The following is a 56,833-nucleotide window of genomic DNA, read 5'->3' as shown; positions in this document are numbered from 1 at the left end:
GGCAAGAACCTGGTCGGCGCCTTCCACCCGCCCGCCGGTGTGCTGTGCGACCTGGCCGCGCTGGACTCCCTGCCGGTCAACGACTACGTCTCCGGGCTCGCCGAGGTCATCAAGGCCGGTTTCATCGCCGACCCGGTGATCCTGGAGCTGATCGAGGCGGACCCGCAGGCCGCCCGCACTCCCGCCGGCGCGCACACCGCGGAGCTGATCGAGCGGTCCATCAGGGTCAAGGCGGAGGTCGTCTCCTCCGACCTGAAGGAGTCGGGCCTGAGGGAGATCCTCAACTACGGGCACACGCTCGGCCACGCGATCGAGAAGAACGAGCGGTACAAGTGGCGCCACGGCGCCGCCGTCGCCGTCGGCATGCTCTTCGCGGCCGAACTCGGGCGTCTGGCGGGCCGGTTGGACGACGCGACCGCCGACCGGCACCGCACGATCCTTGAGGCGGTGGGGCTGCCGCTGCACTACCGCTACGACCAGTGGCCCAAGTTGCTGGAGACGATGAAGGTCGACAAGAAGTCCCGCGGCGACCTGTTGCGCTTCATCGTCCTGGACGGCCTGGCCAAGCCCACCGTGCTGGAAGGCCCCGACCCCGCGGTTCTGCTCGCCGCGTACGGCGAAGTCGGGCAGTAGCCGCGTACCGGCAAGTCGGGCAGTGGCTCCATCCGGTCCCGGGCGGCGGGCGACTCGTTCCCCTCGGGACCGGTTGCCCCGATTCGCCTGCGGGGATGGGCACTTCGGGCCGCTCCCGGCCGTTCACACAACGGCGGCCGGGGACGGTACCGTTCGGTAGGGAGCGGGGGATCACCCCCCGCTGCCAGTGTCGAACGCCCGTGAGCCCCAACACGAGACGGAGTGGCCACCGGATGCAGCACGCAGTGGGAGCTCCGCTGCCGCCGCCCCACCAGCCGGGGCACGGCCCGGCGACCACCTGGTCACCGGCCGCACACCACCCGGGACAGCCGGGCGCCCACCCGGGCCCCGCACCGCGGACCACGCCCACGCCGGGCTTCACGGCGCCACCGGCACCCCCCGGAGCACCTCCCGCCCACCGGCCGCCGCAGCACACGCCCGTCCCGCCCCCGCCGGACCCCACCGGGCAGATGCGGCTCCCGCCGGGCGCCCCGGTCGGTGTGCCGAGCGCACCCCCCGCCGCCGGCGCGCCCGACCCCGCGTCCGCCACGCTCGCCGTGCTGCTCATCGGCCCCGCGGGCGCCGGCAAGACCAGCGTCGCCAAGTACTGGGCCGACCACCGCCGGGTCCCCACGGCCCACATCAGCCTGGACGACGTCCGCGAATGGGTCCGCTCGGGCTTCGCCGACCCGCAGTCGGGGTGGAACGACAATTCGGAGGCGCAGTACCGTCTCGCCCGCCGCACCTGCGGCTTCGCGGCCCGCAACTTCCTGGCCAACGGCATCTCGTGCATCCTCGACGACGCCGTCTTCCCGGACCGCCCGGTGGTCGGCCTCGGTGGCTGGAAACGGCATGTGGGCCCCGGACTGCTGCCGGTCGTCCTGCTGCCCGGACTGGAGATCGTCCTGGAGCGCAACGCGGAGCGCACGGGCAACCGCCGGCTCACCGACGAGGAGGTGGCCCGCATCCACGGCCGCATGGCCGGCTGGTACGGCTCCGGCCTGCCGATCATCGACAACTCCCAGCTCGATGTGGAGGGCACGGCCCGCGTGCTGGACGAGGTCCTGGCCCGCGCCATCGCGAGCCCGCCGAAGTGGTGACGCGGTAGCGCGGCAGACGTCCCCGTCCACGGAGCGTCGTACCCGCCGCCCGTCCGGCCCTCTGGACCGGCGATATTCGGCCACCGCTCGTAGGCTCGGGTCATGTCAGAGGTGTACGCGGCCCGCCGGGAGCGGCTCAGGGAACGCTGCAGCGCGGGTGGCGGTGGGACGGCATTGGTCTCCCGCCCCGCCAACGTCCGGTATCTCGCGGGCGCCGCGCCCAAGGGCGCCGTGCTGCTGCTGGGCATCGGCGAGGACGTGCTGGTGTGCGCCGGACCGCCGGACGATCACCCCGCCGACGGGCGGCCCGACGAGGCGCTGCGGGTGCGCGTTCTGCCGGTGACCGGCGGCGACCCCGCCGTCGCCGCCGCCGACCTGGCCGCGGCACAGGGCGCCGAGTCCCTGGCGGTGGAGGAGCACCACCTCACCGTGGCCCGGCACCGCTCCCTGCGCTCGGTCGCACCGAGGCTGCGGCTCACGGACCTCGGCGGCGCGGTCGAGCAGTTGCGGGTCGTCAAGGACGAGGAGGAGATCGCCCTTCTCAGGATCGGCGCGGAGATCGTCGACCAGGCCCTGAGCGAGTTGCTGGAGTCGATCCTCGTCGGCCGCACCGAGCGCCATCTCGCCCTCGAACTGGAGCGCCGCCTCGTCGACCACGGCGCCGACGGACCCGCCTTCACCACCTCCGTCGCCACCGGTCCGAACGCCGGCCGCCGCGGCCACCGCCCCACCGACCGGCGTGTGGAAGAGGGCGACTTCCTCTCCGTCTGTCTCGGCGCCGCCTACCGCGGCTACCGCTGCGAGATCGGTCGTACCTTCGTCATCGGCACCTCGCCCGCCGACTGGCAGATCGAGCTGTACGACCTGGTCTTCGCCGCCCAGCGCGCCGGACGCCAGGCCCTCGCCCCCGGCGCCGCGTACCGGGACGTGGACCGGGCCGCACGTCAGGTGCTGGACTCCGCGGGGTACGGCGGGGCGCTGCCGCCGCTGACCGGGCACGGTGTGGGACTCGAAATCGACGAGGACCCTCAGTTGGCCCCCGCGGCCATGGGTAAACTGGACGCTTGCGTGCCGGTCACCGTCGAACCGGGGGTCCACCTCCCGGGCCGGGGCGGTGTCCGGATCGATGACACGCTCGTCGTACGCCCCGAGGCGGACGGCGGACCCGAGCTACTCACCATCACGACCAAGGAGCTGCTGGCACTGTAGGTGCCTGCCCCGGGGTCGTACGTCAGTCCAGGAGATTCCGCAACCGTGGCTTCCACGAACGACCTCAAGAACGGCATGGTGCTCAAGCTCGAAGGCGGCCAGCTCTGGTCCGTCGTCGAGTTCCAGCACGTCAAGCCCGGCAAGGGCCCCGCTTTCGTGCGCACCAAGCTCAAGAACGTGCTCTCCGGCAAAGTCGTCGACAAGACCTTCAACGCCGGTGTCAAGGTCGAGACGGCCACTGTCGACAAGCGCGACATGCAGTTCTCGTACATGGACGGCGACTACTTCGTCTTCATGGACATGGAGACGTACGACCAGCTGCACGTCGACCGCAAGGCCGTCGGTGACGCCGCCAACTTCCTCATCGAGGGGTTCACGGCCACCGTCGCCCAGCACGAGGGCGAGGTCCTCTTCGTCGACCTGCCGGCCGCCGTGGAGCTGACCGTCGCCGAGACCGAGCCGGGCGTCCAGGGCGACCGCTCCACCGGTGGCACCAAGCCCGCCACCCTGGAGACCGGCCACCAGATCCAGGTCCCGCTCTTCATCACCACCGGTGAGAAGATCAAGGTCGACACCCGCACGAGCGACTACCTCGGCCGGGTGAACAGCTAACCGTGGCTGCCCGTAACACGGCCCGTAAGCGCGCCTTCCAGATCCTCTTCGAAGGCGACCAGCGCGGGGCCGACGTCGTGACGGTCCTCGCGGACTGGATCCGGCTCTCGCGGACCGACACCCGGCAGCCGCCGGTGAGCGAGTACACCATGCAGCTGGTCGAGGGCTACGCGCAGCACACGAAGCGCATCGACGAGCTGATCGCGCAGTACGCGGTCGGCTGGACGCTGGACCGGATGCCGGTGGTCGACCGCAACATCCTGCGCCTCGGTGCCTACGAACTGATCTGGGTCGACGAGACGCCGGACGCCGTGGTGCTCGACGAGATGGTGCAGCTCGCCAAGGAGTTCTCCACGGACGAGTCCCCGGCGTTCGTCAACGGCCTCCTCGGCCGCCTGAAGGACCTGAAGCCGTCGTTGCGCCGTGACGAGGGCTGACGAGAAGTACCCGAAAACGCCGGAGGGCCCGCAGCGCGTGTGCTGGGGGCCCTCCGGCGTTCTCGGCCCTCCGGCGTTCTCAGCGTGGTGGCCGTGCCTGGCCGAAAACGCTGCCGGGGTGGCCGGAACCATGCGGTTCCGGCCACCCCGGCGGCACGTTTCTGCTGGGACCTGGGCGGTCAGCTCTCCTCGTGGGAGGCCACCGCGCGGCGCGCGTCCGCGTCCAGGACTCCCCAGCTGATCAGCTGCTCGGTCAGGACGGAGGGCGACTGGTCGTAGATGACTGCGAGCGTGCGCAGGTCGTCCTGGCGGATCGACAGCACCTTGCCGTTGTAGTCACCGCGCTGCGACTGGATCGTCGCCGCGTACCGCTGGAGCGGGCCCGCCTTCTCCGCCGGCACGTTGGCCAGGCGCTCCAGGTCCAGAACCAGCTTCGGCGGCGGCTCGGCGGCTCCACCGGGGGTGGTGCCGGGCAGCAGCTCCTGCACCGGGACCCCGTAGAAATCCGCCAGCTCGGCCAGGCGCTGCACGGTGACGGCGCGGTCGCCGCGCTCGTACGAACCGACCACGACCGCCTTCCAGCGTCCCTGGGACTTCTCTTCCACACCGTGGAGGGAAAGGCCCTGCTGGGTGCGGATCGCCCGGAGCTTGGCCCCGAGCTGTTTGGCGTATTCGCTGGACATATAGCTCCCCGGACACGGTGTCGACGTGCGGCTCGGCCGCGCGGCTGGTGACTCACTGTGAGGTTACGCAGCGTGACTCTTCTCCGTCAAGCCGAATGGTCCGGACCGACCCTTCCGTGGTAGACGGCGTGCGGCACCGCCGGACGGGTGACGCGGTGCGCCAGGGGGGTGACCGGGCTCCGCCCCCGGGCTGGTACTGTGTATGGCGCAATTCCGACGTCCTTTAAAGTCCGTCCCGTGAGGCGGAGAAGGAGGTCCTTTTCGTATGGACACGCGGCATTCCGATGCTCGACCCGTCCTCGAAGGTCCTGACATCGCGCGGGTGCTGACCCGCATCGCCCACGAGATCGTCGAGCGCGCAAGGGGCGCCGACGACGTGGTGCTCCTCGGCATTCCGACCCGAGGCGTCTTCCTCGCCCGGCGGCTCGCCGACAAGCTCGAGCAGATCACCGGCCGCAAGGTCCCGGTCGGCTCCCTCGACATCACCATGTACCGCGACGACCTGCGCATGCAGCCGCCGCGGGCGCTGGCCCGCACCGAGATCCCCGGTGACGGCATCGACGGCCGCCTCGTCGTCCTCGTCGACGACGTGCTCTTCTCCGGCCGCACCATCCGTGCCGCCCTCGACGCCCTGAACGACATCGGGCGTCCCCGCGCGGTCCAGCTCGCGGTCCTCGTCGACCGCGGCCACCGCGAACTGCCGATCCGCGCCGACTACGTCGGCAAGAACCTCCCCACGTCGCTGCGGGAGACGGTCAAGGTCCAGCTCGCCGAGGAGGACGGTCGCGACACCGTGCTGCTCGGTGTGAAGCAGACCGTCCACGGCGCGCAGCACTAGCACTCCGGCGCGTACGACGAGCCGCCGTACGCCTCGCGAGTGCGCCCCGACGCGCGCCTGTCTGTACCAAATCTCCCGAATGAACCGTCTTACGGAGCCTGAAAGATGCAGCGTCATCTCATCTCGGCCGCCGACCTCACCCGCGACGACGCCGTTCTGATCCTCGACACCGCCGAGGAGATGGCACGGGTCGCGGACCGGCCGATCAAGAAGCTGCCGACCCTGCGCGGCCGCACCGTCGTCAACCTCTTCTTCGAGGACTCCACCCGCACCCGGATCTCCTTCGAGGCCGCCGAGAAGCGTCTGTCCGCGGACGTCATCAACTTCTCCGCCAAGGGGTCCAGCGTGTCCAAGGGGGAGTCCCTGAAGGACACCGCCCAGACCCTGGAGGCCATGGGTGTCGACGCCGTCGTCATCCGGCACGGCGCCTCCGGAGCCCCCTACCGCCTGGCCAACTCCGGCTGGATCGACGCCGCCGTCATCAACGCCGGCGACGGCACCCACCAGCACCCCACCCAGGCCCTGCTCGACGCCTTCACCATGCGTCGCCGCCTGGTCGGCCGGGACGCCGGTATAGGGCGTGACCTCGCCGGCAAGCGCATCACGATCGTCGGCGACGTGCTGCACAGCCGGGTCGCCCGTTCCAACGTCGACCTGCTGCACACCCTCGGCGCCGACGTCACGCTCGTCGCCCCGCCCACCCTGCTGCCGGTCGGCGTCGGCTCCTGGCCGTGCGAGGTCTCGTTCGATCTCGACAGCACCCTCCCCAAGTCCGACGCGGTGATGATGCTCCGCGTCCAGCGGGAGCGCATGAACGCCGCCTTCTTCCCGACCGAGCGCGAGTACTCCCGGCGCTACGGCCTCGACGCCGACCGCATGGCGAAGATGCCGGAGCACGCCATCGTGATGCACCCCGGCCCGATGGTCCGCGGCATGGAGATCACCGCCGAGGTCGCCGACTCCGACCGCTGCACCGCCGTCGAGCAGGTGGCGAACGGCGTCTCCATCCGCATGGCGGTCCTGTACCTGCTGCTGGGTGGCGCCGTGTTCGACCCCAAGACCGCGCCCGCCGTCACCGACGCCCGCCCGCCCGTCTCCCACCACCACCCTTCCGACGAGCGCTCCGCGCACCCCCTTTCTGCCGCCGAGGAGAACCAGAACCGATGAGCAAGACCCTGATCCGTGGTGCGAAGGTGCTCGGCGGCGAGCCGCAGGACGTGCTGATCGACGGTGAGGTCGTCGAGGCGGTCGGCACCGGTCTGTCCGCCGAGGGAGCGGAGGTCGTCGAGGCCGGCGGCAAGGTGCTGCTCCCCGGCCTCGTCGATCTGCACACCCACCTGCGCGAGCCCGGCCGCGAGGACTCCGAGACCGTCCTGACCGGTACGCGGGCCGCCGCCAAGGGCGGCTACACCGCCGTGTTCGCGATGGCCAACACCTTCCCGGTCGCCGACACCGCCGGTGTCGTCGAGCAGGTCTGGCGGCTGGGCCGCGAGCACGGCTACTGCGACGTGCAGCCCATCGGCGCCGTCACGGTCGGCCTGGAGGGCAAGAAGCTCGCGGAGCTGGGCGCCATGCACGAGTCGGCGGCGGGCGTCACGGTCTTCTCCGACGACGGCAAGTGCGTCGACGACGCGGTGATCATGCGCCGGGCGCTGGAGTACGTGAAGGCCTTCGGCGGCGTGGTCGCCCAGCACGCGCAGGAGCCGCGGCTGACCGAGGGCGCCCAGATGAACGAGGGCGTCGTCTCCGCCGAGCTGGGCCTCGGCGGCTGGCCGGCCGTCGCCGAGGAGTCGATCATCGCGCGCGACGTCCTCCTGGCCGACCACGTCGGCTCCCGCGTCCACATCTGCCACCTGTCGACCGCCGGCTCCGTCGAGATCGTGCGCTGGGCCAAGTCCCGCGGCATCGACGTCACCGCCGAGGTCACCCCGCACCACCTCCTCCTCACCGACGAGCTGGTGCGCACCTACAACCCGATCTACAAGGTCAACCCGCCGCTGCGCACCGAGCGCGACGTGCTGGCGCTGCGCGAGGCGCTCGCCGACGGCACGATCGACATCGTCGCCACCGACCACGCCCCGCACCCGCACGAGGACAAGGACTGCGAGTGGGCCGCCGCCGCCATGGGCATGGTCGGCCTGGAGACCGCGCTGTCCGTGGTCCAGGAGACGATGGTCGACACCGGGCTGCTCGACTGGGCGGGCGTCGCGGAGCGCATGTCCTCCAAGCCCGCGAAGATCGGCCGGGCCACCGGCCACGGCCGCCCCGTCTCGGCAGGTGAGCCCGCCAACCTCACGCTCGTCGACACGGCATACCGTGGGCAGGTGGACCCCGCGGGCTTCGCCTCGCGCAGCCGCAACACCCCTTACGAGGGCCGTGAGCTGCCGGGCCGTGTCACGCACACCTGGCTGCGGGGCAAGGCCACGCTCGTCGACGGGAAGCTCACGTGACACCTGTACTCCTGTTCGCGGCCGAGAAGAGATCGGCCCAGGTCACCGACTGGACCGACCGCATCGGCTGGCTCGTCGGACTGGCCCTGTTCGTCGCGCTCGTCTACTGGCTGATGCGCGAGGGCTGGAAGTGGCGCGCCACCCTGCAGAGCGACCTGCCGGAGCTGCCGACCGCTCCCGAGGAGCCCGGCGAGGCGAAACTCACGATGAGCGGCCGCTACCACGGCTCCACCACCGCCGGGCAGTGGCTCGACCGCATCGTGGCCCACGGCCTGGGCACCCGCAGCCGCGTCGAGCTCACGCTGACGGACGCGGGCCTGGACGTCGTACGCCCCGGAGCGACGGACTTCTTCGTCCCGGCCGAGCGGCTGCGCGAAGTCCGGCTCGACAAGGGCATCGCCGGAAAGGTCCTCACCGAGGGCGGACTGCTGGTGGTGACCTGGGCGCACGGCGACAAGCTGATCGACTCGGGCTTCCGCTCGGACCGCGCGGCCGAGCACAACGACTGGGTCGACACCCTGAACCAGATGATCCACAAGACGGAAGGCGCACGATGACGACCTCCACCAGGGGAGCCGAGAAGTCTCCCGCCGTACTCGTCCTGGAGGACGGCCGGATCTTCCGCGGCCGCGCCTACGGGGCCGTGGGGGTGACCTTCGGCGAAGCCGTGTTCTCCACCGGCATGACCGGCTACCAGGAGACCCTCACCGACCCGTCCTACCACCGCCAGGTCGTGGTCATGACCGCCCCCCACGTCGGCAACACCGGCGTCAACGACGAGGACCCCGAGTCCAAGCGGATCTGGGTCGCCGGCTACGTCGTACGCGACCCCGCGCGCAAGCCCTCCAACTGGCGGGCCAAGCGCTCGCTCGACGACGAACTGCGCGCGCAGGGCGTCGTCGGCATCAGCGGCATCGACACCCGGGCCCTGACCCGCCACCTGCGCGAGCGCGGCGCCATGCGCGTGGGCATCTTCTCCGGCGACACGCTGCCCGACGAGGGCACGATGCTCGCCGAGGTGCGCCAGGCGCCGGAGATGAAGGGCGCGAACCTCTCCGCCGAGGTCGCCACCACCGAGCCGTACGTCGTCCCCGCGATCGGTGAGAAGAAGTTCACGGTCGCCGCGGTCGACCTGGGCATCAAGGGCATGACCCCGCACCGCATGGCCGAGCGTGGCATCGAGGTCCATGTGCTGCCCGCGACGGCGACCGCCGAGGACGTCCACGCCGTCAACCCCGACGGCGTGTTCTTCTCCAACGGCCCCGGCGACCCGGCCACCGCCGACCACGCCGTCTCGGTCATGCAGGCCGTCCTGGAGCGCGGCACGCCGCTGTTCGGCATCTGCTTCGGCAACCAGATCCTCGGTCGCGCCCTGGGCTTCGGCACCTACAAGCTGAAGTACGGCCACCGCGGCATCAACCAGCCGGTGCAGGACCGTACGACCGGCAAGGTCGAGGTCACCGCGCACAACCACGGCTTCGCCGTCGACGCCCCGCTCCACAAGGTCTCCGACACCCCCTACGGCCGCGCCGAGGTCTCCCACGTCTGCCTCAACGACAACGTGGTGGAGGGCCTCCAGCTCCTCGACAAGCCGGCCTTCAGCGTCCAGTACCACCCCGAGGCGGCCGCCGGTCCCCACGACGCCGCGTACCTGTTCGACCGCTTCGTGAAGCTCATGGAGGGCCAGCGTGCCTAAGCGCACCGATATCCAGTCCGTCCTGGTCATCGGCTCCGGCCCGATCGTCATCGGCCAGGCCGCCGAGTTCGACTACTCCGGCACCCAGGCCTGCCGCGTCCTGAAGGCCGAGGGCCTCAGGGTCATCCTCGTCAACTCCAACCCGGCGACGATCATGACCGACCCGGAGATCGCCGACGCCACCTACGTGGAGCCGATCACCCCGGACTTCGTCGAGAAGATCATCGCCAAGGAGCGCCCCGACGCGCTGCTGCCCACCCTGGGCGGCCAGACGGCGCTCAACACGGCGATCTCGTTGCACGAGAACGGCGTCCTGGAGAAGTACGGCGTCGAGCTGATCGGCGCCAAGGTGGAGGCCATCCACAAGGGCGAGGACCGCGACCAGTTCAAGGAGGTCGTGGAGGAGGTCCGCAAGAAGATCGGGCACGGCGAGTCCGCCCGCTCGGTGATCTGCCACTCCATGGACGAGGTCCTCGCCGGCGTCGAGGAGCTGGGCGGCTACCCGGTCGTCGTCCGCCCCTCCTTCACCATGGGCGGCGCCGGCTCCGGCTTCGCGCACGACGAGGAGGAGCTACGCCGCATCGCGGGCACCGGCCTCGCGCTCTCGCCGACCACCGAGGTGCTCCTGGAGGAGTCCATCCTCGGCTGGAAGGAGTACGAGCTGGAGCTGATGCGCGACAAGCACGACAACGTCGTGGTCGTCTGCTCCATCGAGAACTTCGACCCGATGGGCGTGCACACCGGCGACTCCATCACCGTCGCCCCGGCGATGACCCTGACCGACCGCGAGTACCAGATCCTGCGGGACATCGGCATCGCCGTGATCCGCGAGGTCGGCGTCGACACCGGCGGCTGCAACATCCAGTTCGCGGTGAACCCCGAGGACGGTCGCGTGATCGTCATCGAGATGAACCCGCGCGTGTCGCGTTCGTCCGCCCTCGCCTCCAAGGCGACCGGCTTCCCGATCGCCAAGATCGCGGCCAAGCTCGCCGTCGGCTACACCCTCGACGAGATCCCGAACGACATCACCCAGGAGACCCCGGCCTCCTTCGAACCGACCCTCGACTATGTGGTCGTCAAGGCGCCGCGGTTCGCGTTCGAGAAGTTCCCGAGCGCCGACAACACGCTGACCACCACCATGAAGTCGGTCGGCGAGGCCATGGCCATCGGCCGCAACTTCACCGAGGCGTTCCAGAAGGCGCTGCGCTCGCTGGAGCAGAAGGGCAGCCAGTTCACGTTCGTGGGTGAGCCCGGGGACAAGGATGAACTGCTGCGTGAGGCCGCCCGCCCCACCGACGGCCGGATCAACACCGTCATGCAGGCCATCCGCGCGGGCGCCACGCCCGAGGAGGTCTTCGAGTCCAGCAAGATCGACCCGTGGTTCGTCGACCAGCTCTTCCTGATCAAGGAGATCGCGGACGAACTGGCCGCTGCCGACCGCCTGGACGCCGACCTGCTCGCCGAGGCCAAGCGGCACGGCTTCTCCGACCAGCAGATCGCCGAGATCCGGGGTTCGCGCGAGGACGTGGTGCGCGAGGTGCGGCACGCCCTCGGCGTTCGCCCGGTGTACAAGACGGTCGACACCTGCGCCGCCGAGTTCGCCGCGAAGACGCCGTACTTCTACTCCTCCTACGACGAGGAGAGCGAGGTCGCGCCCCGCGAGAAGCCCGCGGTGATCATCCTGGGCTCCGGCCCCAACCGCATCGGCCAGGGCATCGAGTTCGACTACTCGTGCGTCCACGCCTCCTTCGCGCTCAGCGATGCCGGCTACGAGACCGTGATGGTCAACTGCAACCCGGAGACGGTCTCCACGGACTACGACACCTCCGACCGCCTGTACTTCGAGCCGCTGACGCTCGAGGACGTGCTGGAGATCGTCCACGCCGAGCAGCAGGCCGGGCCGGTCGCGGGCGTCGTGGTCCAGCTGGGCGGCCAGACCCCGCTCGGCCTCGCGCAGGCGCTGAAGGACAACGGCGTGCCGATCGTGGGCACCTCGCCCGAGGCGATCCACGCCGCCGAGGACCGCGGCGCCTTCGGCCGCGTGCTGGCGGAGGCCGGTCTCCCGGCCCCCAAGCACGGCACCGCCACCACCTTCGAGGAGGCCAAGGCCATCGCGGACGAGATCGGCTACCCGGTCCTCGTCCGGCCGTCCTACGTCCTCGGCGGGCGCGGCATGGAGATCGTCTACGACGAGTCCCGCCTCGCCGCGTACATCGCCGAGTCGACCGAGATCAGCCCCTCCCGGCCGGTGCTGGTCGACCGCTTCCTCGACGACGCGATCGAGATCGACGTCGACGCCCTGTACGACGGCGAGGAGCTGTACCTCGGCGGCGTGATGGAGCACATCGAGGAGGCCGGCATCCACTCCGGCGACTCGGCGTGCGCGCTGCCCCCGATCACGCTGGGCGGCTTCGACATCAAGCGCCTGCGGGCCTCCACGGAGGCCATCGCGCGGGGCGTCGGCGTCCGAGGCCTGATCAACATCCAGTTCGCGATGGCGGGCGACATCCTCTACGTCCTCGAGGCCAACCCGCGCGCCTCCCGTACGGTCCCCTTCACCTCGAAGGCGACGGCGGTGCCGCTTGCGAAGGCCGCCGCGCGCATCTCGCTGGGCGCGACCATCGCCGAGCTGCGCGAGGAGGGCCTGCTGCCGAAGAACGGCGACGGCGGCGAGCTGCCGCTGGACGCGCCGATCTCCGTCAAGGAGGCCGTGATGCCCTGGTCGCGGTTCCGCGACATCCACGGCCGCGGTGTCGACACCGTCCTCGGCCCGGAGATGCGCTCCACCGGCGAGGTCATGGGCATCGACTCCGTCTTCGGCACGGCGTACGCCAAGTCGCAGGCGGGCGCCTACGGTCCGCTGCCGACCAAGGGCCGTGCGTTCATCTCGGTCGCCAACCGCGACAAGCGTTCGATGATCTTCCCGGCGCGTGAGCTGGTCGCGCACGGCTTCGAGCTGCTCGCCACCTCCGGCACGGCCGAGGTCCTCAAGCGCAACGGCATCAATGCGACGGTCGTGCGCAAGCAGTCCGACGGCACCGGCCCGAACGGCGAGAAGACCATCGTCCAGATGATCCACGACGGCGACGTCGACCTCATCGTCAACACCCCCTACGGCACCGGCGGCCGTCTCGACGGCTACGACATCCGTACGGCGGCGGTGGCCCGCTCCGTGCCGTGTCTGACGACGGTCCAGGCGCTGGCCGCGGCGGTCCAGGGCATCGACGCGCTCAACCACGGCGACGTGGGCGTCCGCTCACTCCAGGAACACGCCGAATTCCTGACCGCGGCCCGCGACTAGCAGCCGACGAGGGGGACACCGAAAACGGTGTCCCCCTCTTCATGAGCATCATGAGGACTCCTGAGGACTCCCGAGACATGTACAAGCTTTTCTTCCGCCTGGTCTTCCAGCGGATGGACCCGGAGCAGGCCCACTACCTGGCCTTCCGCTGGATCCGCCTCGCCGCCCGCATCCCCGTGCTGCGCACCTTCCTGGCGGCCGCCCTCGCGCCCCGCTACAAGGAGCTGCGCACGGAGGCCTTCGGGCTGCGCATGCACGGCCCGTTCGGACTGGCGGCCGGCTTCGACAAGAACGCCGTCGCGATCGACGGGATGTCGATGCTGGGCTTCGACCACGTCGAGATCGGCACGGTGACGGGGGAGCCGCAGCCCGGCAACCCCAAGAAGCGGCTGTTCCGCCTCGTCGCGGACCGTGCGCTGATCAACCGCATGGGCTTCAACAACGAGGGGTCGCTCGCCGTCGCCGCGCGCCTGGCGACCCGTACGCCTGTGTTCAAGACGGTGGTGGGCGTCAACATCGGCAAGACCAAGGTCGTCCCGGAGGCCGAGGCCGCCCAGGACTACGTGGAGTCGACCGAGCGGCTCGCGCCGTACGCCGACTACCTGGTCGTCAACGTCTCCTCCCCGAACACGCCGGGCCTGCGCAATCTGCAGGCCACCGAGGCGCTGCGCCCGCTGCTGACCGCCGTCCGCGAGGCCGCGGACCGTACGGTCCGCGCGCGGCGCGTACCGCTCCTCGTGAAGATCGCCCCGGATCTCGCCGACGAGGACATCGACGCCGTCGCCGACCTGGCGGTGGAGCTGGGCCTGGACGGGATCATCGCCACGAACACCACCATCGCGCGCGAGGGCCTCGGCCTGAAATCGGAGCCCTCACTTGTGAAGCAGACCGGCGGACTGTCGGGCGCACCGCTGAAAACGCGCTCTCTGGAGGTCCTGCGGCGCCTCTACGCGCGCGTGGGCGACCGCATCACCCTGGTGGGCGTCGGCGGCATCGAGACCGCCGAGGACGCCTGGCAGCGCATCCTGGCCGGTGCCACGCTGGTGCAGGGCTACAGCGCCTTCATCTACGAGGGGCCCTTCTGGAGCCGCGCCATCCACAAGGGACTTCTCGCCCGCCTCCGTACGAGCCCGTACACCACCCTCGCCGACGCGGTCGGCGCCGACGTGAGGAAGGCCGCATGAGTCCTCTGGAGCCCTTCGGCGCGCGTCTGCGCCGCGCCATGGACGAGCGCGGCCCGCTCTGCGTCGGGATCGACCCGCACGCCTCGCTGCTCACGGAGTGGGGCCTGAACGACGATGTCGCCGGGCTGGAGCGGTTCAGCCGCACCGTCGTGGAGGCCACGGCCGACCGGGTCGCCGTGCTCAAGCCGCAGAGCGCGTTCTTCGAGCGGTTCGGGTCGCGCGGCGTCGCCGTCCTGGAGAAGGCGGTCGCCGAGGCACGGGCGGCCGGGGCGCTGGTCGTCATGGACGCCAAGCGCGGCGACATCGGCTCGACCATGGCCGCGTACGCCGAGTCCTTCCTGCATAAGGACGCCCCGCTGTTCTCCGACGCGCTCACCGTCTCGCCGTACCTCGGCTACGGCTCCCTGAAGCCGGCCGTGGAGCTGGCGCGGGAGAGCGGAGCCGGGCTGTTCGTGCTCGCCCTGACATCCAACCCGGAGGGCGGCGAGGTGCAGCACGCCCTGCGGTCCGACGGACGGAACGTCGGAGCGACGATGCTCGCCCACCTCGCGGCCGAGAACGCGGGGGAGGGGCCTCTCGGCTCCTTCGGTGCGGTCGTCGGCGCCACGCTCGGCGACCTGTCGTCGTACGACCTGGACATCAACGGGCCGCTCCTCGCCCCCGGCATCGGTGCCCAGGGGGCCACTCCGGCCGATCTTCCGGCCGTGTTCGGCGCGGCGGTGCGCAATGTCGTCCCGAACGTCAGCCGGGGTGTTCTTCGTCACGGTCCCGACGTCGTCGCGCTGCGTGACGCCGCGCAACGCTTCGCCGACGAGATCCGGGACGCCCTGGACGCGGAGTAGTGCCTCGCGGGGGCGCGCAGGCGCGCGGAAGAGTCCATCCAGAACGGCTCGAGGTCTGGATACATCCTCAAATCCGGGGCAGTATGTCCGAAAGGTCCGTCTCAACAGAGGCTGACCAGGACTTTTCCGCTGTTCTCGCTGACTCTGGCGGACTTGCCCGCTAGTCTCCGACGAGTGAGGGCACCTCCCGCGCCCTCAAGGTAGTGGGGGAGAACGGGCAAGCGTGTTGCTCGTAGCTCCCCAGGTGTGGGGCGACTAGGTTCCTCACCGGTCCGTATCCGACAGTTCGACATCCGAGGTGACGTAGGCGTGGCTCTTCCGCCCCTTACCCCCGAACAGCGCGCAGCCGCGCTCGAAAAGGCCGCCGCGGCTCGCCGGGAGCGGGCCGAGGTCAAGAATCGACTCAAGCACTCCGGCGCCTCCCTTCACGAGGTCATCAAGCAGGGCCAGGAGAACGACGTCATCGGCAAGATGAAGGTCTCCGCCCTCCTCGAGTCCCTGCCGGGCGTGGGCAAGGTCCGCGCCAAGCAGATCATGGAGCGACTCGGTATCTCCGAGAGCCGCCGCGTGCGGGGCCTCGGTTCCAACCAGATCGCCTCTCTCGAGCGCGAGTTCGGCGGCGCCGCCAGCTGAGTCCGGGGCACTCCGGGATTGCTGGGATAATCGCTGCATGAGTGAACGTCCGCGGCTGACCGTGCTCTCCGGCCCCTCGGGGGTCGGCAAGAGCACGGTCGTCGCCCATATGCGCAAGGAACACCCCGAGGTCTGGCTCTCGGTGTCGGCGACGACCCGCGCGCCCCGCCCCGGTGAACGGCACGGAGTCCACTACTTCTTCGTCACCGACGACGAGATGGACAAGCTGATCGCCAACGGCGAGCTGCTGGAGTGGGCCGAGTTCGCCGGCAACCGCTACGGGACGCCGCGGGCCGCCGTGATCGAGCACCTCGAGGCCGGGGTGCCGGTCCTGCTGGAGATCGACCTCCAGGGTGCCCGGCAGGTCCGCGAGTCCATGCCCGAGGCACAGCTCGTGTTCCTGGCTCCTCCCTCCTGGGAGGAGCTGGTGCGCAGACTCACCGGGCGGGGCACCGAGCCGCCCGAGGTCATCGAGCGCCGCTTGGAGGCGGCCAAGACGGAGCTGGCGGCCGAGCCCGAGTTCGACGAGACCCTGGTCAACACCTCGGTCGAGGACGTGGCGCGCGAGCTGCTAGCCTTGATGAACGTTGTGTGATCAGGGTTGTGTGATCAGGTCTGATCTTTCCCATCTTTCGGAAGGTAGAGCGTGTCCTCTTCCATCACCGCGCCCGAGGGCATCATCAACCCGCCGATCGACGAGCTCCTCGAGGCCACCGACTCGAAGTACAGCCTCGTGATCTACGCGGCCAAGCGGGCCCGCCAGATCAACGCGTACTACTCGCAGCTCGGTGAGGGCCTCCTCGAGTACGTCGGTCCGCTCGTGGACACCCACGTCCACGAGAAGCCGCTCTCGATCGCTCTGCGCGAGATCAACGCGGGTCTGCTGACCTCCGAGTCCGTCGAGGGCCCGGCCCAGTGACCATGCGGTGACGATAAGTAGTATCTACTGATCGCAGTAGGTTTTTCCACAGGCCCGGCAGCGCGACTGTCGGGCCTGTGGTGTCTCATAGACGCGTACGCCGATGAGCCGCGGCGTACAGGTGTCGAGTGCGGGGAGGTCCGGTGGGCAAGCCGAAGGTCGTTCTGGGGGTCAGTGGCGGCATCGCCGCGTACAAGGCGTGTGAGCTGCTGCGCAGACTGACCGAGTCCGGGCATGACGTCCGCGTCGTGCCGACCGCCTCCGCGCTGCATTTCGTTGGCGCCGCCACCTGGTCCGCCCTCTCCGGCAACCCGGTCTCCACGGAGGTCTGGGACGACGTCCACGAGGTCGCGCACGTCCGCATCGGCCAGAGCGCCGACCTGGTGGTGGTCGCCCCGGCCACCGCCGACACGCTCGCCAAGGCCGCCCACGGCCTCGCCGACGACCTCCTCACCAACACGCTCCTGACCGCCCGCTGCCCGGTCGTCTTCGCCCCGGCCATGCACACGGAGATGTGGGAGCACCCGGCCACACAGGAGAACGTGGCGACGCTGCGCCGCCGCGGCGCCGTCGTCATCGAACCGGCGGTCGGCCGGCTGACCGGCGTCGACACCGGCAAGGGCCGACTGCCCGAACCGGCCGAGATCTTCGAGATCTGCCGCCGGGTGCTCGCCCGAGGCGTCAGCGAGCCCGACCTCGCGGGGCGGCACGTCGTCGTCAGCGCCGGCGGCACCCGTGAGCCCCTCGACCCCGTCCGCTTCCTCGGCAACCGCTCCTCCGGCAAGCAGGGCTACGCCCTCGCGCGCACGGCTGCGGCCCGGGGCGCCCGCGTCACCCTGATCGCCGCGAACACGGGTCTGCCCGACCCGGCCGGAGTCGACGTCATACCGGTGGAGACCGCGGTGCAGCTGCGCGAGGCGGTCCTCAAGGCGGCCGCGGACGCCGACGCCGTCGTGATGGCGGCGGCGGTGGCGGACTTCCGCCCGGCGACCTACGCACCGGGGAAGATCAAGAAGAAGGACGGGCAGGACCCGAAGCCCATCACCCTGGTCAGGAATCCCGACATCCTGGCGGAGATCTCGGCCGACCGCGCCCGCCCGGAGCAGATCGTCGTCGGTTTCGCCGCGGAGACCGACGACGTGCTGGCGAACGGCCGGGCGAAGCTGGCGCGCAAGGGCTGCGACCTGCTCGTGGTGAACGAGGTGGGGGAGCGCAAGACCTTCGGCTCCGAGGAGAACGAGGCGGTCGTGCTGGGCGCCGACGGCAGCGAGACCCCGGTGCCGTACGGGCCCAAGGAGGCCCTCGCCGAGACGGTGTGGGACCTCGTCTCCCACCGCCTCACCTGAAGATGTCCTGCACTTCACGGCTCGTTCAAGCCCCGGACATTGGCGCGTGGCGACCCTGGAAACCGCGCTGGGCATTCGGCAGAATGCCCGTGCCGCAGGTCACAGGGCTCCCGAGAGGCGAGACACCTGGGCCGGTGGCAGAGCGCGACCGATAAACTGTTTCTCGGACGACGCCGGGCGCAGCCCCCGTCCCGTCCGCCCATGATCAGCCAGCAGCCGCTGCAACCCCAGGGAGCGTTGTGTCCCGTCGCCTGTTCACCTCGGAGTCCGTGACCGAGGGCCACCCCGACAAGATCGCTGACCAGATCAGCGACACCATTCTTGACGCGCTTCTGCGTGAGGACCCGACGTCCCGGGTCGCCGTGGAGACGCTGATCACGACCGGCCTGGTGCACGTGGCCGGTGAGGTCACGACCAAGGCGTACGCGGACATCGCGACGCTGGTCCGCAACAAGATCCTCGAGATCGGCTACGACTCGTCGAAGAAAGGCTTCGACGGCGCGTCCTGTGGTGTGTCGGTGTCGATCGGCGCGCAGTCCCCGGACATCGCGCAGGGTGTGGACACGGCGTACGAGACCCGTGTCGAGGGCGACGACGACGAGCTGGACCGGCAGGGCGCCGGTGACCAGGGCCTGATGTTCGGCTACGCGTCGGACGAGACGCCGACGCTGATGCCGCTGCCGATCTTCCTGGCGCACCGCCTGTCCAAGCGCCTGTCCGACGTCCGCAAGAACGGGACGATCCCCTACCTGCGCCCGGACGGCAAGACGCAGGTCACCATCGAGTACGACGGTGACAAGGCGGTCCGTCTGGACACGGTGGTCGTCTCCTCGCAGCACGCGAGCGACATCGACCTGGACTCGCTGCTGGCCCCCGACATCCGCGAATTCGTGGTCGAGCCGGAGCTGAAGGCGCTGCTGGACGACGGCATCAAGCTCGAGACCGACGGCTACCGTCTGCTGGTCAACCCCACCGGCCGCTTCGAGATCGGCGGCCCGATGGGTGACGCGGGCCTGACCGGGCGGAAGATCATCATCGACACGTACGGCGGCATGGCTCGCCACGGCGGCGGCGCGTTCTCCGGCAAGGACCCGTCCAAGGTGGACCGCTCGGCCGCGTACGCGATGCGCTGGGTCGCCAAGAACGTGGTCGCCGCGGGCCTGGCCTCCCGCTGCGAGGTGCAGGTGGCGTACGCGATCGGCAAGGCCGAGCCGGTGGGCCTGTTCGTGGAGACCTTCGGCACGGCCAAGGTCGACGCCGAGAAGATCGAGCAGGCGATCACCGAGGTCTTCGACCTCCGCCCGGCCGCGATCATCCGCGACCTCGACCTGCTCCGTCCCATCTACTCCCAGACCGCGGCGTACGGGCACTTCGGCCGCGAGCTGCCCGACTTCACCTGGGAGCGCACGGACCGGGTGGAGGCCCTGCGCAAGACGGCGGGTCTGTAAGCCCTCCAGCACGGTTGTCACGAGGCCCGGCCACCCTTCGGTGTGGCCGGGCCTCGGCGCGTGCAAACGGCCCGGCAGAGCGGGCTCAGGGGCCTAGGGGCCTGTCTTTGCAGCCGGCCTGATGCAAAAGACAGGCCCTGCGCGGGCGGAGTCGTCTCGGCGGACGTCGGTGTCAGTGGCGTTTGGTAAGAATGCAAGCGTGAGCAGCGAGAACGGGCAGCAGCGGGCGGGCGGGTCGGACGCCGCACCGCCCGAGCAGCTTGCCCTGCTGCGGGACGCGGTGCGCAAGGCCAAGGTGCCCCGGGCCAAGCCGCGGACCTGGCGGGGGGCCTCGCTGGCCAAGGACCTGCCCGTCGCGCGGGTGGTGGTCGACAAGGGCGTGCTGCATCTGGACCGCTACTTCGACTACGCCGTGCCGGAGGAGCTGGACGCCGTCGCCCGGCCCGGGATCAGGGTCCGGGTGCGGTTCGGGGCCGGCGGGCGCACGGTGCGGGATGGGCGGCGCGAGGGCGGCGGGCTCATCGACGGGTTTCTGGTCGAGCGGGTGGCCGAGTCCGACTACGCGGGGCCCCTCGCGGCGCTGGCGCAGGTCGTGTCACCCGAGCCCGTCCTCTCGCCCGAGCTGCTGGACCTCGCCCGCGCCGTTGCCGACCGTTATGCCGGCAGCCTCGCGGACGTACTCCAGCTCGCGGTCCCGCCACGGCACGCGCGCGCGGAGGCCGCTGAGCCGGGCACGCCGCCGGCGCCCCCGTCCGCACCGGATCCGGGATCGTGGCGGCGGTACGGCCGGGGCGCGGACTTCCTGCGCTCGCTGGCCGCCGGCGGCGTGCCCCGGGCCGTGTGGACCGCCCTGCCGGGGCCCCAGTGGGCGCAGGAGATCGCCCGGGCCGTGCAGGCCACGCTCGCCTCCGGGCGGGGCGCCCTGGTCGTCGTGCCCGCGGGGCGGGCCGTGGCACGGGTCGACACCGCGCTGCGGGAGCTGATCGGTGAGGGGCAGCATGCGGTGCTGACCGCCGACGCCGGACAGGAGCGACGGTACCGGGAGTGGCTCGCCGTGCGCCGGGGGGCCGTACGGGCCGTCGTCGGGACACGGGCCGCCATGTTCGCGCCCGTGCGGAACCTGGGGCTCGTCGTCGTGTGGGACGACGGGGACGCCAGTCACAGCGACGACCACGCCCCCTTCCCCCATGTCCGCGAGGTGCTGGAGCTGCGCGCCACCCGCGAGAAGTGCGGCTTCCTGCTGGGGAGCTGGACCTGCACCGTGGAGGCCGCCCAGCTCGTGGAGAGCGGATGGGCCGCACCGCTGGTCGCCGACCGCGAGCAGGTGCGCGCCACCGCACCGCTCGTACGGACGGTGGGCGACGGGGACCTCGCACGCGACGAGGCGGCGCGGGCCGCTCGACTGCCCACGCTCGCCTGGGAGGTCGCACGGGAGGGACTGCGGCACGGACCGGTTCTGGTGCAGGTGCCCCGGCGCGGCTATGTGCCCCGGATGGCCTGCGCGCAGTGCCGGGCCCCCGCGCGCTGCCGGCACTGCGCCGGGCCGCTGGCGGGCCAGGAGGCCGGGGAGCTGAGGTGCGGCTGGTGCGGACGGGAGGAGAGCGCCTGGCACTGTCCGGAGTGCGGGGGATTCCGGCTGCGGGCCCAGATCGTGGGGGCGCGGCGGACCGCCGAGGAGCTGGGGCGGGCCTTCCCGGCCGTTCCGGTACGGACTTCGGGGCGCGAGCAGGTGCTGGACACGGTGCCGGGGACACCGGCCCTGGTCGTCAGCACCCCGGGGGCCGAGCCCGTCGCCGAGGGCGGGTACGCGGCGGCGCTGCTCCTGGACGGATGGGCCATGCTGGGGCGGCCCGATCTGCGGGCGGGCGAGGACGCTCTGCGGCGGTGGATCGGCGCGAGCGCGCTGGTGAGGCCGCAGTCCGTGGGCGGCACGGTCGTGATCGTCGCCGAGCCGACGCAAAGGCCCGTGCAGGCGCTCGTCCGGTGGGATCCCGTCGGGCACGCGGTGCGCGAACTGGCCGAGCGGGCGGAGCTGGGATTCCCACCGGTGTCGCGGATGGCGGCGGTGTCGGGACCGGCCGAGGCCGTCGCGGACTTCCTCGCGGGCGCCCGCCTCCCGCCCGCCGCCGAGGTGTTGGGACCCGTCCCGCTGCCGGTCACCGAAGCCGGGCGGCCCCGCAAGGTCGGGGGGCCGCCGCCGGGGGAGAGCTGGGAGCAGGCACTGGTCCGCGTACCGCCTGGGAGCGGGGCCGCACTGGCGACCGCCCTGAAGACCGCGCTGGCCACTCGGACGGCACGGGCCGGCGGCGACGCGGTGCGGATCCGGATCGATCCGCCGGACATCGGGTGACGGCCGCCATCGGGCAGGGGCACCGGGGACGGAGCCGACCGGTCGGGCGGCGCGGGGCGGGACGGCCTCCCGGTGCGGCCGGGAGGCAGAGCAGAAGGGGCGGCCTCAGCCGTTGCGCGGTCCGGGGAAGGCGGTCGGCCTCGCCTCGTCGCGGAGAGTGGGGCTGCCCGCCGTCGGCTGGGTCGGCATCGAGCGGGCCGCGGGCACCGTGGGGATACCCGAGCCCACGTTGATCGTGCGGGTACCGGAGGGATCCGCCGCGCGGTCGGACTCGGCGGCCGCCTGCGCGGCGGCACGGCGGGCGCCGTAACGGCGGTGGACCGCCTGCTTGGTGACTCCGAGCGCGGAACCCACGGCGTCCCACGAGAAGCCGAGCGAGCGGTCGAAGTCCACGGCCGCGGTGACCAGGGTCTCGACACTGTCCCGCAGCTCCTGGGCGAGACGGACGGTCGGGGCGGGAGCGCGTCCGTAGACGACGAAGCCCGTGGACGGGCCGGAGCGCCGCGGGCGGTAGACATTGCCCAACTGGGCGGTGAGGGTGCGCAGTGCGTCCACCTGCCGGCGGACCCGCTCGATGTCCCGCACCAGCAAGTGCAGGCTGGCCCGGGCCTGGGCGTCGTGGGTTGCGTGGTCGGCCATGAACAAGCCTCTCGAACCGGCGTTGAAAAGGATCGGGCCGCTACAGCGGCCCGCTTGTGGTCAACTCTTTCTTGACCAACGCGCATTCGGGCCTGTGGTCACGCTGCGGGGGCGTAAGAGCATATGCGTACGCCCCCGGCGGATGGCGTGCGCTGCGAGCCCCCGCCTGCGGCCGGGCGCGCCCCGCCACGTCCTAGACTGGTGGGCCGCCCGCAGGCCCGGTCCGGCCGGGACCTGTGGGTCCGTCAGAACTCCCGCCCGAGAGGCCGTCACCCACCCATGAAGCTCGTCTTCGCAGGTACCCCCGAGGTCGCCGTTCCCGCGCTGGACGCTCTGATCGCGTCGGGCCGGCACGAGGTGGCCGCCGTCGTCACCCGGCCCGACGCACCGGCCGGGCGCGGGCGCAGGCTCGTCGCCAGTCCCGTCGCCGAGCGGGCGGAGGAGGCCGGCATCGAGGTCCTCAAGCCGAACAGGCCCCGGGACGAGGACTTCCTCGCACGCCTCCGGGAGATCGCGCCCGACTGCTGCCCCGTCGTCGCCTATGGCGCGCTCCTGCCCCGTGTCGCCCTCGACGTCCCCGCCCACGGCTGGGTCAACCTGCACTTCTCCCTGCTGCCCGCCTGGCGCGGCGCCGCCCCCGTGCAGCACTCCATCATGGCGGGCGACGAGATCACCGGTGCCTCCACCTTCCTCATCGAGGAGGGCCTGGACTCCGGTCCCGTCTACGGCACCGTCACCGAGCGGATCCGGCCCACCGACACCAGCGGCGACCTGCTCACCCGGCTCGCCTTCGCCGGCGCCGGACTCCTCGAGGCCACCATGGACGGCATCGAGGACGGCACCCTCAAGGCCGTGCCACAGCCCGCCGAGGGCGTCACGCTCGCCCCGAAGATCACCGTCGAGGACGCGCAGGTCGACTGGTCCGCGCCCGCGCTGCGCGTCGACCGCGTGGTGCGCGCCTGCACACCCGCGCCCGGCGCCTGGACCACCTTCCGCGGCGAACGGCTCAAGCTCATCCAGGTCACGCCCCGGCCCGAGGTGACGGACCTCGCACCCGGGCGGCTGTCGGTCGGCAAGGACAACGTGTACGTCGGCACCGGTTCGCACGCGGTCGAACTGGTGTGGGTGCAGGCCCAGGGCAAGAAGCCGATGAAGGCCGCGGACTGGGCGCGCGGGGTGCGGATCGGCGCCGCGGAGACCCTGGGGGGTGTCTGACGAAGCCCGCCGGGGACGCGACGCGAATGGTCGGACACCCCCTGGCGGCAGACCCCGCCGACCTCTGCGTCGGCCCGATATTCCGCGGACGTACGCTGTAAGCGCACGCCGTCCCACAACCGGAGCACCTTTTTCGTGACCGAGCAGTCCCGCCGTCCCCGCAAGCCCGGCAAGCCCTATCGCCGGCCCAAGAAGGACCCCGTCCGCATCCTCGCCTTCGACGCCCTGCGGGCGGTGGACGAACGGGACGCGTACGCCAACCTCGTCCTGCCGCCGCTGCTGCGCAAAGCGCGGGAGAAGGGCGACATCGACGGGCGGGACGCGGCGCTCGCCACCGAGCTGGTGTACGGGACACTGCGTCGGCAGGGCACGTACGACGCCATACTCTCCGCCTGCGTCGACCGGCCGCTGCGCGACGTCGACCCGCCCGTGCTGGACGTGCTGAGCCTCGGCGTCCACCAGCTGCTCGGTACGCGGATCCCCACCCACGCCGCGGTGTCCGCGACCGTCGAGCTGGCGCGCGTGGTGCTCGGCGACGGGCGGGCCAAGTTCGTCAACGCCGTTCTGCGCAAGGTCGCCCAGGACGACCTGGACGCCTGGCTTGAGCGGGTGGCACCCCCGTACGACGACGACCCCGAGGACCACCTCGCCGTCGTGCACTCGCACCCGCGCTGGGTCGTCTCCGCCCTGTGGGACTCCCTCGGCGGCGGACGCGCCGGCATCGAGGAACTCCTCGCGGCGGACAACGAACGTCCCGAGGTCACCCTCGTCGCCCGGCCCGGCCGCTCCACCACCGAGGAACTCCTCAGCGAGCCCGCCGCGCTGCCGGGCCGCTGGTCGCCGTACGCCGTCCGGCTCACCGAGGGCGGCGAGCCCGGCTCGGTGGAGGCCGTACGCGAGGGCCGTGCGGGTGTCCAGGACGAGGGCAGCCAGCTCGTCGCGCTCGCCCTCGCGGGCGCGCCCCTCGACGGGCCCGACCGGGCCTGGCTGGACGGGTGCGCCGGGCCCGGCGGCAAGGCCGCCTTGCTCGCCGCCCTCGCCGCCGAGCGCGGAGCCGTGCTGCTGGCCTCCGAGAAGCAGCCGCACCGGGCCGGTCTGGTGGCGAAGGCGCTGGCCGGGAATTCCGGCCCGTACCAGGTCGTCGCGGCCGACGGCACACGGCCGCCGTGGCGGCCCGGCACTTTCGACCGGGTCCTGATGGACGTGCCCTGCACGGGCCTCGGCGCCCTACGCCGCCGCCCCGAGGCGCGCTGGCGCCGTCGGCCCGAGGACCTCGACGGGTTCGCCCCGCTGCAGCGCTCCCTGCTGCGCACGGCCCTGGAGTCCGTACGGGTCGGAGGCGTCGTCGGCTACGCCACCTGCTCGCCGCACCTGGCCGAGACCCGCGCGGTGGTCGACGACGTCCTCAAGCAGTACCGCGACGCCGAACTCATCGATGCCCGGCCGCTGCTGCCCGGCGTGCCGGACCTGGGCGACGGCCCCGACATCCAGCTCTGGCCGCATCTGCACGGCACGGACGCGATGTACCTGGCCCTCATCCGCCGCACCGGCTGAACGCGCGACGGCCCGTGCCGCTCGCCGGGCCCGAACTCGACGATTCGGATGCGGGTGGACGGTGAGGAGCGGCTGGGCCTGCCCGACCGGCCCGGTGATGTGGTGCGGGACCGTGCTGGTGGGTCCCTGGCGGTGCGGCCGAACATGACGGTGGCCGCGCCGTCCGGGCACGCGGCGCGGAGCGATGCGTTCTGGCCGGGTACCGGCGCGAGCAACCGGGGCAGGGCATGGCAGGCTTGGGGCATGGCCGTGCAGATCAACCCCAGCATCCTGTCCGCCGACTTCGCCCGCCTCGCCGAGGAGGCGAAGGCCGTGGAGGGCGCCGACTGGCTCCACGTCGACGTGATGGACAGCCATTTCGTCCCCAACCTCACGCTCGGCGTGCCGGTCGTGGAGTCCCTGGCCCGGTCGACGGACACCCCGCTGGACTGCCATCTGATGATCGAGGACGCCGATCGGTGGGCACCCCAGTACGTAGAAGCGGGCGCTTCCTCCGTCACCTTCCACGTCGAAGCGGCCGCGGCCCCGGTGCGGCTCGCCCGCGAGATCCGCGCCAAGGGCGCCCGGGCCTCCATGGCCCTCAAGCCCGCGACGCCCATCGAGCCGTACGAGGACCTGCTGCCCGAGCTGGACATGCTGCTGATCATGACGGTCGAGCCCGGATTCGGCGGCCAGGCCTTCCTGGACATCATGCTGCCCAAGATCCGCCGCACCCGTGAGCTGATCAGCAAGCACGGTCTGGAGCTGTGGCTGCAGGTCGACGGCGGTGTCTCGGCCTCCACCATCGAACAGTGCGCGGAGGCGGGAGCGGACGTCTTCGTGGCCGGCTCGGCGGTGTACGGGGCGGCCGACCCGTCCGCCGCGGTACGTGCATTGCGCACCCAGGCGGAGCGGGCCACGGCCCGGGCGTCATGGGCGTGCGACGAGTGAGACAACGGAACCTGAACGCCGACCGTCCAGGCTGATCGTCTACGCCGGATCTGCAAGGATGAACGGCGAATGCAGAGTGTGAACAGCAGTGAGGAGATGGCCGTGTCGGGTATGTCGGCGGGCCGGTCAGCCATGCGGATGGGACCCGCTGAGCTGGTGCAGGCGGCGGCCATGGCCCGCCGCTTCTACCTCGAGGGCAAGTCCAAGATCCAGATCGCCGAGGAGTTCGGCGTCAGCCGCTTCAAGGTGGCCAGGGTCCTGGAGACCGCCCTCGAACGGGATCTCGTGCGCATCGAGATCCGTGTGCCGGCCGAGCTGGACGCCGAGCGCTCCGACGCGCTGCGCGCCCGCTACGGCCTCAGGCACGCCGTCGTGGTCGAGTCCCCGGCCGAGGCCGAGGAGTCGCCCGACCCCGAGAACCTCGGCGAGGTGGCCGCCGACCTGCTCGGCGAGCTGGTCACCGAGGGGGACGTGCTGGGCCTGGCCTGGGGCCGCTCCACCATCCACATGGCGGCGGCCCTCGACCGGCTGCCACCGTGCACGGTGGTGCAGCTGACGGGCGTGTACGACGCCGGGACCTCCGAGCGCGGCTCGGTGGAGGCCGTGCGCCGTGCCGCGCAGGTCTCGGGCGGCGACGCCCACCCCATCTACGCGCCGATGCTGCTCCCGGACGCGGCGACCGCGGCGGCCCTGCGCAACCAGACGGGGATCGCCCGCGCCTTCGAGTACTTCGACAAGGTGACGGTCGCCTGTGTCTCCATCGGCTCCTGGGAGCCCGGTATCTCCACGGTGCACGACATGCTCACCGAGGAGGAGCGCGCCCACTACGCCTCCCTCGGTGTCGCCGCCGAGATGGCCGCGCACCTCTTCGACGCCGAGGGCCGCAGAGTCGGACGGGACCTGGGGGAGCGGTGCATCACCGTCAAGGCGGACCAGCTCCGCCATATCCCCGAGGTCGTCGCGATCGCGGGCGGGCAGCGCAAGGCGGCCGCGATCGACGCGGTGCTGCGCTCCGGGCTCGTCACCAGCCTCGTGACGGACACGGCGGCGGCGGACTACCTGATGACGGCGGGCCCGACGCCGACGCCCGCGCTGAATCGGGCGGACCCGGACGGGCCCTGACAGGACCTCCCGGCGGGGCGGCTGTGGCAGCATCGGCATCATGCTGCCGCGGTCGGTCCCCCGCCTGCTCGCAGGGTTCCTCGTCTGTCTGACCGTCCTGCTCACCGGGTGCTCGGCCACGGACACCGGCACCCGCGCGCCCGCCCCGTCATGGGCCGGGCACATGGCCACGGCCAAGGAGAACCGGCTCCCCGCCGAGGCCCGGCACACCCTCGCCCTCATCGACAAAGGCGGCCCCTATCCCTACGCGCAGGACGGCACCGTCTTCGGCAACTTCGAGCACCGGCTGCCCGCGCACCCGCGCGGCTACTACCAGGAGTACACGGTGCCGACCCCCGGCGCGCTCGACCGCGGAGCCCGGCGCATCGTCACCGGGCAGGGCGGGGAGACCTACTACACCGACGATCATTACGACACGTTCCGGGCGGTGCTGAGATGACCGACGACCTGGCGGAACGGTTCCTGGTCACGCTGGATCTGGACGGTGTCGCCGACAAGGCGGCGTTCATGGAGCGGGTCGTGCGCGCCCTGGACCTGCCGTACTGGTTCGGCCGCAACTGGGACGCGCTCGCCGACTCGCTCACCGACGACACCGTCTGGCCCGAGCCGGCCGTCGAGCGGGGCCTGCTGCTCGTCGTACGCGGCTGGGAGGAGTACGCGAGGGCGTGCCCCGAGGAGTGGGAGACAGCCCGGGAGGTGTTCACCGAGGCGGCGGACCAGATGCCGGGCCTGTCCGTGGCGCTGACGCTTGGATGAACCCACAAGGCCCCTCTGACCTGCCTGGATGATTCACCCGGGGTTCGTGGGGCGCCCGTCATGGGAGAATGAAGTACGTGCTCTTCCCCCTGGCTGACCTGTCCGGGGGCCACCTCTGATCGACTGGGATGTGCAGCACGTGCGTTTCCTCAATGACATCCAGCCTGCCTATGACCTGACCTACGACGACGTCTTCATGGTGCCGAGCCGCTCCTCCGTCGGCTCCCGCCAGGACGTGGACCTCGCCTCCCCGGACGGCACGGGCACGACCATCCCGATCGTCATCGCCAACATGACCGCCATCGCCGGCCGCCGCATGGCGGAGACGGTGGCCCGGCGCGGCGGCCTGGTCGTCATACCGCAGGACATCCCGATCGACGTGGTCACCGAGGTCATCTCCTGGGTCAAGGGCCGCCATCTGGTGCTGGACACCCCGATCGTGCTGGCCCCGCACCAGACCGTCGCCGACGCCCTTTCGCTGCTGCCGAAGCGTGCGCACAACGCGGGTGTGGTCGTCGACGAGGAGCACCGGCCGGTCGGCGTGGTCACGGACGCCGACCTCTCCGGCGTGGACCGCTTCACCCAGCTCGAAGTGGTCATGTCCAAGGACCTGCTGCTGCTCGACGCCGGGATCGACCCGCGAGAGGCCTTCAACGTCCTCGACACCGCCAACCGCCGCTACGCGCCCGCCGTGGACGAGGACGGAAAGCTCGCCGGCATCCTCACCCGCAAGGGCGCCCTGCGGGCCACGCTCTACACGCCGGCCACCGACGCGCACGGCAGGCTGCGCATCGCCGCCGCCGTCGGCATCAACGGCGACGCGGTCGGCAAGGCCAAGCAGCTGCTCGACGCGGGCGTCGACACACTGGTCATCGACACCGCGCACGGCCATCAGGAGTCGATGATCAACACCCTGAGGGCGGTACGGGCGCTGGACCCGCAGGTTCCGCTCGTGGCGGGCAACATCGTCGCCGCCGAGGGCGTGCGTGACCTGATCGAGGCCGGAGCGGACATCGTCAAGGTCGGTGTGGGCCCCGGTGCCATGTGCACCACGCGCATGATGACCGGCGTCGGCCGCCCGCAGTTCTCGGCCGTCCTGGAGTGCGCCGCCGAGGCGAAGAAGTACGGCAAGCACGTGTGGGCCGACGGCGGTGTCCGCCACCCGCGGGATGTCGCGATGGCGCTGGCAGCGGGCGCGTCCAACGTGATGATCGGCTCCTGGTTCGCGGGCACGTACGAGTCGCCCGGCGACCTCCAGCAGGACGCGAACGGCCGGCTGTACAAGGAGTCGTTCGGCATGGCCTCGGCGCGCGCGGTCCGCAACCGCACGTCGGAGGAGTCCCCGTACGACCGCGCCCGCAAGGGGTTGTTCGAGGAGGGCATCTCGACGTCCCGGATGTTCCTCGACCCGGCCCGCCCGGGCGTCGAGGACCTGATCGACTCGGTCATCGCGGGCGTTCGCTCCTCCTGCACCTACGCCGGTGCAGGCTCCCTGGAGGAGTTCGCGGAGCGGGCCGTCGTCGGCATCCAGAGCGCGGCGGGCTATGCGGAGGGCAAGCCGCTGCACGCCAGCTGGAGCTGACACAACTCCCTTGCGCGCGGCCCCTGGTGTCCCCTCGGTGGGAGAGCGGGGGCCTCGGCGTGTCCCGGCCGGGACCCGGAGTCGTGAGCGGTGGCGTCCAGCAGGCGGGCGCAACCATCGAAACGGCCAGCGCAACAAATACGCGCGAACGTGCGATGAACGCAACGATCTTGCGGAGATGCGCAAGGTTGCTGCATTACGCCCGTGAAGGGGCGACTCATAGGGTCTGCGCTGTACGTGGCGTGGCGAGGACCCCGCTCGGCGGTCCCCGCCCCCTTGGGGTGCCGCCGGTCCCGCCCGCCCCCTTGACCGGCAGCGATAAGGAGCCCACGCGTGCTCGACCAAGGCGCACCCCCGCAGTCCCGCAGTCATCCAGCCCCCGCCGTCCCCGGCCTCGGCGCGCGTCTGATGCGCCGCAAGCCGGTGGAACACCTGGTCGCCGAGGGTGGCCAGGGCGAGGGAGGGACCCTGCGGCGGTCCCTCGGGCTGTGGCAGCTCACCATGATCAGCATCGGTGCCACGCTCGGCACCGGCATCTTCGTGGTCCTCGGCGAGGCCGTGCCGAAGGCCGGACCCGCCGTCACCCTCTCCTTCGTGATCGCCGGTCTCACCGCCCTCTTCTCCGCCCTGTCGTACGCCGAGCTGGCGGGCACGATCCCCGTCTCCGGGTCCTCCTACTCGTACGCATACGCAACGATGGGCGAGCTGATCGCCTGGATCTGCGGCTGGTGCCTGGTCCTCGAGTACGGCGTGTCGGTGGCCGCCGTCGCCGTCGGCTGGGGCCAGTACCTCAACGAGCTGCTGGACGGCACCATCGGGGTCACCATCCCCACAGCGCTGTCGGCCCCGCCCGGGGACGGCGGCGTGTTCAACCTGCCGGCGCTGATCGTCGTGCTGCTCGCCATGGCGTTCCTGCTCGGCGGAGCCAGGGAGTCCGCCCGGGCCAACACGATCATGGTCGTGGTGAAGATCGCCGCGCTGCTGCTGTTCTGTCTGATCGGCATCCAGGGCTTCCGCTCGGGCAACTACGCGAACTTCATGCCGCTCGGCATGGCCGGCGTCAGCGCCGCGGGGGCCACGCTCTTCTTCTCCTACATCGGCTTCGACGCCGCCTCCACGGCCGGCGAGGAGGCGAAGAACGCGCAGCGCGACCTGCCGCGCGCCATCATGCTGTCGCTGGTCATCGTCACGGCGCTGTACGTCGTCGTCGCGGCCGTCGCCGTGGGCGCGAAGCCCTGGCGCCGGTTCAACGACTCCGAGGCCGCGCTCGCCCAGATCATGAAGGACGTCACCGGGCAGACCTTCTGGGGCACCCTCCTCGCGGCCTGCGCGGTCATCGCCATCGCGAGCGTGGTCCTGACCGTGCTCTACGGCCAGACCCGCATCCTCTTCGCGATGTCCCGCGACGGCCTGGTCCCCAAGGTGTTCTCACGGGTCCACCCGAAGACCGGCACGCCCCGCGCCAACACGCTCATCGTGTCCGTCTTCTGCGGTGTGCTCGCCGCCGCGATCCCGCTCGGCCAGCTCGCCGACGCCACCAGCATCGGCACGCTGTTCGCCTTCGCGCTGGTCAATGTCGCGGTCGTGGTGCTGCGCCGGACCCGTCCGCACATGACCCGCACCTTCCGGGTGCCGCTGTCGCCGGTGCTGCCCGCGCTCGGCTTCGCCTTGTGCGTGTGGATGATGGGCAGCCTCTCGGCGGTCACCTGGGTGGTCTTCGGGGTCTGGATGGCCGTCGGGCTCGTGTTCTACTTCCTGTATGGCCACCGGCGGTCCCGGCTGGCCGCCGCGGACCCCGCGGGTACCGAAGTCGTCACGGAGAAGTGAACCACCCGCCTTGCTGAACGATCTCGACGAACGCATTGTGCACGCCCTCGCCGAGGACGCCCGCCGCTCCTACGCGGACATCGGGCAGTTGGTCGGCCTGTCCGCGCCCGCCGTGAAACGGCGCGTGGACCGGCTTCGCGCGACCGGCGCCATCACCGGGTTCACCGTCCGGGTGGACCCGGGGGCGCTCGGCTGGGAGACCGAGGGGTTCGTCGAGATCTACTGCCGGCGCAACACCTCGCCGGAGACCATCCAGCGGGGCCTGGAGCGCTACCAGGAGGTCGTGGCCGCCTCCACCGTCACGGGTGAGGCGGACGCGATCGCCCAGGTCTTCGCCTCCGACATGCGCCACTTCGAGCGCGTGCTGGAGCGCATCGCGGGCGAGCCGTTCGTCGAACGGACGAAGTCGGTCCTGGTCCTGTCCCCGCTGCTGCGCCGCTTCTCGTCGGGCGCACCCGGCTGATCCACGTCACATGGACCGGCGCCGGATCGCGGACAGCAGGCGCCGCATGCCGGCCGCATGCCCGCCCGTGCCGATGACGAGTCGCCGGTAGAGGCCGCCGGACAGTCCGGGGAAGAGCGCTCGGGTCTCGGCGCGCAGACGCGAGCGGCCGGGACCGGCCGGTTCGAGGCGGAAGATCAGGGCGTACGACGAGAAACGGTGGCGTCCGGAGAGCACCAGCTCCCGCCCCGGCACGGCGCAGACCACCCGGAACCCGGGCAGCGTGGACCCCTGGGCCGGCGGTCGCGGGCCGGAGGCCGCGGGGTCGGCGCATCCCACCAGGCGGGCGTAGCGGGCCGCCCCCGAAAGAACGATCCAGTACGTTGCCGATGCTCGACCACACGGCGTCGGCCTCCGCCGCTACGACCGTCGTGTGCTCGTCGACGTACGGCAGCGCCACGCTTCCACCCAGCGCGTCCACAAGGCCCCCTCCGCAGTGCGTGCTGCTGCGCCACGGGCAGGGTCGCCCACCACGTGGTGGGGGTGAAGCCCCAGCGCCCGAGCGGTGACAACGGCGCAACGGCGCCGCGGCCGAGGCGAGCGGGGGCCGCGCAACGAATCGCCGTCGTGTCCCCGCCGGACGCAACGAATCGCTCATCGGCGCGCAACGGCTCCTTCTTGTCCGGCCCAAGGGCGCGACCGTACCGTCTAACGGACCCCCGATCCCCTTCCGTACCGGTGGAGAAACACGCATGCGCACCGCCCTGCTCCAGAGCTCCGGACATCCCGGATCGGTCGGCGAGAACCTCAAGGTCCTCGACCAGGCCGCGGGACGTGCCACCGTCGCGGGCGCCGGGCTGCTGGTCGCGCCGGAGATGTTCCTCACCGGGTACGCGATCGGCGGTGACATCGCCCGCCTCGCCGAGCCCGCCGACGGCGACGCGGCGGACGCGATCGCCGAGATCTCCTCCCGGCACGGTCTCGCGGTCGCCTACGGTTACCCGGAGCGGGACGGCGAGACGGTCTTCAACTCCGCCCAGCTGATCTCCGCCGACGGCACCCGCCTCGCGAACTACCGCAAGACCCACCTGTTCGGCTGCTTCGAACGCGACCACTTCACCCCGGGCGACCAGCCGGTCGTCCAGGCGGAACTCGACGGTCTGCGCGTCGGCATCATGATCTGCTACGACGTCGAGTTCCCGGAGAACGTCCGCGCCCACGCCCTGGCCGGCACCGACCTCCTGATCGTGCCCACGGCGCAGATGCATCCGTTCCAGTTCGTCGCCGAGTCCCTCGTGCCGGTGCGGGCCTTCGAGAACCAGATGTACGTCGCCTACGTCAACCGGGTCGGGCAGGAGGGCGAGTTCGAGTTCGTCGGGCTCTCCACCCTGGCAGGTCCCGACGGGATCGCCCGAGCCAGGGCCGGCCGCGTCGAGGAGCTCGTCCTCGCCGACGTCGACCCCGTCCATCTCGCCGCCTCCCGCGAGGCGAACCCGTACCTGAAGGACCGCCGCCCCGGCCTCTACGGGTCCCTGGTCTGACCCCAGCCCTGCCCCGAGCCTCCACCGAGTTCTTTCCGCGCAAGGAGTCCGTACCCCATGACGTCCACGGTGCCCAACGCCGTCGAGCACGCAGACGAGCAGCAGCCGCCGATCACCATGTTCGGCCCGGACTTCCCGTACGCGTACGACGACTTCCTCGCCCACCCGGCGGGCCTCGGCCAGATACCCGCGACCGAGCACGGCACCGAGGTCGCCGTCATCGGCGGCGGCCTGTCCGGCATCGTCGCCGCGTACGAGCTGATGAAGATGGGCCTCAAGCCCGTCGTGTACGAGGCCGATCAGATCGGCGGCCGGCTGCGGACGGTGGGCTTCGACGGGTGCGACCCGTCGCTGACCGCCGAGATGGGCGCCATGCGCTTCCCGCCGTCCTCCACCGCCCTGCAGCACTACATCGACCTGGTGGGCCTGGAGACGAGGCCGTTCCCCAACCCGCTCGCCGAGGCCACCCCGTCGACCGTCGTCGACCTCAAGGGCGAGTCGCACTACGCCCAGACGATCGACGACCTGCCGCAGGTCTACCGTGACGTCGCGTGCGCCTGGAACCGGTGCCTGGAGGAGGGCGCCGACTTCTCCGACATGAACCGCGCCATGCGCGAGCGCGACGTCAAGCGCATCCGCGAGATCTGGTCGAAGCTGGTCGAGAAGCTCGACAACCAGACCTTCTACGGCTTCCTCTGCGAATCCGAGGCCTTCAAGTCCTTCCGGCACCGCGAGATCTTCGGCCAGGTCGGATTCGGCACCGGCGGCTGGGACACCGACTTCCCGAACTCCATCCTGGAGATCCTGCGGGTCGTGTACACCGAGGCCGACGACCACCACCGCGGCATCGTCGGCGGTTCCCAGCAGCTGCCGCTGCGTCTGTGGGAGCGCGAGCCGGAGAAGATCGTGCACTGGCCGCACGGGACTTCCCTGAAGTCCCTGCACGTGAACGGCGAGCCCCGCCCCGCCGTGACGCGGCTGCACCGCACCACGGGCAACCGGATCACGGTGACGGACGCGAACGGCGACATCCGCACCTACCGGGCGGCGATCTTCACCGCCCAGTCCTGGATGCTGCTGTCCAAGATCCAGTGCGACGAGGCCCTCTTCCCGATCGATCACTGGACCGCCATCGAGCGTACCCACTACATGGAGTCCAGCAAGCTCTTCGTGCCCGTCGACCGGCCGTTCTGGCTCGACAAGGACGAAGAGACCGGCCGCGACGTCATGTCGATGACGCTGACCGACCGGATGACCCGCGGGACGTATCTGCTCGACGACGGACCCGACAAGCCCGCCGTCATCTGCCTGTCGTACACCTGGTGCGACGACAGCCTGAAGTGGCTGCCGCTGTCCGCCAACGAGCGGATGGAGGTCATGCTGAAGTCGCTCGGCGAGATCTACCCGAAGGTCGACATCAGGAAGCACATCATCGGCAACCCGGTCACGGTCTCCTGGGAGAACGAGCCCTACTTCATGGGTGCGTTCAAGGCCAACCTGCCCGGCCACTACCGCTACCAGCGGCGCCTGTTCACGCACTTCGTGCAGGACCGGCTGCCCGACGACAAGCGGGGCATCTTCCTCGCCGGCGACGACATCTCCTGGACGGCCGGCTGGGCCGAGGGCGCCGTGCAGACCGCGCTCAACGCCGTGTGGGGCGTCATGCACCACCTCGGCGGCGCGACCGACCCGGCCAACCCCGGCCCCGGTGACGTGTACGACGAGATCGCCCCCGTCGAACTCCCGGAGGACTGAGCCCTCCCGAGGGCGGTCACACCCCGGCCGCCCGCGCCTTCTCGTACACCTCCGCGGCGACGTCCTTGAGCTCCTGGGCGTCCCGCAAAGGGGCCTGGAGGTCGACGAGGATCTCCTCCAGACCGATCGCCGCGTGCGCGACCAGGTCCTCGACGATCTGGTCGGCGCTGCCCTGGAAGGGGCGGCGGTCGGCGCCGTCGTAGGCCTTGGCCTGGTACTCGGCGTTCGCCCGCAGGACCGTCTGGAGGGGCTCCGGACGGCCGCGCTCGACCGCCAGGTCCTGCAGTTCCTGCCACTGGGTGGCGATCTGCTCGACGCCCATGCCCACCGGCAGCCAGCCGTCGGCGTGGTCGACTAGCCGGGTCAGGGCCCTCCTGCTGCCCGCGGCGAGCAGGATCGGGATCGGCCGTGCGGGCTTGGGGCCGACCACTGCGGAGGTGATCTTCGTGATACGGCCCTCGTAGCGCACCGGGTCCGGGCCCCACACCGCGCGGCACACATCGATCACCTCCTCCAGCACCTGGCCGCGCTCCTTGAACGGGCGGATGCCCGCGGCCGCGTACTCGTCCAGGGACCAGCCGGTGCCGAAACCGGCGATCACCCGTCCGCCGCTCGCCGCGTCCAGCGAGGCCAGGGCCTTGGCCAGCTGGAACGGCTGGTGCAGCGGGGCGACCAGCACGCTCGAGCCGAGCCGGACCCGCTCGGTGGCCGCCGCGGCCAGGGTGAGGGTGACCAGCGGCTCGGCCACGTTGCGATACGAGTCCGGCCAGGGGAGGCCCTCGATGCCGTACAGGCCCTGCCCGCCGGGCTCCGCGTACAGGGCCCGCTCGTACACCCACAGGCTCTCGTAGCCGATCTGCTCGGCGGTGCGCGCCACGTCGGGCACGTCCTTGCCGATGTGGTACTGCCGGTTCTGCGGAAGGCCGAGTCCGAGCCGGGTCGCCATGCCTGTGCTCCTTCGCAAAGGGGTCTGCGCGCGTCAACGTACAGCGATCTCAGGGGAGTTCCTGCCCGACAGGCAGGGATGGCCGGATCGGCGCGGCAGTGGCGTGAGCAGCATCCGGCTCGCGAACCCCACCGCGGCGTCGAGGCGCCGTTCGAACTCCTCGGCCACGTCCGCCAGTTCCCGCAGCGCCCACAGGGCCCTGGCCGCCGCCCAGGCCGCCTCGCGTGCCCGCTCCAGGCTCCAGGCGCCGATCAGATGGGTGAGCGGGTCGGCGATCTCGAGCAGGTCGGGACCGGGCATGAGGTCGTCGCGGATGCGCTCCTCCAGCGCGACGAGGACGTCACCGACGCGCTCGAACTCGTCCTCGACATCGGCCGGTTCGCAGCGCAGAGTACGACAGGCGTCCACGACGGCGAGCGCCAGGTCGTGCCCGATGTGCGCATTGATGCCCGCGAGCGCGAACTGCAGCGGCCGTACGCCGGGATGTCGCCGGAACTGGAACAGCGGCCGCCAGCAGGCCGGGACCGGTGCCCCTTCGGCCACGGACAGGTACCGCTCGGCGAACCGGACGTCCAGCGTGACCGCCTGCCGTCGGTCGGCGAAGTACCCACCGTCCAGGCGCCGGTCGATCTCCTCGGTGACGGCGAGGTAGACCCGGTTGAAGACCGCGACGCCGTCGTCTTCCGGCCAGGTCCCGCCGAGCGCGCGCATGCGTGTGACGACCGTGTCCACTTCCGTCGTGAACTGCTCCAACCGCACCATGAGGGAAGAGTTCCAGCCCAACGCCGACCGAAGCAGCACCGGCCCGCGGGCTTCCCCGGAACGGGGGATGGCACCGATGGGCCATGAGGGGGACAGGGGGAGCGGTAGGTGTCCGGCTTACGCATCCGGCGGCTGGCCGAGCGGAGGGCCGCCCGCAGGCGCGCCGCGCGACGCGCCGCCATGGTGGCGGTGGCGTCGGTGGTGGCCTCGGTGGGCACCGCGGCGGGGGTGATGTCCGCGTTCGACGACGGCCGCGCGACCGACCGGGCCCGGCCCGCCGTGACCCGCCGGGCCGTCGCGCAGCCGCCGCCCGTCCCGTCGTCGACGCCGGCCGAAACGCCCGAGACGTCCCCCACCCCGAGCCCCACCCGGGCCGCGTCCACCGCTCCCCGCCCCACTCCCTCGCCCTCCCGCAGGCCGAGGACCGAGGTCGCGCCCGTGGGGCTCTACCGTCACCCCGACTCGCAGGTGCTCGACTGGATCGCCACCCACCCCGACGACCCGCGGTGGGCCGTCATCGAGTCGCGCATCGCCGACCGCCCGGCCGCCGTCTGGTTCGCCGACCCTTCACCGTCGACGATCACCGCGCGCGTGCGGGCCGTCACCTCGGCCGCGGCTGCCGAGGGCCGCGTCCCGGTCCTGGTGCCGTGCACCGTTCCGGACCGCGACTGCGGCGGGGCCTCGCGGGGCGGCGCCCCGGATCTCGCCGCGTACGACGCGTGGATCGACGCCTTCGCGGCCGGACTCGGCTCCGGCGAGGTCGTCGTCATCCTGGAACCGGACTCGGTCGCCCAGTCCGACTGCCTCACCGAGGGGCAGCAGGCCGACCGCTTCACCTCGCTCGCTCGTGCCGGTCGCGTCCTGAAGGCGGCGGACCGCCGGGCGCGGGTCTACTACGACGGCGGCCACTCCGGCTGGAACCCGGCCACCGAACAGGCCTCGCTCCTCGAACGGGCGGGCGCCGGCTCGCCCCAGGGCTCCGACGGCATCTTCACCAACGTGTCCAACTTCCAGCGCACCGGCGACGAGATCGCCTACGCCCGCCAGGTGCTGGCCGGCCTCGGCGGCCGCGCGGGCCTGGGCGCCGTCATCGACACCAGCCGCAACCGCAACGGCGCCCCGGTCGACGGTCAGTGGTGCGACCCGGCCGGCCGCAGGATCGGGCAGGCCCCGACGCTGCGTACGGGACAGGCCCGGATCGACGCCTATCTGTGGGTGAAGCTGCCGGGCGAGTCGGACGGCTGCAAGGGGACGCCCGGGACGTTCTCGCCGTCGTACGCCTACGACCTGGCGCGGTGAGCCTTCGCGTCGGCTTCCTTGTCGGCTTCCTCGTCGTAGGCGGAGGTGCCCGAGTCCAGCAGCGGCTCTTGGGCCTTGAGGTGGGCGGGGGCGAACGCCCGCAGCGCGTGGTAGCCGGTGATGACGACCAGCGTGCCCAGTGCGATGCCGCTCAGCGAGAAGTGGTCGGTGAACTTCATGGTGACGTTGCCGACACCGATGATGATGCCCGCCGCGGCCGGCACCAGGTTCAGCGGGTTGCGCAGGTCCACCTTGGCGTGGAGCCAGATCTGCGCGCCGAGCAGACCGATCATGCCGTACAGGATGACGGTGATGCCGCCGAGCACTCCGCCGGGGATCGCGGCCACGACCGCACCGAACTTGGGGCAGATCCCGAACAGGAGGGCGAAGCCGGCCGCGGCCCAGTAGGCGGCGGTCGAGTAGACGCGGGTGGCGGCCATCACGCCGATGTTCTCGGAGTACGTCGTGTTGGGCGGGCCGCCGACCGCGGTCGAGAGCATGGAGGCGACGCCGTCGGCGGAGATCGCCGTGCCCAGCCTGTCGTCCAGCGGATCGCCGGTCATCTCGCCGACCGCCTTGACGTGCCCCGCGTTCTCCGCGACCAGAGCGATCACCACGGGCAGGGCCACCAGGATCGCGGACCACTGGAAGGACGGTCCGTGGAAGTGGGGCAGGCCGATCCAGTCCGCCTTGCCGACGCCCGACAGGTCCAGGCGCCAGTGGTCGGTGAGCTTTCCGCTCGCGTCCACCGAGTGGATCTTCCCGAAGACGCGGTCGAACAGCCAGGAGATCCCGTATCCGAACACCAGCCCGAGGAAGATCGCGATCCGGGACCAGAAGCCGCGCAGACACACCACGGCCAGCCCGGTGAACAGCATCACCAGCAGCGCGGTCCCCTGGTCCTGCGGCCAGTACGTCGACGCCGTCACCGGCGCCAGGTTGAAGCCGATCAGCATCACGACCGCGCCGGTCACGATCGGCGGCATCGCCGCATGGATGATTCGCGCCCCGAACCGCTGGACCGCGAGGCCGACGAGGAAGAGCACGATGCCCACGACGAACACCGCGCCGGTCACGGTGGCGCTGGTGCCGCCCTGCGCCCGGATCACCGCGGCGACACCCACGAAGGACAGTGAACAGCCGAGGTAGCTCGGTATCCGGCCGCGCGTCGCCAGCAGGAAGATCGCGGTGGCGACGCCGGACATCATGATCGCCAGGTTGGGGTCCAGGCCCATGAGTACGGGCGCCACGAAGGACGCACCGAACATGGCCACGACGTGCTGGGCGCCGAGCCCGACCGTGCGGGGCCAGGAGAGGCGTTCGTCGGGACGGACGACCGCTCCGGGCGCGGGCGTGCGCCCGTCACCGTGCAGCTTCCAGCGCACGCCGAGGTCCATGGTGCAGCTTCTCTTTCTCTGTACATGAAGAACTGTCCGAACCATTGTCACCGGCGCCAGGCGGTCCTACGCTCACACGGTCCCACTCATGAACTGCGTTCACATGGATGATCGGAGCCTTGATGAGTGCACGCCCCCGCCTGGCCACCCTGCTGGCCGCCGTGACCGCCTTCGCGGCCGTCCTGACTCCCGCCGCATCCGCCCACGCGGCACCGAAGGTCCCCCGAACCGCCGTCCTCGACGGCACCCGGACGCCCGGCTGCGCGGCGCGCTCAAGGACCTGATCGCGCGAGCCGACACCTGGCTGGACCAGGGCCCCTGGACGGTCGTCGACAAGCCGAAGCCCGCACCCGGCGGGGACGTCCACGACTACCTCAGCCAGGCTACTGGTGGCCCACCCAGCCGAAGACCGCCGACAACCCCTGGGGCTGCCCCTACGAGCAGCGCGACGGGCAGCGCAACCCCGAGGTCGACACCGGCACCGACCGCCAGGACCTGGAGAAAGTCGTCGACTCGACCTACGACCTCGCCCTCGCCTGGTACTACACCGGCAAGAAGAGCTACGGCGAGAAGGCCGCCCAGGTCCTGCGCACCTGGTTCCTCGCCCCGGCGACGAGGATGAACCCCAACCTGAACCACGGCCAGTTCATTCCGTGCAAGTACGACGGCCGCGCCATCGGCATCATCGACTTCTCGCAGTCCTACACCAGCGTCCTCGACGCGATCGCCGTCCTGAACACCGGCGCTCCCGGCTGGAGCAAGGAGGACCGGACCCGCATGCGCGACTGGAACGTCGCCTACCGCGACTGGCTGACGGACAGCGCCTTCGGCAAGGAGGAGGGAGCGGCCAAGAACAACCACGGCACCTTCTACGACATGCAGCTCGCCGCCCTCGCCTACGCGACCGGCGACGAGCAGCTCGCCCGGCAGACCGTCCTGGACGCCCGCGCCAAGCGCATCGACGCGCAGATCGCCGGTGACGGCAGCCAGCCCCAGGAACTCGCCCGCACGCGCAGCTGGCACTACTCGACCTTCGACCTGGTGGCCTACACACGGCTCGCCGCCATCGGACGCCATGTCGGCGTGGGCCTGTGGGCGTATCAGGGACCCCAGGGACAGAGCCTGTCCAAGGCGGTCGACTACCTGCTGCCCGCCGCGACCGGCGCCGCGCCCTGGACGCATCCGGAGCTGGAGTTCCACCGGTACGCGGCGACCGACGTGGTGCACGCGGCGGCGGACGCGGGGGACACGCAGGCGCAGAAGGCGGTACGCCTGCTGGAGGCACCGCCCGGCGGTGACCTGTGGGCGCTGAGGCCGGCCGCCGAGCAGCTGGACTCGATCGCCGGCTGACCCGCGGGCGGGGCGTCCTGAGCGAGCGCTTACCATGGCTGGGATCAAGCGCCGCAGCGTCGCGAGCGCCTCACCAGGTCAGATCGAGGAGCCCCGCCCGTGACCGTCGAAGCCGATCCCGCGTCCGTGACCGCCGAGTCCCGGCCAGGACCCGTCGTGTCGTACGGCCGGCTGATCCCCGTCACCGTCCACTTCGACGACCTGGACGCCCTCGGACTGCTCCACAACGCCCGCTACCCGGTCATGGTCGAGCGCGCCTGGGCCACTCTGTGGCAGGAGCGCGGCTTCCGCTTCGAGGGCGACTGGGAGGCGGCGGGCGACTTCTGCAACGCCGTGAAGGAGCTGCGGATCAGCTACGAGGCCCCGGTCACCAAGCCGGGCGCGTACGCCGTGCACCTGTGGCTGGAGCGGCTCGGGAACACCGGGCTCACGTACGGGTTCCGGTTCAGCTCGGCCGACGCGGCGGTGACGTACGCGCACGGCACCCGGGTCCTGGTCCGGCTGGACGCGGCGACCCTGCGGCCGACGTCGTGGAGCGAGCGGTTCAGGGCCGCGGGCCGGGAACTGCTGCGCTCGGCGGACTGACCTTCGGGCGGTCGCGGCCGCCCGCCCGAAGGACGCCCGCGAAGCCCGCGAGCCCGCAGGCCAGCACGGTCACCAGGCCGAACGACGCGACCAGGCTCGTGGCCTGGGCCAGCGTGCCGATCGCGCCCGGCGCGACCAGGCCCGAGGTGTACGTGATGGTGGCCACGCCCGCGATGGCCTGGCTCGGGTTGGGGCCGCTGCGGCCCGCCGCCGCGAAGCACAGCGGGACGACGACCGCGATGCCCAGACCCATCAGCGCGAAGCCGCCCATGGCGAGAGCCGGATGGTTCGCCACCACGATGAGCAGCCCGCCGAGCGTGGCGAGGACGCCGCCGACCCGGACGGTGCGCACCGCCCCGTAGCGGTCCACCACCTTGTCGCCCGCGATCCGCGCGAGTGCCATGGTCAGCGTGAAGCCGGTGGTGCAGGCGGCGGCCAGTCCCGCGGAACTGTCCAGCTGGTCGCGCAGATAGACCGCCGACCAGTCCAGGCTGGCGCCCTCCGCGAACACCGCGCAGAAGCCGACCGCACCGATGAGCAGCGCCGACTTGGGCGGCAGCGCGAACCGGGGCGGCGGCTCCTCGTCCTCGGCGGGCTGCAGGTCGAGGACCCAGGTGCAGGCGACGAGGCCCAGCACGGTCAGCACCGCGGCGGCCAGGGCGTGGTGCAGCCGGGCGTCCGAGCCGAGGTGGGCGGCGAGCGTGCCGGCCGCCGAGCCGATCAGGGCGCCGGCGCTCCACAGGCCGTGCAGTCCGGACATGATCGACCTGCCGAGACGGTTCTCCACCTCCACGCCGAGCGCGTTCATCGCGACGTCCGCCATGCCGGCCGAGGCGCCGTAGACGAACAGGGCCGCGCCCAGGGTGAACAGATCGGGGGAGAGGGACGGCAGGATGAGGGACAGCGTCCACAGGGAGAGCAGTCCGCGCAGTGCCGTCCGGGCGCCGAATCGGTGGCTGATCCGGCCCGCGAGCGGCATCGCCAGGGACGCGCCGAGCGCGGGGAACGCCAGGGCGATGCCGAGCTGGCCGGCGCCGACGTGCGCGTGGTCCTGGATCCAGGGCACCCGGGTGGCGAACGAGCCGGTGACGGCGCCGTGCACGGCGAACACCGCCGCCACGGCGTACCGGGCGCGCCTCACCTCTTGTCGGCTCGCTTCGCTCATCTCGCTCATTGTCGGGCCCCTCCCGGCGGTGTCCTCCCTGCGCGCCGCCGTAAACTATCAGGAACCCTGCCTGATAGATAGGGAGCCGAGGCCGCGCCGGAGCGGCGCGGTGGCCGATCTGGAAGGATCCCGGCATGCCCGCATCCCCGAGCACCGCACGGGCCATCAACGACCGGCTCGCCCTGCGCCTGCTGCAGCAGGAAGGCCCTCTGACGGCAGGGCAGTTGAAGCAGCTGACCGGACTGTCCCGGCCTACGGTCGCCGACCTCGTCGAACGGCTCACGGCCGCCGGACTGATCGCGGTGGTGGGGGAGTGGGGCGAGCAGCGACGCGGTCCGAACGCGCGGCTGTACGGGATCGTCGCCGACCGCGCCCACCTCGCTGCCCTGGACGTGCGCACCGAGAGCGTTTCCGTGCTGGTGTCGGATCTGCTGGGCGGGGTGCTCGCGGAGGCCTCCGTGCCGATCGGCGGCGACACCGGCACCGGGCCGGCGGTCGAGCAGGCGGTGCTGCTGGTGGAGCGTGCCGCGAAGGAGGCCGGTGCCGACAGGCTGCACACGGTCGGGATCGGGGCGCCCGGGCTCATCGACCCCGCCACCGGCGAACTCCGCGACTCCGCCGGGCTGCCGGAGTGGCACCGCCGCCTGGTCGCCGCGCTCCAGGAGCGGCTGCCCGCCCGGGTGATCGTCGAGAACGAGACCAACCTCGCGGCGCTGGCCGAGCAGCGCGAGGGCGTGGCGCGGGACCGCGACACGTTCGTCCTGCTGTGGCTGGGCCATGGCACGGGCGCGGCGGTGGTCCTGGACGGCGCACTGCGCCGCGGGGCTTCGGGCGGCACGGGCGAGATCGGCTTCCTGCCGGTCCCGGGCACCGTCACCCTGCCGTCGGCGACGGACTGCGAGGGCGGATTCCACTCCCTGGCGGGGGCGGCGGCGATCGTGGAACTGGCGGGAGAGCACGGGTTGTCGGCGGGGCGGGCCGCGCGCGAGCTGCCGGCGGCGGCCCTGGTGCGGGGCGCGGTCGCGGGGGTCGAGGCGGGCGGCGGCAGCGGGGTGACGGACGTGCCCCCGGCCGAGCGGGCCGGCCGTTTCCTCGACGCCCTCGCCGACCGGCTCGCCATCGGTGCCGCCTCCGTCGCCGCCATCCTCGACCCCGGCTGTGTCGTGCTCGGGGGTGAGGTCGGGCGGGCGGGCGGGGACGTCCTCGCCGCTCGGGTCGCGGAGCGTCTGGCTCGCGTGTCACCGCTGGCCACCGAGGTGCGCGCGAGCACCCTGGGCGGCGGGGCGGTCCTGCGGGGGGCCCTGCTGACGGCACGGGACGGAGCCCAGGAGGAGCTGTTCACGCCGCCCGAGCGATAGGCGCCCGCACTGCGCCAGGCGCCCACACTGCGACAGACGGCCGTACCGCCGTGGTCATGCCACACGCAGGCCCGGCGGCGGGCAAGGGCCTTCGTCACCGCCGCCGGGCCGTTCGAGGCGGCGCACCGCGCCGCGAGCGCCGACCCTAGGTGGGGCGGATCAGCCCAGTCAATAGGTATGGACCAATCCCAAGTGGCTCTCGCGGGGCGCGTGTTGTCGCGGTGGCAGCGAGGACGGGGCAGGCGCCCGCCGTCGGCCATGTCCGGCATGTGAACATGTGAGGCACCACACAGCAGTTCACCCGGTTGGCCATCGATCAGTCGTGGCACACTGAGCCTGTACCAGAAGCAGCGCACTCCGGGGTCGGTGAAAGTCCGAACCGGCGGTTACAGTCCGCGACCCGGTCGCTTCCAGCGGCCGGTTGACCAGGTGGAATTCCTGGACCGACGGTTAAAGTCCGGATGGGAGGCAGTGCGCGGCGGGCGGGCATTCGTGCGCGCCGCCGTCTCGGCTCGTCCATGCGGACGAGGCCCGTCCGGCGTCGCCCCCGGTGTCTCGCTCGTGTCTGCTGTCGTCATCGACAGGCCCCGGAGTCCGTGCCCCATCGAGGCAGGAGGACCCGGGAAGTGTTCACCGGAATCGTCGAAGAGCTGGGTGAGGTCACCGCCGTCGAGAATCTCGGCGACTCCTCCCGCTTCCGGCTCCGTGGACCCGTCGTCACCGAAGGCGCCCGCCACGGTGACTCCATCGCGGTCAACGGCGTCTGTCTCACCGTCGTGGAGCACGAGGGCGACGAGTTCACCGCCGACGTCATGGCGGAGACCCTGAACCGCTCCAGCCTCGGCGGCCTCACGGTCGGCTCCCGTGTCAACCTCGAACGCCCCACCGCCGTCGGCACCCGTCTCGGCGGCCACATCGTGCAGGGCCATGTCGACGGAACCGGCACGGTCCTGGAGCGCAAGCCCTCCGAGCACTGGGAGATCGTGAAGATCTCGCTCCCGGCGGACCTGTCCCGCTACGTCGTGGAGAAGGGCTCCATCGCGGTGGACGGCATCAGCCTCACGGTCGTCGAGGCCGGAGACGACCACTTCTCCGTGAGCCTCATCCCGACCACCCTCGCGCTGACCACCCTCGGCCTCAAGCAGCCCGGCGACCCGGTCAACCTCGAGGTCGACATCATCGCCAAGTACGTCGAGAGCCTCCTGGCCGGTCAGGGGGCCACCAAGTGAACTGGCTGAACTCCGAAGCCTTCACGCTCCTCGGCCAGCACATCAAGTGGTCGGACATGATCGGCAACGTGATCGGTCTGCTCGGGCTCGCCTTCGGCTGGCGGCGCTCCATATGGAGTTGGCCGGTGCAGTTCCTGTCCGGCCTGATCCTCTTCGCCGCCTTCGCCACGGCCCACCTCTCCGGCAGCGCCGGCAAGCAGGTCGTCGTCATGGTCGTCGCCGTCTACGGCTGGTGGCAGTGGAACCGCGGCAAGGGCCAGGCGGAGGACGGCCACATCGCACCGCGCTTCGCCACCTGGCGGGAACGCGGCATCCTGGCCGGCGCCGCGGCCGTGGGCACCCTCGCCGTGGCCGGCCTGTTCACCGCCTTCCCGACACTGTCGTGGGACCCGTGGCCGGACGCGTACATCTTCGTCGGCACGATCGTCGCCATGTACGCCCAGGCACGCGGCATGGTCGAGTTCTGGTTCGCCTGGCTGCTCGTCGACGCCGTCGGCGTCCCGCTCAACTTCGCCAACGGCTTCGCCTTCTCCGGATTCGTCTACGTCATCTACGGCGCACTCGTCCTGTGGGGCATGCGCGACTGGTGGCTGCGCTCCCGCAGGGCCGCGCGGCCCGTCCTGGAAGGAGCCGCCGTATGAGCACGGCGCCGATTCTGTACAGCACGGACACCATCGAGGACTTCGCGCTCGACCCGGTCGAGCAGGCCATAGCCGACATCGCGGCCGGCCGGCCGGTCGTGGTCGTCGACGACGAGGACCGCGAGAACGAGGGCGACCTCGTGATCGCCGCCGAGAAGGTCACCCCCGAGATCGTCGCCTTCATGATGAGCGAGTGCCGCGGCCTGATCTGCGTCCCCATGGAGGGCGAGGAGCTGGACCGGCTCGGGCTCCCCCAGATGGTCGACGAGAACAACGAGTCGATGAAGACCGCCTTCACGGTCTCCGTCGACGCCTCCGCCGCCCACGGCGTGACCACCGGTATCTCCGCCTCCGACCGCGCCACCACGCTCCAGCTGCTGGCGCGCGGCACGGCGGAGCCCTCGGACTTCGTGCGCCCCGGCCATGTCTTCCCGCTGCGCGCCAAGCCCGGCGGCGTCCTGGTCCGCAACGGCCACACGGAGGCCGCCGTCGACCTCGCCCGGCTCGCGGGACTGCGCCCGGCCGGCGCCATCGTGGAGATCGCCGGCGAGGACGGCCACATGCTGCGGCTGCCCGAGCTGATCCCGTTCGCCCGCAAGCACGGCCTGACGATCATCTCCATCGAGGACCTGATCGCCTACCGCCGCACCTCGGACGAACCGACCGTCCGCCGCGAGGCCGAGGTCCGGCTGCCCACCGCCCACGGCACCTTCACGGCGTACGGCTACCGGTCCACCGTCGACGGCGTCGAGCACGTCGCCCTCGTCCACGGCGAGATCGGCGAGGGTGAGGACGTTCTGGTCCGCGTCCACTCCGAGTGCCTGACCGGCGACGTCTTCGGCTCCGCCCGCTGCGACTGCGGCCCCCAGCTGGAGGCGTCCCTGCGGCGCATCCAGGCCGAGGGCCGGGGCGTGGTCGTCTACCTCCGCGGCCATGAGGGACGCGGTATCGGACTGATGTCCAAGCTGCGCGCGTACGAACTCCAGGAGCGCGGCCGTGACACCCTGGACGCCAACCTGGAGCTGGGCCTGCCCGCCGACGCCCGGGACTACGCCGCCGGCGCCCAGATCCTGAAGGACCTCGGCGTGAGCAGCGTGCGCCTGATGACCAACAACCCGGAGAAGACCGACGCCCTGCTGCGCTACGGCCTCAAGGTCACCGCCCGGGAACCGATGCCCGTCCAGGCGGGTGAACACAACCTCCGCTACCTGCGCACCAAGCGGGACCGGATGGGGCACGACCTGCCCTGGCTGGACACGACCGCCGTGTCCGCCTGCGGCAACCAGTAACAGAGCACTGAGGAGAGACGTGAGCGGCAAGGGTGCACCGGAGCTGTCCGTACGCGACGTGAGCGACCTGCGGGTCGCCGTCATCGCGGCACAGTGGCACGACAAGGTGATGGACGGTCTGGTCGACGGCGCCCTGCGCGCCCTGCGGGAGCTGGGGATCGACGAGCCGACCCTGCTCAGGGTCCCCGGCAGCTTCGAGCTGCCGGTCGCGGCGAAGGTCCTCGCGGGCCGCGGATACGACGCGATCGTCGCCCTCGGCGTCGTCATCCGCGGCGGCACCCCCCACTTCGACTACGTGTGCCAGGGCGTCACCCAGGGCCTGACCCAGGTCTCCGTCGAGACCGGTGTCCCCGTCGGCTTCGGGGTTCTGACGTGCGACACGGAGGAGCAGGCCCTGGACCGCGCGGGCCTCGAGGGGTCCAACGAGGACAAGGGGCACGAGGCGGTGACGGCGGCGGTGGCGACGGCCGCCACGCTCCGCTCAGTATCTGAACCCTGGCACTGAGATACGGCCCTCAGCGCGTAGGGTTAGGGCCACCATGTCCAAGAAGACGTTCGAGGAGCTCTTCACCGAGCTCCAGCACAAGGCCGCCCACGGCGATCCCGCCACTTCCCGCACCGCCGAGCTGGTCGGCAAGGGCGTTCATGCCATCGGCAAGAAGGTCGTCGAAGAGGCCGCCGAGGTCTGGATGGCCGCCGAGTACGAGGGCAAGGAGGCGGCCGCCGAGGAGATCTCCCAGCTGCTGTACCACGTCCAGGTGATGATGGTGGCGCGCGGGATCTCCCTGGACGACGTCTACGCCCACCTCTGAGCCGTAAACCGAATACCCGTACAACCATACGCACGAACGAAGGAAGCCGACCTCATGCTGCGCATCGCCGTCCCCAACAAGGGTTCACTGTCCGGCCCTGCGGCGGAGATGCTGCATGAGGCCGGCTACCAGCAGCGCCGGGAGTCCAAGGAGCTGAGGATCGTCGACCCGGAGAACGAGGTCGAGTTCTTCTACCTCCGCCCCCGCGACATCGCGATCTACGTCTCCTCCGGCCGCCTCGACATCGGCATCACCGGCCGTGACCTGCTCATCGACTCCGGCGCCAACGCCGAGGAGATCCTCCCGCTCGGCTTCGCCCGCTCCACCTTCCGCTACGCCACCAAGCCCGGCACGGCGAAGGGCGTGGAGGACCTCAACGGCATGACGATCGCCACCTCCTACGAGGGCATCGTCGCCAAGCACCTCGCCGACAACGGCATCGACGCCGCTGTCGTCCACCTGGACGGCGCGGTGGAGACCGCCATCCAGCTCGGCGTCGCCGAGGTCATCGCGGACGTCGTCGAGACCGGCACCTCGCTGCGCAACGCCGGCCTGGAGGTCATCGGCGAGCCGATCATGAAGTCCGAGGCGATCGTCGTCCGCCGCACCGGCGCCGACGCCGAGGAGCCCAAGGTCCAGCAGTTCCTGCGCCGCCTCCAGGGCGTCCTGGTGGCCCGTACGTACGTGATGATGGACTACGACTGCCGCGTCGAGCAGCTCGAGAAGGCCGTCGCCCTCACCCCGGGCCTGGAGTCCCCGACCGTCTCGCCCCTGCACAACGAGGGCTGGGTCGCCGTGCGGGCCATGGTCCCCGCCAAGGAGTCCCAGCGGATCATGGACGACCTGTACGACATCGGTGCCCGGGCCATCCTCACCACGGCCATCCACGCCTGCCGCCTCTGAGGAACCGCGTACCGATGTCGGACCTGCCCACCCTTCCCGTCACCTTCCGGCCGGGCCGCACCCGCGCCGTGCTGCTGACCGCCGGCGTCGCGATACTCGTGGTGATCACCACGGTCGCGCTGCTGCTGGACCAGCTCACCACCGGGGAACGTCTCAGCTTCATCCTCACGGCGGCCCTTCTCTTCGGAGTGCTGCTCCTGCTCGCCCGGCCCAAGGTCGTCGCCGACGAGAGCGGGGTCACCGTCGTCAACATCGCCAGCCGGCGCCAGCTGGACTGGGCGGAGATCGTCCAGGTCAACCTGCGTCCCGGCGACCCCTGGGTGTTCCTGAACCTCAGCGACGGCACCAGCCTGCCCGCCCTCGGTATCCAGCCGGGCATCGCCAAGAAGCGCGCCATCGAGGACGCACGCACGCTCCGGGCGCTCGCCGAGGCCCGCTCCACGGCCGATCCCGAGCGACATCAGGGCTGACTCGGGGACGTCCACCCTGCCGCACTGGGCGAAGTCTTGATTAATCTGGTGGCAGAGGCGCTTACGTGGCGCCTCCGCCCCTGAGGTTCCACCCGGTGCTCAGGGGTTCCTGCTACCCGAGGAGTGACTCCCTCCGGCGATGGACGGATCGTCCTGTAGTACCTGCGCCGCCCCCTGCCGACATAGCGCGGACCGTGTCCGTGTGAACGCGGAGGCGGCGGCATCATGACCATCCCCTTGCTGCTCCTCGGGGCGGCGTTCCTGCTGATTCTCGCCAACGGTTTCTTCGTGGCGGCCGAGTTCGGGCTCGTCACGGTCGAGCGCCCGGACGCCGAGCGGGCCGCGGCCGAGGGCGACCGGCGTGCCCGTACGGTCGTCGAGTCGCTCAAGGAGCTGTCCTTCCAGCTCTCCGGCACCCAGCTCGGCATCACCATCACCTCGCTCGTCGTCGGCATGCTCGCCGAACCGGCGCTCGCCGAGCTGCTGCACGCCCCGTTCGGGCTGCTCGGGCTCCCCGAGGGCGCGGCGAGCGGCGTCGCGGTCGTCGTCGGCATGCTGCTCGCCTCGGCCGCGCAGATGGTGATCGGTGAACTCGTCCCCAAGAACTGGGCGGTGTCCAGGCCCCTCCAGGTCGCCCGCTTCGTCGCGGGTCCCCAGCACCTGTTCTCCCGGCTGTTCCGGCCGGTCATCGCGGCCCTGAACGCGGTCGCGAACCGCCTGGTGCGGGCCCTGGGCGTGGAACCCGCCGAGGAACTGGCCTCCGCCCGCACCCCCGGCGAGCTCGTCTCGCTGGCCCGCCACTCCGCGCGGGCCGGCGCGCTGGAACAGGACACGGCCGACCTGTTCGTCCGCACGCTCTTCCTCGGAGAGCTCACCGCCCAGCATGTGATGACCCCGCGCGTGCGGGTGAGCGCGCTGCAGTCCTCCGCCACCGCGCAGGACGTGGTCAACCTCACCCGGGCCACCGGCCTGTCCCGCTTCCCCGTCTACCACGACAAGATCGACGAAATCGTCGGCATGGTCCACCTCAAGGACGCCCTCGCGGTCCCCTCCCACGAACGGCTGCGTACTCCCGTCACCCGGATCGCCCAGGCACCCCTGCTGGTCCCGGAGACGCTGCCCGTGCAGCCCCTCCTGGAGCTGCTGCGCAGCCAGCAGCCCATCGCCGTCGTCGTCGACGAGTACGGCGGCACGGCCGGCGTCGTCACCCTGGAGGACATCGTCGAGGAACTGGTCGGCGAGGTGCGCGACGAGCACGACGGCCTCGACCTGCCGGAACTCGCCGTCGCGCCGCTCGAGGACGGGTGCCCCGCGTGGGACGCCGACGGAAGCTGCCGCGTCGACGTCCTCAAGCGGATAGGCCTGGACGTGCCCGAGGGGCCGTACGAGACCGTGGCCGGACTGGTCGCCGGCCTGCTGGGCCGGATCCCCGCCCTCGGTGACCGCGCCGAGCTGCCGGGCTGGCGGCTCACCGTCCGCCAGGTCGGCCACTACCGCGCCGAGCGCGTCAGGCTCGTGAAGCTCGCGGACGCCCCCGCGCCGGCCGCGGAGGCGGTGCGATGAGCCTGCTCCAACTCCTGTTCGCGGCGCTGCTGGTGCTCGTCAACGGGTTCTTCGTCGGCGCCGAGTTCGCGCTCGTGTCCGTACGCCGCAGCCAGATCGAGCCGCTGGGGACCGCCCGGGCGCGACAGGTGCTCTACGGCCTGGAACGGCTGCCGCAGATGATGGCCGCGGCCCAGTTCGGGATCACCGTGTGCTCCCTGACACTGGGCGCCGTCGCCGAGCCGACCGTGGCGCATATGCTCGAACCGGTGTTCGCTGCGGCGCACATCCCCGACGACTTGGTCCATCCGCTCGGCTATGTGATCGCGCTCGCGGCGGTCGTCTTCTTCCATCTGGTGATCGGCGAGATGGTGCCGAAGAACCTGGCGATGGCGGCCCCGGAGAAGGCCGCGCTGTGGCTGAGCCCGGGCCTGGTGGCGTTCGCGCGGCTGTGCCGTCCCGTCACGGTCACGCTGAGCGCCTGCGCCCGGGTGATCCTCAAACTGTTCCGGGTCGAACCGAAGGACGAGGTCGAGGCCGCCTTCACAAGTGAGCAGCTCAACCAGCTCGTGGAGGACTCCGGCCAGGCCGGCCTGCTCGACCCCGAGGAGGCGGAGCGTCTGGAGGACGCGCTGGAGCTGGGCTCGCGCCCGGTCACGGACGTGCTCCTGGACCCGGACCTGCTGGTGACGGTCGAGGCCATGGTGACCCCGGGTGAGGTCGTGGCACTCACCGCTCGCACGGGCTACTCACGCTTCCCCGTGGTCGCGGGCAACGGCGCCTTCATGGGCTATCTGCACGTCAAGGACGTCCTCGACCTCGAGGAATCCGAACGGGCGGTGCCGCAGCAGCTCTGGCGGCCCATGACGACGCTCGCGGCGGAGCTCCCGCTGGACGACGCGCTCACGGTGATGCGCCGGGCGGCCACCCATCTGGCCCAGGTGGCGGACACCTCCGGCCGGGTCCTGGGCCTGGTCGCGCTGGAGGACGTACTGGAACTCCTGGTCGGCGAGGTCAGGGACCCGGCGCACCGGGGGGCTCCGCCTCAGCCGCGCATGGCGGAACCGAGGGAAGCGGTAGCGAGCTGAGAAGGGTTCCCCGCGCCTCGTTCAGGGGCGCGGGGACCTGTCGGTATGCGGCTCTGCCGCGTGGACGCGACAATGCACGACGAACCGGCAGCCGCAGACGCGCAGGCTCGACCGAACTGGTGGGCGTTGCTACAACCCCGAAGGATCCTGCGGCCCTCGGCCGGACAAGACCTCCCCATAGGCCTGCATCAGATCCGGCAACCGCAATGTCGACAAGTCGTCCCGAGACGGCATCCCCGGATAGCCGCTCAGTCGCAGATCCCGATACGCACAACTCTTCTCGTACAGCGTCCGCAGGAACCGCCCGTTCCCGAGCTCGTCGATCCAGCCCTGGTCGACCACATGCCCGGCGATCGACCGAAGCTCCTCCAGAGCCTCCTCGTCCCAGACGTCCCCGTTCTCGGCGGCCAGCACCTCGCCGATCGCCGTCAGCTCCAAGGGACGGTACGAGGGGAAATCGACCCGCGTCGTGAAGCGTGAGGACAGTCCCGGGTTGGCGGCCAGCAACCGGTCCATCCCCTCGGGGTACCCCGCGAGGATCACCACCAGGTGGTCCCGGTTGTCCTCCGCCCGCTTCAGCAGCACCTGAAGCGCCTCGTCCCCGTAGGCGTCCCCCTTGCCGTATCCCGTGTTGGACAGCGAGTACGCCTCGTCCACGAACAGGACGCCGCCGATCGCCGAGTCGATCAGTTCGTTGGCCTTCACCGCCGTCTGGCCCAGGTACTCGCCGACCAGATCCGCCCGCTGCGCCTCCACGAGGTGATCGCCGCCGAGCAGGCCGAGCGCGTAGAAGACCCGGCCCAGAATCCTCGCCACGGTCGTCTTGCCGGTGCCGGAGGGTCCCGAGAACACGAAATGCCGTTTCGGCGGCTGGACGGGTAAGCCCTGGCCGGCCCGCAGCCGGGCCATGTTCAACTGTGCCGACAACGCCTTGACCTGGCGCTTGACCGGTTCCAGACCGACCATGCGCTCCAGCTCGGCCAGCGCCTCGTCCAGCAGTGCCGGATCCGTGGGCCCGGCCGGCCACGACTGCGCCGGCACCGAGGCGGCCTTCTCCCGCACGGGGTCGCCCTGCGCCGGCAGCGGACCGGTCGGCGGCGGTTCGGGATCGGACAGCTTCACGTCCCGGCCCTCGGCGCCGAAGAGCGGATCGAGACCGTCCGGTGCCTCCAGCGTGTCGCCGCCTCCGGCGAGCGCCATCGCCGTCAGATCGGTCGAGTCGTCGTACCCGTCCCCCTCGGCGATCGCGGCGAGCCGCGCCGAGGTGTCCATGAACGCCGGGTCCACCCGGTGCACGGCACGGTAGAGGGGGAGTGCGGCGGCCGAGCGGCCCGTGCCCTCGTGCGCCCGGGCCAGCCAGTACCGCAGCTCCTTGCGCTGCGGCTGCTCGCTGCGGCAGCGCATCAGGGCGGCGGCGAGCAGCGGCTCGGCCTGCCCGAACATCTCCAGGCGGACCCGGGCCATGCCGCCGAAAAGTCCGGCCTCTATGCCGAGCATGGGATCGTCGATCAGCGGATCGGTGTGCCGGACCAACTGCTCCCAGTCCTTGACCAGGTAGGCCCGGCAGGCGTGCAGAAAGCGCACCTGGGGGTCGGCGTCGACCGGCGGCAGGCCCGCCAGCGCGCGGTCCAGCTCCGGGACGTGGCGGCCGTCCAGCCAGTGCGAGGCGTGCGCGAGCAGCAGGTCGCGCGGGCTCTCCAGCACCGGCTGCACCCACCAGCCCAGCCAGTACCAGGAGTTGAGGGTGCGCCGGTGTCGCGTCCGCTGCTCCCCGAAGCGGTCGCGGTGGCGGTACATCCTGAGCAGCGCGGTCGTCGTGTCGACGCGCAGCGCGTGCAGCCCGAGCCAGCCGTCCGCCATCCCCGGATCCATCCGGACCGCGGCGCGGAACTCCTCCTCCGCCTGCGGATAGGCGCCCATCGTGTAGGCGTCGACCCCTCGCAGCCAGGCGAGGTCGGCCGGGGCCTGAGGGCCCTGCGTGCCGAAGTCCATCACGTCCCCCACAAACCGTGCCCCCGTTGGTTCACCGCCGGGCCCGTGCCCGTCGGCCGCCTTGCTCGAACCGCTGTGCTGCGGACCGGAGTTGCCACGGTGCGCAGAGCAGCGTCCGAACGTCGCACCGAGAGGCATCGTACCTGCGGGGGAGGGGCGCACGAAGGGTGCCGCACGGGCCGTTCGGCGAGGCGGGAGCAGACGGGGCGCGCGGCACGTGGTGACCGAGGGTGAGCGGATCACGCCTCTTGGCGCCCGCGGAAGGTGCCGGGAGCAGAACGAAGCCCCCGATCACGGGGGAACAACCGGGGGCTTCGCGTCTGGGTGCGACTGCGAAAGCCGCACATTGAGAACGTAAGACCTGTACGGCCCCCCGGTCAAGCCGACTTGGGGCACTCGAGGAAGTTGCCCGGCGAGGGGTCTTCACGAGTTCAGCACACTGCCGATGGGTCGTCACTCTGGGTGAGATCTTGGTCCGGACCAGGAAGCCCGGCGGGCCCAGGAAGCACCTCATATCCCTCCGGCTTCTGATGCACCAGAAGGCAGGCGTGGGGTCGCGAAGGGTCCTCGGCGAAGTGCCGGCGCTCCGCTTCGACCCAGCCGTCCCAGAACGCGCGTTGCTCCTCGCCGTCCCGGGCCCGCCCGCGCGTCCACGCCTCCTCGCGCGCCAGGTCCATCCACAGCAGCCGGGCGAGATACGGGCGCAGCGCCCGGCGGCCGGCGCCGACTCCCTCGATCAGGATCACGGGGGCGGGTGGCAGCGTACGGGCGGGACCGAAGCGCCGTGCGCGCCAGTCGTAGGGCCGGTAGTGCGCGGTCCGGCCGTGGCCGAGCGGCTCGATCACCTCCCGCAGCACCCGGTCCGTCCAGGAGAACAGCTCCTCATGGGTGGCGATGTCGTCCAGGTGCAGCACGGGCGCGCCGCCGAGTGCGGCCGCCAAGTGTGCGGCGAACGTGGACTTCCCCGACCCCGCGTGCCCGTCCACGCCGACGAGACGGACGGGGCCGCAGGAGGGCGGTAGGTGCTGAAGGCGGGACACGAGAGCGTGAATGGCGATTCCCGGGCGAGAAGGTGTGTCGGCATGTTTCGGCATGTTTTCGAGGGGACAGCTTACTCGCGCGAATGGGCTGTCCCTCTTCACGGAGAAAGCGACCTCTCTCCGGAATTTCCCCTACTTCGGGTTCGGTGTGGACGCGGGTGATTCGCCTCTCCGAATTCCCGCCCCCCATTCCGAGGAGACCGCCACAGGTCGGGACCAATATTGGTGGGCGCGTCGGCGGCCGAAGTGCTGGCAGAAGTCCGTGCGTGGCGGCCATAGTTGGCGCACACCGTGCGTCCGAACCGCTGCTTGAAGGACTCCTGGGGGTCACCCACCGATGACCAGAGCTTCAGAGCCGTCCCGCAGAACCATCCTCGCCGCGGCGGTCGCCGCAACCACGGCGGCCGGCACCGCGGGCCCGGCGGCCGCGGCCACGCCGACCGCCCGGCCGACGAAAGCATCACCGACCCTCGTGGACTACCGCGCCTGGACCTCGTACCCCTACTGGCGAAGCGGCACCGCGCAGGGCGTTCGCGCGCTCGCCGGCCTCCGCCCCGGCCTGGTGATCGCCACGCCCGCCGGTCGTACCGACTACACCGACCCGCACACCGGAAAGTCCGCCACCTGGGAGTACGCCACCTGGGCCTCCCCGGCGCACCGCCTCGCCGTCCCGTCCACCGAGCTCGTCGCCTCCTGGAACGCGCACACCCCGGCCGGCACCTGGCTCCAGGTCGAACTGAAGGGCACCTACTCCGACGGCACGGACACCCCCTGGTACGTGATGGGCCGCTGGGCGGCCGGTGACCAGGACATCCGCCGCACCTCCGTGGACGGCCAGAGCGATGGCAGGAGCAACATCTGGACCGACACCTTCGCCATCGCCGATCCCGCCTCGGGCCTGCGCCTGGTGTCGTACCGCCTGGGCCTGACCCTGTACCGCACACCCGGCACACGGATCACGCCGACGGTGTGGCGGCTCGGCGCCATGGGCTCCGACATTCCCGACCGCTTCACCGTCCCGGCCTCCACGCCGGGGCTCGCCGAGGAACTGATCGTCCCGCGCTACTCGCAGGAGATCCACAAGGGCCAGTACCCGGAGTACGACAGCGGCGGCGAGGCCTGGTGCAGCCCCACGTCCTCACAGATGATCATCGAGTACTGGGGGCGGCGGCTCACACCCGAACAACTGTCCTGGATCAACCCGTCGTACGCGGACCCGCAGGTCTGCCATGCCGCCCGCTTCACCTACGACCACCAGTACGAGGGCTGCGGCAACTGGCCCTTCAACGCGGCCTACGCGGCGACGTTCAAGGACCTTCAGGCCGTGGTCACCCGGCTGTCCTCGCTCACCGACCTGGAGACGCTGATCGCTGCGGGCATCCCGGCCATCACCTCGCAGTCGTTCCTGAAGGAGGAGCTGACCGGGGCGGGGTACGGGACAGCGGGGCATCTGATGACCGTGATCGGGTTCACCGCCGACGGCGACGTGATCGCGAACGACCCGGCGTCGCCGAGCGACGAGGCGGTGCGGCGCGTGTACCGGCGGCGGGAGTTCGAGAACATCTGGTTGCGCACCAAGCGGTACAACGCCTCCGGCAAGGTCGCCTCCGGCACCGGCGGCGTCTGCTACCTGTACTTCCCGGCCCGTCCCACCTCGCGGCAGCGCAAGGCGCTCGCGGCGGTGGGCGTCCGCTGACGCGCCCACCGGGGAACCAGGCGGCACATTTCCCAACAGGGTCCGACTCTGGCGACCGACTCTGCCGATCAGAGCCGAACATGCTGGTGGTGTCATTCTGCAATACTGCGGATGTCCCGCCGGCAGTTGGAGACTTGGGCCGAAATTGAAGAGCAGTCAACAGCGAGGTGCCGTGCGCCCCCAGGTGCGCGGTACCGATCGCTCCCTGGCGCGCCGCGCCGAACT

Annotated in this window: 53 protein-coding genes, 1 pseudogene and 1 riboswitch (2 of these 55 only partly in view); of the genes and pseudogenes, 45 read left to right on the top strand and 9 right to left on the bottom strand. The window is 71.3% G+C overall.

Going from position 1 to position 56,833, the window contains the following annotated elements; genetic code table 11:
• From aroB to nusB, 5 genes are all read left to right on the top strand, one after another.
• Nucleotides 1-633 carry the 3' portion of a 3-dehydroquinate synthase gene (aroB, locus tag AB0N14_RS25225; RefSeq protein ID WP_366027963.1) on the top strand. Its footprint begins 459 nt before the window's first position, so 633 of the gene's 1,092 nt are visible here — the last part of the coding sequence; its start codon lies off the left edge, out of view; its stop codon occupies nt 631-633.
• 233 nt (nt 634-866) lie between these two features.
• Nucleotides 867-1,733 carry a Pro-rich N-terminal domain-containing protein gene (locus AB0N14_RS25220; protein WP_366027962.1) on the top strand — a complete coding sequence of 289 codons (867 nt, stop codon included), beginning with the start codon at nt 867-869 and terminating at the stop codon, nt 1,731-1,733.
• Nucleotides 1,734-1,835: 102 nt separating this feature from the next.
• Complete coding sequence (locus AB0N14_RS25215; protein WP_366027961.1) at nt 1,836-2,942, top strand: aminopeptidase P family protein; 1,107 nt, start codon at nt 1,836-1,838, stop codon at nt 2,940-2,942.
• A 45-nt stretch (nt 2,943-2,987) separates the two neighbouring features.
• On the top strand, nt 2,988-3,554 hold the full coding sequence (gene efp / locus AB0N14_RS25210) for an elongation factor P (RefSeq protein ID WP_366027960.1): 567 nt from the start codon (nt 2,988-2,990) through the stop codon (nt 3,552-3,554).
• Between the two features lie 2 nt (nt 3,555-3,556).
• A complete protein-coding gene (gene nusB, locus AB0N14_RS25205) occupies nt 3,557-3,991 on the top strand; it encodes a transcription antitermination factor NusB (protein WP_366027959.1) in 435 nt (144 codons plus the stop codon).
• 179 nt (nt 3,992-4,170) lie between these two features.
• Here nusB and bldD read toward each other — a convergent pair whose 3' ends face one another.
• Complete coding sequence (gene bldD, locus AB0N14_RS25200; protein ID WP_103844821.1) at nt 4,171-4,674, bottom strand: transcriptional regulator BldD; 504 nt, start codon at nt 4,672-4,674, stop codon at nt 4,171-4,173.
• 265 nt (nt 4,675-4,939) lie between these two features.
• On the opposite strand from bldD, the gene pyrR reads away from it, so the two are divergent.
• From pyrR to AB0N14_RS25130, 14 genes are all read left to right on the top strand, one after another.
• Complete coding sequence (gene pyrR, locus AB0N14_RS25195; protein ID WP_366027958.1) at nt 4,940-5,512, top strand: bifunctional pyr operon transcriptional regulator/uracil phosphoribosyltransferase PyrR; 573 nt, start codon at nt 4,940-4,942, stop codon at nt 5,510-5,512.
• Between the two features lie 105 nt (nt 5,513-5,617).
• Nucleotides 5,618-6,679 carry an aspartate carbamoyltransferase catalytic subunit gene (locus AB0N14_RS25190; protein ID WP_366027957.1) on the top strand — a complete coding sequence of 354 codons (1,062 nt, stop codon included), beginning with the start codon at nt 5,618-5,620 and terminating at the stop codon, nt 6,677-6,679.
• Nucleotides 6,676-7,962, top strand: a complete 1,287-nt coding sequence (locus AB0N14_RS25185) for a dihydroorotase (RefSeq protein ID WP_366027956.1) — start codon at nt 6,676-6,678, stop codon at nt 7,960-7,962. The genes AB0N14_RS25190 and AB0N14_RS25185 overlap by 4 nt, the downstream gene beginning before the upstream one ends.
• Nucleotides 7,959-8,519 carry a hypothetical protein gene (locus tag AB0N14_RS25180; protein WP_366027955.1) on the top strand — a complete coding sequence of 187 codons (561 nt, stop codon included), beginning with the start codon at nt 7,959-7,961 and terminating at the stop codon, nt 8,517-8,519. Before AB0N14_RS25185 ends, AB0N14_RS25180 begins: the two co-directional genes overlap by 4 nt.
• Nucleotides 8,516-9,658 (top strand): glutamine-hydrolyzing carbamoyl-phosphate synthase small subunit, encoded by a 1,143-nt coding sequence (gene carA / locus AB0N14_RS25175; RefSeq protein WP_366027954.1) that lies wholly within the window; start codon nt 8,516-8,518, stop codon nt 9,656-9,658. The genes AB0N14_RS25180 and carA overlap by 4 nt, the downstream gene beginning before the upstream one ends.
• Nucleotides 9,651-12,959 carry a carbamoyl-phosphate synthase large subunit gene (gene carB / locus AB0N14_RS25170; RefSeq protein ID WP_366027953.1) on the top strand — a complete coding sequence of 1,103 codons (3,309 nt, stop codon included), beginning with the start codon at nt 9,651-9,653 and terminating at the stop codon, nt 12,957-12,959. Before carA ends, carB begins: the two co-directional genes overlap by 8 nt.
• Nucleotides 12,960-13,036: 77 nt before the next feature.
• The gene (locus AB0N14_RS25165) at nt 13,037-14,143 is read left to right on the top strand and encodes a quinone-dependent dihydroorotate dehydrogenase (RefSeq protein WP_366027952.1); all 1,107 of its coding nucleotides are present in this window, start codon (nt 13,037-13,039) and stop codon (nt 14,141-14,143) included.
• Complete coding sequence (pyrF, locus tag AB0N14_RS25160; RefSeq protein ID WP_366027951.1) at nt 14,140-14,985, top strand: orotidine-5'-phosphate decarboxylase; 846 nt, start codon at nt 14,140-14,142, stop codon at nt 14,983-14,985. The genes AB0N14_RS25165 and pyrF overlap by 4 nt, the downstream gene beginning before the upstream one ends.
• Nucleotides 14,986-15,294: 309 nt before the next feature.
• Nucleotides 15,295-15,618, top strand: a complete 324-nt coding sequence (locus AB0N14_RS25155) for an integration host factor (RefSeq protein ID WP_055492888.1) — start codon at nt 15,295-15,297, stop codon at nt 15,616-15,618.
• Between the two features lie 37 nt (nt 15,619-15,655).
• Nucleotides 15,656-16,213, top strand: coding sequence for a guanylate kinase (gmk, locus tag AB0N14_RS25150; protein WP_200421181.1), 558 nt, complete (start codon nt 15,656-15,658; stop codon nt 16,211-16,213).
• A gap of 51 nt (nt 16,214-16,264) precedes the next feature.
• Nucleotides 16,265-16,537 (top strand): DNA-directed RNA polymerase subunit omega, encoded by a 273-nt coding sequence (gene rpoZ / locus AB0N14_RS25145; RefSeq protein WP_200421180.1) that lies wholly within the window; start codon nt 16,265-16,267, stop codon nt 16,535-16,537.
• Between the two features lie 143 nt (nt 16,538-16,680).
• Nucleotides 16,681-17,883, top strand: a complete 1,203-nt coding sequence (gene coaBC, locus AB0N14_RS25140) for a bifunctional phosphopantothenoylcysteine decarboxylase/phosphopantothenate--cysteine ligase CoaBC (RefSeq protein ID WP_366027950.1) — start codon at nt 16,681-16,683, stop codon at nt 17,881-17,883.
• Nucleotides 17,884-18,122: 239 nt separating this feature from the next.
• Complete coding sequence (gene metK / locus AB0N14_RS25135) at nt 18,123-19,331, top strand: methionine adenosyltransferase (RefSeq protein WP_366027949.1); 1,209 nt, start codon at nt 18,123-18,125, stop codon at nt 19,329-19,331.
• 199 nt (nt 19,332-19,530) lie between these two features.
• Nucleotides 19,531-21,681, top strand: coding sequence for a primosomal protein N' (locus AB0N14_RS25130; RefSeq protein WP_366027948.1), 2,151 nt, complete (start codon nt 19,531-19,533; stop codon nt 21,679-21,681).
• A gap of 105 nt (nt 21,682-21,786) precedes the next feature.
• Here AB0N14_RS25130 and AB0N14_RS25125 read toward each other — a convergent pair whose 3' ends face one another.
• Nucleotides 21,787-22,320, bottom strand: a complete 534-nt coding sequence (locus tag AB0N14_RS25125; protein ID WP_366027947.1) for a hypothetical protein — start codon at nt 22,318-22,320, stop codon at nt 21,787-21,789.
• Nucleotides 22,321-22,599: 279 nt separating this feature from the next.
• Here AB0N14_RS25125 and fmt point away from each other — a divergent pair, with 279 nt between their 5' ends.
• The 9 genes from fmt to AB0N14_RS25080 all read left to right on the top strand — a co-directional run bounded on the left by fmt (nt 22,600) and on the right by AB0N14_RS25080 (nt 31,769).
• A complete protein-coding gene (gene fmt / locus AB0N14_RS25120; RefSeq protein ID WP_366027946.1) occupies nt 22,600-23,535 on the top strand; it encodes a methionyl-tRNA formyltransferase in 936 nt (311 codons plus the stop codon).
• 135 nt (nt 23,536-23,670) lie between these two features.
• Complete coding sequence (locus AB0N14_RS25115; protein ID WP_366027945.1) at nt 23,671-25,089, top strand: transcription antitermination factor NusB; 1,419 nt, start codon at nt 23,671-23,673, stop codon at nt 25,087-25,089.
• 243 nt (nt 25,090-25,332) lie between these two features.
• Nucleotides 25,333-26,019 carry a ribulose-phosphate 3-epimerase gene (gene rpe, locus AB0N14_RS25110; RefSeq protein WP_366027975.1) on the top strand — a complete coding sequence of 229 codons (687 nt, stop codon included), beginning with the start codon at nt 25,333-25,335 and terminating at the stop codon, nt 26,017-26,019.
• A 78-nt stretch (nt 26,020-26,097) separates the two neighbouring features.
• Nucleotides 26,098-27,141 (top strand): sugar-binding domain-containing protein, encoded by a 1,044-nt coding sequence (locus AB0N14_RS25105; protein WP_366027974.1) that lies wholly within the window; start codon nt 26,098-26,100, stop codon nt 27,139-27,141.
• 40 nt (nt 27,142-27,181) lie between these two features.
• The gene (locus AB0N14_RS25100; RefSeq protein ID WP_366027944.1) at nt 27,182-27,580 is read left to right on the top strand and encodes a ribonuclease domain-containing protein; all 399 of its coding nucleotides are present in this window, start codon (nt 27,182-27,184) and stop codon (nt 27,578-27,580) included.
• Nucleotides 27,577-27,897: a barstar family protein gene (locus tag AB0N14_RS25095; RefSeq protein ID WP_366027943.1), complete on the top strand. Its 321-nt coding sequence runs from the start codon at nt 27,577-27,579 to the stop codon at nt 27,895-27,897. The genes AB0N14_RS25100 and AB0N14_RS25095 overlap by 4 nt, the downstream gene beginning before the upstream one ends.
• 139 nt (nt 27,898-28,036) lie before the next feature.
• Nucleotides 28,037-29,479, top strand: a complete 1,443-nt coding sequence (locus tag AB0N14_RS25090; RefSeq protein WP_366027973.1) for a GuaB1 family IMP dehydrogenase-related protein — start codon at nt 28,037-28,039, stop codon at nt 29,477-29,479.
• Between the two features lie 333 nt (nt 29,480-29,812).
• A complete protein-coding gene (locus AB0N14_RS25085; RefSeq protein ID WP_366027942.1) occupies nt 29,813-31,306 on the top strand; it encodes an amino acid permease in 1,494 nt (497 codons plus the stop codon).
• A 10-nt stretch (nt 31,307-31,316) separates the two neighbouring features.
• Complete coding sequence (locus AB0N14_RS25080) at nt 31,317-31,769, top strand: Lrp/AsnC family transcriptional regulator (RefSeq protein ID WP_103845108.1); 453 nt, start codon at nt 31,317-31,319, stop codon at nt 31,767-31,769.
• Between the two features lie 6 nt (nt 31,770-31,775).
• Here the strand turns inward: AB0N14_RS25080 and AB0N14_RS25075 are convergent, their stop codons facing one another.
• Nucleotides 31,776-32,087 (bottom strand): hypothetical protein, encoded by a 312-nt coding sequence (locus AB0N14_RS25075; protein WP_366027941.1) that lies wholly within the window; start codon nt 32,085-32,087, stop codon nt 31,776-31,778.
• A gap of 413 nt (nt 32,088-32,500) precedes the next feature.
• Here AB0N14_RS25075 and AB0N14_RS25070 point away from each other — a divergent pair, with 413 nt between their 5' ends.
• Nucleotides 32,501-33,289, top strand: coding sequence for a carbon-nitrogen hydrolase family protein (locus AB0N14_RS25070; RefSeq protein WP_366027940.1), 789 nt, complete (start codon nt 32,501-32,503; stop codon nt 33,287-33,289).
• A 57-nt stretch (nt 33,290-33,346) separates the two neighbouring features.
• Nucleotides 33,347-35,044 (top strand): NAD(P)/FAD-dependent oxidoreductase, encoded by a 1,698-nt coding sequence (locus AB0N14_RS25065; RefSeq protein ID WP_366027939.1) that lies wholly within the window; start codon nt 33,347-33,349, stop codon nt 35,042-35,044.
• Between the two features lie 16 nt (nt 35,045-35,060).
• Here the strand turns inward: AB0N14_RS25065 and AB0N14_RS25060 are convergent, their stop codons facing one another.
• Both AB0N14_RS25060 and AB0N14_RS25055 read right to left on the bottom strand, forming a co-directional pair.
• The gene (locus AB0N14_RS25060; RefSeq protein ID WP_366027938.1) at nt 35,061-35,990 is read right to left on the bottom strand and encodes an LLM class F420-dependent oxidoreductase; all 930 of its coding nucleotides are present in this window, start codon (nt 35,988-35,990) and stop codon (nt 35,061-35,063) included.
• Between the two features lie 33 nt (nt 35,991-36,023).
• Nucleotides 36,024-36,752 (bottom strand): DUF5995 family protein, encoded by a 729-nt coding sequence (locus tag AB0N14_RS25055; protein WP_366027937.1) that lies wholly within the window; start codon nt 36,750-36,752, stop codon nt 36,024-36,026.
• Nucleotides 36,753-36,932: 180 nt separating this feature from the next.
• On the opposite strand from AB0N14_RS25055, the gene AB0N14_RS25050 reads away from it, so the two are divergent.
• The gene (locus AB0N14_RS25050) at nt 36,933-38,051 is read left to right on the top strand and encodes a glycoside hydrolase family 6 protein (RefSeq protein ID WP_366027972.1); all 1,119 of its coding nucleotides are present in this window, start codon (nt 36,933-36,935) and stop codon (nt 38,049-38,051) included.
• Here AB0N14_RS25050 and AB0N14_RS25045 read toward each other — a convergent pair.
• Complete coding sequence (locus AB0N14_RS25045) at nt 38,033-39,448, bottom strand: solute carrier family 23 protein (RefSeq protein ID WP_366027936.1); 1,416 nt, start codon at nt 39,446-39,448, stop codon at nt 38,033-38,035. The two genes, AB0N14_RS25050 and AB0N14_RS25045, sit on opposite strands and share 19 nt — an antisense overlap.
• Nucleotides 39,449-39,570: 122 nt before the next feature.
• On the opposite strand from AB0N14_RS25045, the pseudogene AB0N14_RS25040 reads away from it, so the two are divergent.
• Both AB0N14_RS25040 and AB0N14_RS25035 read left to right on the top strand, forming a co-directional pair.
• Nucleotides 39,571-40,798 (top strand): annotated as a pseudogene (locus AB0N14_RS25040) (alginate lyase family protein).
• A gap of 126 nt (nt 40,799-40,924) precedes the next feature.
• A complete protein-coding gene (locus AB0N14_RS25035) occupies nt 40,925-41,383 on the top strand; it encodes a thioesterase family protein (RefSeq protein ID WP_366027971.1) in 459 nt (152 codons plus the stop codon).
• Here the strand turns inward: AB0N14_RS25035 and AB0N14_RS25030 are convergent.
• Nucleotides 41,343-42,557, bottom strand: coding sequence for an MFS transporter (locus tag AB0N14_RS25030; protein WP_366027935.1), 1,215 nt, complete (start codon nt 42,555-42,557; stop codon nt 41,343-41,345). The two genes, AB0N14_RS25035 and AB0N14_RS25030, sit on opposite strands and share 41 nt — an antisense overlap.
• Nucleotides 42,558-42,682: 125 nt before the next feature.
• Between AB0N14_RS25030 and AB0N14_RS25025 the strand changes: the two genes are divergently transcribed.
• The 10 genes from AB0N14_RS25025 (at nt 42,683) to AB0N14_RS24980 (ending at nt 51,880) form a co-directional block, all read left to right on the top strand.
• Nucleotides 42,683-43,906 (top strand): ROK family transcriptional regulator, encoded by a 1,224-nt coding sequence (locus AB0N14_RS25025; protein ID WP_366027934.1) that lies wholly within the window; start codon nt 42,683-42,685, stop codon nt 43,904-43,906.
• Nucleotides 43,907-44,254: 348 nt separating this feature from the next.
• Nucleotides 44,255-44,385, top strand: a riboswitch (FMN riboswitch).
• A 147-nt stretch (nt 44,386-44,532) separates the two neighbouring features.
• The gene (locus tag AB0N14_RS25020; protein WP_366027933.1) at nt 44,533-45,135 is read left to right on the top strand and encodes a riboflavin synthase; all 603 of its coding nucleotides are present in this window, start codon (nt 44,533-44,535) and stop codon (nt 45,133-45,135) included.
• Nucleotides 45,132-45,776: a nicotinamide mononucleotide transporter family protein gene (locus tag AB0N14_RS25015; protein ID WP_366027932.1), complete on the top strand. Its 645-nt coding sequence runs from the start codon at nt 45,132-45,134 to the stop codon at nt 45,774-45,776. Before AB0N14_RS25020 ends, AB0N14_RS25015 begins: the two co-directional genes overlap by 4 nt.
• Entirely contained in the window at nt 45,773-47,065 is a 1,293-nt protein-coding gene (locus tag AB0N14_RS25010) for a bifunctional 3,4-dihydroxy-2-butanone-4-phosphate synthase/GTP cyclohydrolase II (protein WP_366027931.1), read from the top strand. Before AB0N14_RS25015 ends, AB0N14_RS25010 begins: the two co-directional genes overlap by 4 nt.
• Nucleotides 47,066-47,084: 19 nt before the next feature.
• Nucleotides 47,085-47,570: a 6,7-dimethyl-8-ribityllumazine synthase gene (gene ribH, locus AB0N14_RS25005; protein WP_366027930.1), complete on the top strand. Its 486-nt coding sequence runs from the start codon at nt 47,085-47,087 to the stop codon at nt 47,568-47,570.
• Nucleotides 47,571-47,604: 34 nt separating this feature from the next.
• A complete protein-coding gene (locus AB0N14_RS25000; RefSeq protein WP_007491392.1) occupies nt 47,605-47,877 on the top strand; it encodes a phosphoribosyl-ATP diphosphatase in 273 nt (90 codons plus the stop codon).
• 54 nt (nt 47,878-47,931) lie between these two features.
• On the top strand, nt 47,932-48,780 hold the full coding sequence (gene hisG, locus AB0N14_RS24995) for an ATP phosphoribosyltransferase (protein WP_366027929.1): 849 nt from the start codon (nt 47,932-47,934) through the stop codon (nt 48,778-48,780).
• A 14-nt stretch (nt 48,781-48,794) separates the two neighbouring features.
• A complete protein-coding gene (locus AB0N14_RS24990; protein ID WP_366027928.1) occupies nt 48,795-49,250 on the top strand; it encodes a PH domain-containing protein in 456 nt (151 codons plus the stop codon).
• Between the two features lie 225 nt (nt 49,251-49,475).
• Nucleotides 49,476-50,813, top strand: coding sequence for a hemolysin family protein (locus AB0N14_RS24985; RefSeq protein WP_366027927.1), 1,338 nt, complete (start codon nt 49,476-49,478; stop codon nt 50,811-50,813).
• Nucleotides 50,810-51,880: a hemolysin family protein gene (locus AB0N14_RS24980; RefSeq protein WP_366027926.1), complete on the top strand. Its 1,071-nt coding sequence runs from the start codon at nt 50,810-50,812 to the stop codon at nt 51,878-51,880. The genes AB0N14_RS24985 and AB0N14_RS24980 overlap by 4 nt, the downstream gene beginning before the upstream one ends.
• Nucleotides 51,881-52,009: 129 nt before the next feature.
• On the opposite strand, the gene AB0N14_RS24975 is transcribed toward AB0N14_RS24980, so the two are convergent.
• Together AB0N14_RS24975 and AB0N14_RS24970 are read right to left on the bottom strand one after the other, a co-directional pair.
• A complete protein-coding gene (locus AB0N14_RS24975) occupies nt 52,010-53,872 on the bottom strand; it encodes an AAA family ATPase (RefSeq protein ID WP_366027925.1) in 1,863 nt (620 codons plus the stop codon).
• A gap of 431 nt (nt 53,873-54,303) precedes the next feature.
• Nucleotides 54,304-54,966, bottom strand: a complete 663-nt coding sequence (locus tag AB0N14_RS24970; RefSeq protein ID WP_366027924.1) for a hypothetical protein — start codon at nt 54,964-54,966, stop codon at nt 54,304-54,306.
• Between the two features lie 283 nt (nt 54,967-55,249).
• Here AB0N14_RS24970 and AB0N14_RS24965 point away from each other — a divergent pair, with 283 nt between their 5' ends.
• Both AB0N14_RS24965 and AB0N14_RS24960 read left to right on the top strand, forming a co-directional pair.
• A complete protein-coding gene (locus tag AB0N14_RS24965; RefSeq protein ID WP_366027923.1) occupies nt 55,250-56,608 on the top strand; it encodes a peptidase C39 family protein in 1,359 nt (452 codons plus the stop codon).
• 145 nt (nt 56,609-56,753) lie between these two features.
• A protein-coding gene (locus AB0N14_RS24960; protein WP_366027922.1) for a TetR/AcrR family transcriptional regulator crosses the window boundary here: on the top strand, nt 56,754-56,833 show its beginning. 580 nt of this gene lie beyond the right edge of the window; the window shows 80 of its 660 coding nt (coding positions 1-80); it begins with the start codon at nt 56,754-56,756; the stop codon falls past the right edge of the window.

It is taken from the genome of Streptomyces sp. NPDC051104 (assembly GCF_040682835.1).
Lineage (GTDB): Bacteria > Actinomycetota > Actinomycetes > Streptomycetales > Streptomycetaceae > Streptomyces > Streptomyces cynarae.
The sequence above is the reverse complement of the archived record's forward strand: the minus strand, read 5'-3'. Positions and strand labels throughout refer to the sequence as shown.

What these genes read in the sequence shown, in the direction of transcription:
- AB0N14_RS25220 (WP_366027962.1), top strand. Translation starts at nt 867, where the DNA reads ATGCAGCACGCAGTGGGAGCTCCGCTGCCGCCGCCCCACCAGCCGGGG.
- AB0N14_RS25215 (WP_366027961.1), top strand. Translation starts at nt 1,836, where the DNA reads ATGTCAGAGGTGTACGCGGCCCGCCGGGAGCGGCTCAGGGAACGCTGC.
- bldD (WP_103844821.1), bottom strand. Translation starts at nt 4,674, where the DNA reads ATGTCCAGCGAATACGCCAAACAGCTCGGGGCCAAGCTCCGGGCGATC.
- pyrR (WP_366027958.1), top strand. Translation starts at nt 4,940, where the DNA reads ATGGACACGCGGCATTCCGATGCTCGACCCGTCCTCGAAGGTCCTGAC.
- AB0N14_RS25190 (WP_366027957.1), top strand. Translation starts at nt 5,618, where the DNA reads ATGCAGCGTCATCTCATCTCGGCCGCCGACCTCACCCGCGACGACGCC.
- AB0N14_RS25185 (WP_366027956.1), top strand. Translation starts at nt 6,676, where the DNA reads ATGAGCAAGACCCTGATCCGTGGTGCGAAGGTGCTCGGCGGCGAGCCG.
- carA (WP_366027954.1), top strand. Translation starts at nt 8,516, where the DNA reads ATGACGACCTCCACCAGGGGAGCCGAGAAGTCTCCCGCCGTACTCGTC.
- AB0N14_RS25165 (WP_366027952.1), top strand. Translation starts at nt 13,037, where the DNA reads ATGTACAAGCTTTTCTTCCGCCTGGTCTTCCAGCGGATGGACCCGGAG.
- pyrF (WP_366027951.1), top strand. Translation starts at nt 14,140, where the DNA reads ATGAGTCCTCTGGAGCCCTTCGGCGCGCGTCTGCGCCGCGCCATGGAC.
- gmk (WP_200421181.1), top strand. Translation starts at nt 15,656, where the DNA reads ATGAGTGAACGTCCGCGGCTGACCGTGCTCTCCGGCCCCTCGGGGGTC.
- AB0N14_RS25125 (WP_366027947.1), bottom strand. Translation starts at nt 22,320, where the DNA reads ATGGCCGACCACGCAACCCACGACGCCCAGGCCCGGGCCAGCCTGCAC.
- fmt (WP_366027946.1), top strand. Translation starts at nt 22,600, where the DNA reads ATGAAGCTCGTCTTCGCAGGTACCCCCGAGGTCGCCGTTCCCGCGCTG.
- rpe (WP_366027975.1), top strand. Translation starts at nt 25,333, where the DNA reads ATGGCCGTGCAGATCAACCCCAGCATCCTGTCCGCCGACTTCGCCCGC.
- AB0N14_RS25100 (WP_366027944.1), top strand. Translation starts at nt 27,182, where the DNA reads ATGCTGCCGCGGTCGGTCCCCCGCCTGCTCGCAGGGTTCCTCGTCTGT.
- AB0N14_RS25095 (WP_366027943.1), top strand. Translation starts at nt 27,577, where the DNA reads ATGACCGACGACCTGGCGGAACGGTTCCTGGTCACGCTGGATCTGGAC.
- AB0N14_RS25070 (WP_366027940.1), top strand. Translation starts at nt 32,501, where the DNA reads ATGCGCACCGCCCTGCTCCAGAGCTCCGGACATCCCGGATCGGTCGGC.
- AB0N14_RS25065 (WP_366027939.1), top strand. Translation starts at nt 33,347, where the DNA reads ATGACGTCCACGGTGCCCAACGCCGTCGAGCACGCAGACGAGCAGCAG.
- AB0N14_RS25060 (WP_366027938.1), bottom strand. Translation starts at nt 35,990, where the DNA reads ATGGCGACCCGGCTCGGACTCGGCCTTCCGCAGAACCGGCAGTACCAC.
- AB0N14_RS25055 (WP_366027937.1), bottom strand. Translation starts at nt 36,752, where the DNA reads ATGGTGCGGTTGGAGCAGTTCACGACGGAAGTGGACACGGTCGTCACA.
- AB0N14_RS25050 (WP_366027972.1), top strand. Translation starts at nt 36,933, where the DNA reads ATGGTGGCGGTGGCGTCGGTGGTGGCCTCGGTGGGCACCGCGGCGGGG.
- AB0N14_RS25045 (WP_366027936.1), bottom strand. Translation starts at nt 39,448, where the DNA reads ATGGACCTCGGCGTGCGCTGGAAGCTGCACGGTGACGGGCGCACGCCC.
- AB0N14_RS25030 (WP_366027935.1), bottom strand. Translation starts at nt 42,557, where the DNA reads ATGAGCGAGATGAGCGAAGCGAGCCGACAAGAGGTGAGGCGCGCCCGG.
- AB0N14_RS25025 (WP_366027934.1), top strand. Translation starts at nt 42,683, where the DNA reads ATGCCCGCATCCCCGAGCACCGCACGGGCCATCAACGACCGGCTCGCC.
- AB0N14_RS25010 (WP_366027931.1), top strand. Translation starts at nt 45,773, where the DNA reads ATGAGCACGGCGCCGATTCTGTACAGCACGGACACCATCGAGGACTTC.
- AB0N14_RS25000 (WP_007491392.1), top strand. Translation starts at nt 47,605, where the DNA reads ATGTCCAAGAAGACGTTCGAGGAGCTCTTCACCGAGCTCCAGCACAAG.
- hisG (WP_366027929.1), top strand. Translation starts at nt 47,932, where the DNA reads ATGCTGCGCATCGCCGTCCCCAACAAGGGTTCACTGTCCGGCCCTGCG.
- AB0N14_RS24990 (WP_366027928.1), top strand. Translation starts at nt 48,795, where the DNA reads ATGTCGGACCTGCCCACCCTTCCCGTCACCTTCCGGCCGGGCCGCACC.
- AB0N14_RS24985 (WP_366027927.1), top strand. Translation starts at nt 49,476, where the DNA reads ATGACCATCCCCTTGCTGCTCCTCGGGGCGGCGTTCCTGCTGATTCTC.
- AB0N14_RS24980 (WP_366027926.1), top strand. Translation starts at nt 50,810, where the DNA reads ATGAGCCTGCTCCAACTCCTGTTCGCGGCGCTGCTGGTGCTCGTCAAC.
- AB0N14_RS24975 (WP_366027925.1), bottom strand. Translation starts at nt 53,872, where the DNA reads ATGGACTTCGGCACGCAGGGCCCTCAGGCCCCGGCCGACCTCGCCTGG.
- AB0N14_RS24970 (WP_366027924.1), bottom strand. Translation starts at nt 54,966, where the DNA reads ATGCCGAAACATGCCGACACACCTTCTCGCCCGGGAATCGCCATTCAC.
- AB0N14_RS24965 (WP_366027923.1), top strand. Translation starts at nt 55,250, where the DNA reads ATGACCAGAGCTTCAGAGCCGTCCCGCAGAACCATCCTCGCCGCGGCG.